General features: G+C 66.6%; 56 protein-coding genes, 1 other RNA gene and 1 riboswitch (2 of these 58 only partly in view). Of the genes, 23 read left to right on the forward strand and 34 right to left on the reverse strand.

The window, feature by feature from the left end:
• From Rhe02_RS12820 to panB, 4 genes are all read left to right on the forward strand, one after another.
• Positions 1-321, forward strand: the 3' end of a protein-coding gene (locus tag Rhe02_RS12820) for a hypothetical protein (protein ID WP_203908392.1). 390 nt of this gene lie to the left of the window's left edge; only the last 321 of its 711 coding nucleotides appear in the window; its start codon lies off the left edge, out of view; its stop codon occupies positions 319-321.
• Between the two features lie 42 nt (positions 322-363).
• The gene (locus Rhe02_RS12825; RefSeq protein WP_203908393.1) at positions 364-1,284 is read left to right on the forward strand and encodes a hypothetical protein; all 921 of its coding nucleotides are present in this window, start codon (positions 364-366) and stop codon (positions 1,282-1,284) included.
• A 65-nt stretch (positions 1,285-1,349) separates the two neighbouring features.
• Entirely contained in the window at positions 1,350-3,098 is a 1,749-nt protein-coding gene (locus tag Rhe02_RS12830; protein ID WP_203908394.1) for an NAD+ synthase, read from the forward strand.
• A gap of 56 nt (positions 3,099-3,154) precedes the next feature.
• Entirely contained in the window at positions 3,155-3,988 is an 834-nt protein-coding gene (panB, locus tag Rhe02_RS12835) for a 3-methyl-2-oxobutanoate hydroxymethyltransferase (RefSeq protein WP_203908395.1), read from the forward strand.
• Between the two features lie 8 nt (positions 3,989-3,996).
• Here the strand turns inward: panB and npdG are convergent, their stop codons facing one another.
• Both npdG and Rhe02_RS12845 read right to left on the reverse strand, forming a co-directional pair.
• Entirely contained in the window at positions 3,997-4,683 is a 687-nt protein-coding gene (gene npdG / locus Rhe02_RS12840) for an NADPH-dependent F420 reductase (RefSeq protein WP_203908396.1), read from the reverse strand.
• Between the two features lie 12 nt (positions 4,684-4,695).
• A complete protein-coding gene (locus tag Rhe02_RS12845) occupies positions 4,696-5,442 on the reverse strand; it encodes a sulfite exporter TauE/SafE family protein (RefSeq protein ID WP_203908397.1) in 747 nt (248 codons plus the stop codon).
• 33 nt (positions 5,443-5,475) lie between these two features.
• Between Rhe02_RS12845 and rnpB the strand changes: the two genes are divergently transcribed.
• An RNA gene (gene rnpB / locus Rhe02_RS12850) (RNase P RNA component class A) lies at positions 5,476-5,878 on the forward strand.
• 131 nt (positions 5,879-6,009) lie between these two features.
• Here rnpB and Rhe02_RS12855 read toward each other — a convergent pair.
• Positions 6,010-6,462: a GNAT family N-acetyltransferase gene (locus Rhe02_RS12855; RefSeq protein WP_203908398.1), complete on the reverse strand. Its 453-nt coding sequence runs from the start codon at positions 6,460-6,462 to the stop codon at positions 6,010-6,012.
• A 52-nt stretch (positions 6,463-6,514) separates the two neighbouring features.
• Here Rhe02_RS12855 and Rhe02_RS12860 point away from each other — a divergent pair, with 52 nt between their 5' ends.
• The 6 genes from Rhe02_RS12860 (at position 6,515) to Rhe02_RS12885 (ending at position 10,359) form a co-directional block, all read left to right on the forward strand.
• Complete coding sequence (locus Rhe02_RS12860; protein ID WP_203908399.1) at positions 6,515-6,787, forward strand: DUF6582 domain-containing protein; 273 nt, start codon at positions 6,515-6,517, stop codon at positions 6,785-6,787.
• A gap of 45 nt (positions 6,788-6,832) precedes the next feature.
• Positions 6,833-7,648: a DUF4190 domain-containing protein gene (locus Rhe02_RS12865; protein WP_203908400.1), complete on the forward strand. Its 816-nt coding sequence runs from the start codon at positions 6,833-6,835 to the stop codon at positions 7,646-7,648.
• A gap of 7 nt (positions 7,649-7,655) precedes the next feature.
• Entirely contained in the window at positions 7,656-7,964 is a 309-nt protein-coding gene (locus Rhe02_RS12870) for a MazG-like family protein (protein ID WP_203908401.1), read from the forward strand.
• 109 nt (positions 7,965-8,073) lie between these two features.
• On the forward strand, positions 8,074-8,499 hold the full coding sequence (locus Rhe02_RS12875; RefSeq protein WP_239123739.1) for a hypothetical protein: 426 nt from the start codon (positions 8,074-8,076) through the stop codon (positions 8,497-8,499).
• Between the two features lie 91 nt (positions 8,500-8,590).
• Positions 8,591-9,142 carry a SigE family RNA polymerase sigma factor gene (locus Rhe02_RS12880; RefSeq protein ID WP_203908403.1) on the forward strand — a complete coding sequence of 184 codons (552 nt, stop codon included), beginning with the start codon at positions 8,591-8,593 and terminating at the stop codon, positions 9,140-9,142.
• Positions 9,139-10,359: a WD40 repeat domain-containing protein gene (locus Rhe02_RS12885; protein ID WP_203908404.1), complete on the forward strand. Its 1,221-nt coding sequence runs from the start codon at positions 9,139-9,141 to the stop codon at positions 10,357-10,359. Before Rhe02_RS12880 ends, Rhe02_RS12885 begins: the two co-directional genes overlap by 4 nt.
• Here Rhe02_RS12885 and Rhe02_RS12890 read toward each other — a convergent pair.
• Positions 10,289-11,530, reverse strand: a complete 1,242-nt coding sequence (locus Rhe02_RS12890) for an MFS transporter (RefSeq protein WP_203908405.1) — start codon at positions 11,528-11,530, stop codon at positions 10,289-10,291. The genes Rhe02_RS12885 and Rhe02_RS12890 overlap by 71 nt on opposite strands.
• Positions 11,527-12,075, reverse strand: a complete 549-nt coding sequence (locus tag Rhe02_RS12895; RefSeq protein ID WP_239123740.1) for a winged helix-turn-helix domain-containing protein — start codon at positions 12,073-12,075, stop codon at positions 11,527-11,529. The genes Rhe02_RS12890 and Rhe02_RS12895 overlap by 4 nt, the downstream gene beginning before the upstream one ends.
• 64 nt (positions 12,076-12,139) lie before the next feature.
• On the opposite strand from Rhe02_RS12895, the gene Rhe02_RS12900 reads away from it, so the two are divergent.
• Genes Rhe02_RS12900 through Rhe02_RS12910 form a run of 3 tightly spaced genes read left to right on the forward strand, consistent with a single transcriptional unit; the run spans position 12,140 to position 13,590 of the window.
• Positions 12,140-12,406: a GNAT family N-acetyltransferase gene (locus Rhe02_RS12900; RefSeq protein WP_203908407.1), complete on the forward strand. Its 267-nt coding sequence runs from the start codon at positions 12,140-12,142 to the stop codon at positions 12,404-12,406.
• Positions 12,407-12,415: 9 nt separating this feature from the next.
• A complete protein-coding gene (locus tag Rhe02_RS12905) occupies positions 12,416-12,589 on the forward strand; it encodes a hypothetical protein (RefSeq protein WP_203908408.1) in 174 nt (57 codons plus the stop codon).
• 5 nt (positions 12,590-12,594) lie between these two features.
• Positions 12,595-13,590: a YihY/virulence factor BrkB family protein gene (locus tag Rhe02_RS12910; protein WP_203908409.1), complete on the forward strand. Its 996-nt coding sequence runs from the start codon at positions 12,595-12,597 to the stop codon at positions 13,588-13,590.
• Here Rhe02_RS12910 and Rhe02_RS12915 read toward each other — a convergent pair.
• The 6 genes from Rhe02_RS12915 to Rhe02_RS12940 all read right to left on the reverse strand — a co-directional run bounded on the left by Rhe02_RS12915 (position 13,568) and on the right by Rhe02_RS12940 (position 19,393).
• The gene (locus Rhe02_RS12915) at positions 13,568-14,908 is read right to left on the reverse strand and encodes an exonuclease domain-containing protein (protein WP_203908410.1); all 1,341 of its coding nucleotides are present in this window, start codon (positions 14,906-14,908) and stop codon (positions 13,568-13,570) included. The genes Rhe02_RS12910 and Rhe02_RS12915 overlap by 23 nt on opposite strands.
• Before the next feature lie 19 nt (positions 14,909-14,927).
• On the reverse strand, positions 14,928-15,644 hold the full coding sequence (locus Rhe02_RS12920) for an EamA family transporter (RefSeq protein ID WP_203908411.1): 717 nt from the start codon (positions 15,642-15,644) through the stop codon (positions 14,928-14,930).
• A 179-nt stretch (positions 15,645-15,823) separates the two neighbouring features.
• A complete protein-coding gene (locus tag Rhe02_RS12925; protein ID WP_203908412.1) occupies positions 15,824-16,291 on the reverse strand; it encodes a peroxiredoxin in 468 nt (155 codons plus the stop codon).
• A 37-nt stretch (positions 16,292-16,328) separates the two neighbouring features.
• A complete protein-coding gene (locus Rhe02_RS12930; protein ID WP_203908413.1) occupies positions 16,329-16,817 on the reverse strand; it encodes an NUDIX hydrolase in 489 nt (162 codons plus the stop codon).
• On the reverse strand, positions 16,814-17,872 hold the full coding sequence (locus tag Rhe02_RS12935) for a C39 family peptidase (protein ID WP_203908414.1): 1,059 nt from the start codon (positions 17,870-17,872) through the stop codon (positions 16,814-16,816). Before Rhe02_RS12935 ends, Rhe02_RS12930 begins: the two co-directional genes overlap by 4 nt.
• A 9-nt stretch (positions 17,873-17,881) precedes the next feature.
• The gene (locus Rhe02_RS12940; RefSeq protein WP_203908415.1) at positions 17,882-19,393 is read right to left on the reverse strand and encodes an ATP-dependent DNA ligase; all 1,512 of its coding nucleotides are present in this window, start codon (positions 19,391-19,393) and stop codon (positions 17,882-17,884) included.
• Positions 19,394-19,590: 197 nt separating this feature from the next.
• On the opposite strand from Rhe02_RS12940, the gene Rhe02_RS12945 reads away from it, so the two are divergent.
• The 5 genes from Rhe02_RS12945 to Rhe02_RS12965 all read left to right on the forward strand — a co-directional run bounded on the left by Rhe02_RS12945 (position 19,591) and on the right by Rhe02_RS12965 (position 25,920).
• Complete coding sequence (locus tag Rhe02_RS12945) at positions 19,591-20,352, forward strand: hypothetical protein (protein ID WP_203908416.1); 762 nt, start codon at positions 19,591-19,593, stop codon at positions 20,350-20,352.
• Between the two features lie 12 nt (positions 20,353-20,364).
• Positions 20,365-21,783: an RNB domain-containing ribonuclease gene (locus Rhe02_RS12950; RefSeq protein ID WP_239123742.1), complete on the forward strand. Its 1,419-nt coding sequence runs from the start codon at positions 20,365-20,367 to the stop codon at positions 21,781-21,783.
• Positions 21,784-21,904: 121 nt separating this feature from the next.
• On the forward strand, positions 21,905-23,338 hold the full coding sequence (locus Rhe02_RS12955) for a trypsin-like peptidase domain-containing protein (RefSeq protein WP_203908417.1): 1,434 nt from the start codon (positions 21,905-21,907) through the stop codon (positions 23,336-23,338).
• Between the two features lie 76 nt (positions 23,339-23,414).
• Positions 23,415-24,686 carry a DUF1800 domain-containing protein gene (locus tag Rhe02_RS12960; protein ID WP_203908418.1) on the forward strand — a complete coding sequence of 424 codons (1,272 nt, stop codon included), beginning with the start codon at positions 23,415-23,417 and terminating at the stop codon, positions 24,684-24,686.
• 1 nt (position 24,687) lies between these two features.
• Positions 24,688-25,920: a DUF1501 domain-containing protein gene (locus Rhe02_RS12965; RefSeq protein ID WP_203908419.1), complete on the forward strand. Its 1,233-nt coding sequence runs from the start codon at positions 24,688-24,690 to the stop codon at positions 25,918-25,920.
• A 4-nt stretch (positions 25,921-25,924) separates the two neighbouring features.
• Here the strand turns inward: Rhe02_RS12965 and Rhe02_RS12970 are convergent, their stop codons facing one another.
• The 13 genes from Rhe02_RS12970 to Rhe02_RS13030 form a co-directional block, all read right to left on the reverse strand.
• Positions 25,925-27,253 carry a tyrosine-protein kinase domain-containing protein gene (locus Rhe02_RS12970; protein WP_203908420.1) on the reverse strand — a complete coding sequence of 443 codons (1,329 nt, stop codon included), beginning with the start codon at positions 27,251-27,253 and terminating at the stop codon, positions 25,925-25,927.
• Positions 27,254-27,261: 8 nt separating this feature from the next.
• Positions 27,262-28,647: an O-antigen ligase family protein gene (locus Rhe02_RS12975; protein ID WP_203908421.1), complete on the reverse strand. Its 1,386-nt coding sequence runs from the start codon at positions 28,645-28,647 to the stop codon at positions 27,262-27,264.
• On the reverse strand, positions 28,644-29,777 hold the full coding sequence (locus tag Rhe02_RS12980; protein WP_203908422.1) for a glycosyltransferase family 4 protein: 1,134 nt from the start codon (positions 29,775-29,777) through the stop codon (positions 28,644-28,646). The genes Rhe02_RS12975 and Rhe02_RS12980 overlap by 4 nt, the downstream gene beginning before the upstream one ends.
• Positions 29,774-30,679 (reverse strand): glycosyltransferase family 2 protein, encoded by a 906-nt coding sequence (locus Rhe02_RS12985; RefSeq protein ID WP_203908423.1) that lies wholly within the window; start codon positions 30,677-30,679, stop codon positions 29,774-29,776. The genes Rhe02_RS12980 and Rhe02_RS12985 overlap by 4 nt, the downstream gene beginning before the upstream one ends.
• Positions 30,666-31,901, reverse strand: coding sequence for a hypothetical protein (locus Rhe02_RS12990; protein WP_203908424.1), 1,236 nt, complete (start codon positions 31,899-31,901; stop codon positions 30,666-30,668). Before Rhe02_RS12990 ends, Rhe02_RS12985 begins: the two co-directional genes overlap by 14 nt.
• Complete coding sequence (locus Rhe02_RS12995; RefSeq protein WP_203908425.1) at positions 31,901-32,782, reverse strand: glycosyltransferase family 2 protein; 882 nt, start codon at positions 32,780-32,782, stop codon at positions 31,901-31,903. Before Rhe02_RS12995 ends, Rhe02_RS12990 begins: the two co-directional genes overlap by 1 nt.
• On the reverse strand, positions 32,772-33,866 hold the full coding sequence (locus Rhe02_RS13000; RefSeq protein WP_203908426.1) for a glycosyltransferase: 1,095 nt from the start codon (positions 33,864-33,866) through the stop codon (positions 32,772-32,774). The genes Rhe02_RS12995 and Rhe02_RS13000 overlap by 11 nt, the downstream gene beginning before the upstream one ends.
• A 26-nt stretch (positions 33,867-33,892) precedes the next feature.
• Positions 33,893-34,942 carry an LCP family protein gene (locus Rhe02_RS13005; RefSeq protein ID WP_203908427.1) on the reverse strand — a complete coding sequence of 350 codons (1,050 nt, stop codon included), beginning with the start codon at positions 34,940-34,942 and terminating at the stop codon, positions 33,893-33,895.
• Between the two features lie 89 nt (positions 34,943-35,031).
• Positions 35,032-36,063, reverse strand: coding sequence for a histidine phosphatase family protein (locus tag Rhe02_RS13010; protein WP_203908428.1), 1,032 nt, complete (start codon positions 36,061-36,063; stop codon positions 35,032-35,034).
• Positions 36,064-36,072: 9 nt separating this feature from the next.
• Positions 36,073-36,813, reverse strand: coding sequence for a zinc ribbon domain-containing protein (locus Rhe02_RS13015; RefSeq protein WP_203908429.1), 741 nt, complete (start codon positions 36,811-36,813; stop codon positions 36,073-36,075).
• A complete protein-coding gene (locus tag Rhe02_RS13020) occupies positions 36,810-37,604 on the reverse strand; it encodes a Nif3-like dinuclear metal center hexameric protein (RefSeq protein WP_203908507.1) in 795 nt (264 codons plus the stop codon). Before Rhe02_RS13020 ends, Rhe02_RS13015 begins: the two co-directional genes overlap by 4 nt.
• 1 nt (position 37,605) lies before the next feature.
• A complete protein-coding gene (locus Rhe02_RS13025; RefSeq protein WP_203908430.1) occupies positions 37,606-38,145 on the reverse strand; it encodes a flavoprotein in 540 nt (179 codons plus the stop codon).
• Positions 38,142-39,371: a helix-turn-helix domain-containing protein gene (locus Rhe02_RS13030; protein WP_203908431.1), complete on the reverse strand. Its 1,230-nt coding sequence runs from the start codon at positions 39,369-39,371 to the stop codon at positions 38,142-38,144. Before Rhe02_RS13030 ends, Rhe02_RS13025 begins: the two co-directional genes overlap by 4 nt.
• Positions 39,372-39,560: 189 nt before the next feature.
• Here Rhe02_RS13030 and Rhe02_RS13035 point away from each other — a divergent pair, with 189 nt between their 5' ends.
• Positions 39,561-40,166 (forward strand): bifunctional DNA primase/polymerase, encoded by a 606-nt coding sequence (locus Rhe02_RS13035; protein WP_373320627.1) that lies wholly within the window; start codon positions 39,561-39,563, stop codon positions 40,164-40,166.
• A gap of 88 nt (positions 40,167-40,254) precedes the next feature.
• Here Rhe02_RS13035 and Rhe02_RS13040 read toward each other — a convergent pair whose 3' ends face one another.
• The 9 genes from Rhe02_RS13040 to Rhe02_RS13080 form a co-directional block, all read right to left on the reverse strand.
• Positions 40,255-41,349 (reverse strand): branched-chain amino acid aminotransferase, encoded by a 1,095-nt coding sequence (locus Rhe02_RS13040; RefSeq protein ID WP_203908433.1) that lies wholly within the window; start codon positions 41,347-41,349, stop codon positions 40,255-40,257.
• 121 nt (positions 41,350-41,470) lie between these two features.
• Complete coding sequence (locus tag Rhe02_RS13045; RefSeq protein WP_203908434.1) at positions 41,471-42,499, reverse strand: 3-isopropylmalate dehydrogenase; 1,029 nt, start codon at positions 42,497-42,499, stop codon at positions 41,471-41,473.
• A gap of 44 nt (positions 42,500-42,543) precedes the next feature.
• Positions 42,544-43,074 (reverse strand): GNAT family N-acetyltransferase, encoded by a 531-nt coding sequence (locus tag Rhe02_RS13050; RefSeq protein ID WP_203908435.1) that lies wholly within the window; start codon positions 43,072-43,074, stop codon positions 42,544-42,546.
• Positions 43,075-43,096: 22 nt separating this feature from the next.
• Entirely contained in the window at positions 43,097-44,692 is a 1,596-nt protein-coding gene (gene serA, locus Rhe02_RS13055; RefSeq protein WP_203908436.1) for a phosphoglycerate dehydrogenase, read from the reverse strand.
• Positions 44,693-44,815: 123 nt separating this feature from the next.
• The gene (mpgS, locus tag Rhe02_RS13060) at positions 44,816-46,027 is read right to left on the reverse strand and encodes a mannosyl-3-phosphoglycerate synthase (RefSeq protein ID WP_203908437.1); all 1,212 of its coding nucleotides are present in this window, start codon (positions 46,025-46,027) and stop codon (positions 44,816-44,818) included.
• Between the two features lie 140 nt (positions 46,028-46,167).
• Positions 46,168-47,181 carry a ketol-acid reductoisomerase gene (gene ilvC, locus Rhe02_RS13065; protein ID WP_203908438.1) on the reverse strand — a complete coding sequence of 338 codons (1,014 nt, stop codon included), beginning with the start codon at positions 47,179-47,181 and terminating at the stop codon, positions 46,168-46,170.
• 7 nt (positions 47,182-47,188) lie between these two features.
• Positions 47,189-47,707, reverse strand: coding sequence for an acetolactate synthase small subunit (gene ilvN / locus Rhe02_RS13070; protein WP_203908439.1), 519 nt, complete (start codon positions 47,705-47,707; stop codon positions 47,189-47,191).
• A gap of 4 nt (positions 47,708-47,711) precedes the next feature.
• The gene (locus Rhe02_RS13075) at positions 47,712-49,538 is read right to left on the reverse strand and encodes an acetolactate synthase large subunit (protein ID WP_203908440.1); all 1,827 of its coding nucleotides are present in this window, start codon (positions 49,536-49,538) and stop codon (positions 47,712-47,714) included.
• A gap of 169 nt (positions 49,539-49,707) precedes the next feature.
• Positions 49,708-51,897, reverse strand: coding sequence for a putative bifunctional diguanylate cyclase/phosphodiesterase (locus tag Rhe02_RS13080; RefSeq protein WP_203908441.1), 2,190 nt, complete (start codon positions 51,895-51,897; stop codon positions 49,708-49,710).
• Between the two features lie 263 nt (positions 51,898-52,160).
• Between Rhe02_RS13080 and ilvD the strand changes: the two genes are divergently transcribed.
• Positions 52,161-54,008, forward strand: coding sequence for a dihydroxy-acid dehydratase (gene ilvD / locus Rhe02_RS13085; protein ID WP_203908442.1), 1,848 nt, complete (start codon positions 52,161-52,163; stop codon positions 54,006-54,008).
• Between the two features lie 181 nt (positions 54,009-54,189).
• Here ilvD and Rhe02_RS13090 read toward each other — a convergent pair whose 3' ends face one another.
• Positions 54,190-54,759, reverse strand: coding sequence for a thioredoxin family protein (locus Rhe02_RS13090; RefSeq protein WP_203908443.1), 570 nt, complete (start codon positions 54,757-54,759; stop codon positions 54,190-54,192).
• A 55-nt stretch (positions 54,760-54,814) separates the two neighbouring features.
• Positions 54,815-54,895: riboswitch (ZMP/ZTP riboswitch) on the forward strand.
• Positions 54,896-54,917: 22 nt separating this feature from the next.
• Here Rhe02_RS13090 and glyA point away from each other — a divergent pair.
• Together glyA and Rhe02_RS13100 are read left to right on the forward strand one after the other, a co-directional pair.
• A complete protein-coding gene (gene glyA / locus Rhe02_RS13095; protein WP_203908444.1) occupies positions 54,918-56,183 on the forward strand; it encodes a serine hydroxymethyltransferase in 1,266 nt (421 codons plus the stop codon).
• A protein-coding gene (locus Rhe02_RS13100; protein WP_239123747.1) for a hypothetical protein crosses the window boundary here: on the forward strand, positions 56,180-56,466 show its 5' portion. Its footprint extends 256 nt past the window's final position; 287 of the gene's 543 nt are visible here — the first part of the coding sequence; its start codon is at positions 56,180-56,182; its stop codon lies off the right edge, out of view. The genes glyA and Rhe02_RS13100 overlap by 4 nt, the downstream gene beginning before the upstream one ends.

The following is a 56,466-nucleotide window of genomic DNA, read 5'->3' on the forward strand; positions in this document are numbered from 1 at the left end:
ACCACCTTCGCCGGCGACGGCGCACAGCAGACGATGCTGGAGCTGCGCAGGATGGGCAACGGGTGCCGCGACTTCTCCACGACCGTCGATGGAGCGCCGGTTCGGGTGATGGCGACCGTGGTACGCGACGACACCACCACCTACTCGCTCAAGCTGACCCTCACCGGCAGCGGCCGCACCTCCGCCGGGTACCTCACCCTGGGCCGCGTCGGCCAGGTGATCTCCGTGCTCAAGCAGGTCGGCCCGGTGGAAGCCATCGCGGCCATCGATCCCATCAAGCTGGTGGATCTGACGCTGAGCAGGCTGACCCGGGGTCGCTAGCATCCGGTAACTTCACTGTCCTACCCCTCACAAAGGACAGTCATGACCACGAACTGGGCCCGGCGTCTGTCAGTGTTCCTCGGGGCTTCGCTGCTCCTGCCGATCGTCAGCGAGTTCGTCGCGTCGCGCATCAAGCACGAGGCCTACGACTACACCCTGGCGTTGAGCCTGGTCGCCATCGTGGGCCCGATCGCGCTGGCGCTCTACTACGTCCGGCCGGTCCGGATGACGGCGCGCATCATCATGTCGGTGGGCCTGATGGCTTCCGGTCTGCTGGTGGCCGCGCTCGGCTACGTGCTGATGACCGCGCCCGATCAGCTCAGCAACGACAACGGGCTGGTTTCGCGCATCGTCGGAGGTTTCGCGCTCGGCATCGGCCTGCTCATCGGGTCCCTGGGCGGGCTCTACTTCGGCCGCGGCCGCTTCGACGTGCCGGTCGAACTGCCCGCACCGACCGCGCCGGCCGACCCGAGCCAGGTCAAGATTGAGCGCTTCGCCCACTTCCGGTCGCCCACCCACGGTCCTTTGATCACCAAGATTATCGAGCGGATGAGCATCGACGATCTGCAGTATGTCGCCTATTACGTGGACGGCCAGCCCATCATGTCGCTCGATCTGCTCGATCATCCCGAGCTTGAGCGCTATCACGAGGTTGTCGAGCCCTATCAACGGCGCGAGGAATACCACCGGCAGGGCAAGGCCTTGAATGCGCTGTGCCGCAAGCTCAACGCGGAACTGGCGCCGCTGAACACCGGCGATCTGATCCGGCTCGTCTTCGATGTGGAGCGCGGCGCCATCTACTACTACGTGGTTACCACCGATACGAACAGGTTCCTCATCGGCGTAACCCTGAACCAGTACAAGGTGAATGTGGCCGATCGCAAGGTGGCTCAGCTCGTCGATGACATCCGGGTCCATCTGGGCCAGCCGAAGATGACCGAGCTGGAACAGGCGCAGCCGTGAGACGTTCGGCATAGCTTCGCCATCCTCGTGGCCAACTTCACCCGCGGCAGTGGGAAACTTGCCTTATGGCGAATTTGCGGCTGGCTCTGGCCCAGGTGAACCCGACCGTCGGCGATTTGGCGGGCAATGCCCTGCTGGTAAGGGAGTGGACGGCGCGAGCCGCGGCCCAGCAGGCGCAGCTCGTCGCCTTCACCGAGATGGTGCTGACCGGTTACCCGGTGGAAGACTTGGTCTTCCGCGAGTCGTTCGTCGCGGCTTCCCGCCAAGCCGTGCAGCGCCTGGCCGCAGAGCTGGTGACCGACGGCTTCGGCGAGCTGGCGGTGATCGTGGGTTACCTCGACGCCGACGGTCCAGCCAAACTCGGCTCAGATTCCACCGCGACCATAGGCCCGCGAAACGCTTTGGCGGTGCTGCATCGCGGCCGGGTGGCGGCCCGCTACTTCAAGCACCATCTGCCCAACTACGGCGTCTTCGACGAAGACCGTTATTTTGTACCGGGCAAGTCCCTGACCGTCCTGCGGGCCGGGCTGCTCGACGGCTCCAATGTGGACATCGCGCTGACCGTCTGCGAGGACATCTGGCAGGCAGGCGGCCCATTCGCGGTGGCCGCCGCGGCACAGGTCGGGCTCGTGGTGAACATCAACGCCTCCCCCTACGAGCTGAACAAGGACGACCAGCGTCTCCCGCTCGTGCAGCGCCGCGCGGCCGAGGCCGGCGCGATCGTGGCCTATGTCAACACCGTTGGCGGGCAGGACGAGCTGGTTTTCGACGGCGACTCGATGATCGTGGCGCCCGACCGCACCCTGCTGGCGCGCGGCCCGCAGCTCGCCGAGGCTCTGCTCGTCCACGACCTCACCCTGCCCGAGGCCACCGCCGAGTTCTATCCGAGCGACCTGCCGATGTCCATCGAGCGTGTGGAAATCCAGACCGCATGGGGCGAGCCCACCGCGCCGGCGAGCGCCGGCATCGCCGCGCGTTTGGAAGACGAGGCCGAGATCTGGGCGGCGCTCGTGCTCGGGCTGCGTGACTACATCCACAAGAACGGCGCGAAGTCAGCGCTGATCGCCGTCTCCGGCGGCATCGACTCGGCGGTGGTGGCCACCATCGCCGCAGATGCGCTCGGCGGGGCCAACGTCGTCGGCATCTCCATGCCCAGCGGGCACTCGTCGCAGCACTCCCGCGACGACGCCGAAGCGCTCGCCACCAACCTCGGCATCGACTACCGGGTCGAGCCCATCCAGCACATGGTGGACGCGTTCCTGGCCAACCTCAACCTCTCCGGGCTTGCCGTGGAGAACCTTCAGGCCCGCGTCCGCGGCGTCATCCTGATGGCCGTGTCCAATCAGGAGGGTCACCTGGTGCTGACCACGGGCAACAAGAGCGAGCTGGCGGTCGGCTATTCCACTCTCTACGGCGACTCGGTCGGCGCCTACAACCCGCTCAAGGACGTGCCCAAGACGCTGGTGTGGAAGCTGGCGCGCTGGCGCAACACGGTGAGCCCGGTGATACCGGAGTCGTCCATCACCAAACCGCCCAGCGCCGAGCTGCGCCCGGGTCAGCTCGACACCGACTCGCTTCCCGAATACGACAAGCTCGACCTGATCCTCGCCGACTACATCGACGCAGACCTGGGCCGGGATTCCCTGGTGGCCAAGGGCCATGAGCCGGCTCTCGTCGACAAGGTGCTCCGCCTGGTCGACGGGGCGGAATACAAGCGCCGCCAGTCCGCGCCCGGTACCAAAATTTCGTTCAAATCCTTCGGCCGGGATAGGCGCCTGCCGATCACTAACCGTTTCAGGGAGATTTCGGGCTAGCATCCTGGATAGACCCGGGGACCGCGTGCGCGGCCTCGAGGCGAAAGGAGACAGCAATGTCAGACAGTGTGGCCTCCCTCTACGGCGGGCCGGCCGGGCAACGGGTGCGCACCCGCCACCTGTTGCAGGCCAAGGAGCGTGGCGAGAAGTGGGCGATGCTCACCTCCTACGACCAGTACACCGCACGCATCTTCGACGAGGCGGGCATTCCCGTGCTCCTCGTCGGCGACTCCGCCGCCAACAACGTCTTCGGTTACGAGACCACCCTCCCGGTGACCGTTGACGAGCTTCTCCCCTTGGTACGCGCCGTCGTCAACGCCACCAAGCGCGCCCTTGTGGTGGGCGACCTCCCGTTCGGCTCCTACGAAGAAGGCACGACTCAGGCCATCCGCACCTCGGTGCGCTTCATGAAAGAGGCGCAGTGTCACGCGATCAAGCTGGAGGGGGCGCGTCCCGCGCTGATCGAAGCGATCGCCGGCGCGGGGATTCCGGTAATGGCCCACATCGGGTTCACCCCGCAGTCTGAGCACCAGATCGGTGGGTACAGGGTGCAGGGTCGCGGCGAGCAGGCCAAAATCCTGGTCGAGCAGGCCCACGAGTGCGCCGAAGCGGGTGCCTTCGCCGTCGTGCTGGAGATGGTTCCGGGCGAGGTGGCCAAGCAGATCACCGCCGAGGTGCCCATTCCCACCATCGGCATCGGCGCAGGCCCCGACACCGACGCCCAGGTGCTGGTCTGGCAGGACATGGCCGGCCTGCGCACGGGTGGCGGCCCCACGCCGCGCTTCGTCAAGCAATACGCCCAGCTGGCCACCACACTCACCGACGCGGCCCAAGCCTTCGCCCAAGAAGTCCGCGGCGGCGTGTTCCCCGGCCCCGAACACACTTTCTAATTCTCTGCCTACAAATCAGTAATTCTGATTCCGGCGTGTACGCCGTAGCGCTTGTTGATGACGATCAGGTTCGCGGTGAGCGCCTCGACCTGGCCCGCGTTGCGCAAGCGGCCGGCGTGCACGCCGCGGATTCCTTTGATGCGCCCGGCGAGTGCTTGGACCTGGGCCACCGCTTCCCTGTCCTCGCCCAGCACGAGCACGTCGAGGTCCATCTCGGCGACCTCGAGATTGGCCAGCAGCTCGGCGCTCACGTGGTGGAAGGCCGCGGTCACCCGCGACTCGGGAAGGATCGCCGCGGCTTGCTCGGCCGCGCTTCCTTCCTCAACCTCCAACGGATACGGGCCCTGCTTGCCGAAGCCAAGCGGGTTCACGCAGTCGATGACTATCTTGCCGCGCAACGGTTCCACCAACTCGCGCAGCGTGTCCGCATGCCCGGCAAAGGGTACCGCGATGATGACGAGGTCTGAGCGCGCGGACACGTCGGCGTTGGAGCCGCCCTCGACACTTCCTCCGGCCAGCTCCGCGATCTCGGCGGCGGCCGCCGCGGCGCGCTCAGCCACCCGCGAACCGATCAGGATCCGCTGCCCGGCCTGGGCGAGCCGGATGGCCAATCCCCGGCCCTGGTCGCCTGTTCCGCCGAGGATCCCGACGACGAGACCGCTCACGTCGGGAAGAGTGCTGGAGTCGAAGCCCATTGGGCGATCCTGTCAGATCGCCCGAGCGAACAGCACGGCGGATACCAGCAGCCCGAACGCGACCACGACCCAGCGCACGGCTTTGGCGTCGAGGCGGCGGCCGAAATGCCCGCCCAGGAAGCCGCCCAGAATGGTGCCCGGCACCAGGGCCGCCACCGCTGTCCACGCCACCGGCCCGAAAAGGGCGAAGGTAGTCGCGGCGACCGCGCCGATGGAGAGCTGGATCACATTCTTCGTGGCCACCATCCGCCGAATCTGGTCATTGAGCACCAAACCGAGCACGGCCATGATAATCACGCCGATCGCTGCGATGAAGTAGCCGCCGTAGACGCCAATCGCGAAGACCGCCGCCACTTTGGCCCACTTCGGCTGGTCCTGCGGTTGGGCCAGGCGTTTGGTGAGGAACTCCTGTGCCGCCATCACCACCGTCGCCACCAGGACGAGGCTCGGGGCTATCCAATCGAAGAGCTTTTCCGGGGTACCCAGTAAAAGAAAACACCCTGTCAAAGTGCCCAGGATCGCGGCGGGGACCAGCTGCTTCAGAACGGTCTGCCCGGCCAGGTCTTTACGGGTGCTGGCGACGCCGCCGATGTATCCGAATGCCACCGAGACCGAATTTGTCACGCTCGCCTGGACCGGCGGCAACCCCACCGAGAGCAAAGCGGGGAAGGTGAGCAGCGACCCACCCCCGGCCACAGCGTTGACGGCACCGGTAATCGTCCCGGCCGCCACGAGGAGGAGTGCCTGCGAGAAATCCATGACCCGAGGTTTGTAGCATGGATAGGCGACGGACGAGTCGATCGGGCGGCCGCGTCGATGCCTTTTGACATCGCCGAGGAACGTCCGGACTCCATAGGGCAGGGTGGTTGCTAACGGCAACCCGGGGCGACCCGCGGGAAAGTGCCACAGAAAACAGACCGCCCGCGGCCAGCTGGTCGCGGGTAAGGGTGAAACGGTGAGGTAAGAGCTCACCAGCACGGCGGGCGACCGTCGTGGCTCGGTAAACCCCACCCGGAGCAAGGCCAAGAAGGGTCCTTCCCTCACGGGGGAAGAGCCCGCGTGAGCGCTTGAGGGCTGCCCGCCCGAGTTCACGGGTAGGCCGCAAGAGCCCGCTGGCAACGGCGGGCCGAGATGGATGGCCGCCGCCAGCGTTACGGCGCTGGCACAGAATCCGGCGTAGAGATCGACTCGTCCGTCGCTCTACTGCTGGCGCGTGCGAAGCAACGCGCGGCAAATCCGCCTGGAGGGCAACGCGATCACGCCGTGATCTTGAAGGCGAAGGGCGTGCCTTCAAGATCGCGACGCGATAGCGTCGCCGCGGATTTGCTATCGCACGAGGTGGAGGATTTCTTCGCCCTCGGCGAGCCGCTTTACTTCGCCGGTGGGGGCGAAGCCGGCGCTCAGGTAGAGGTTTTTCGCGCGGTGGTTGGCGCTGCCGGTCCAGACCTGGACGCGGGGACGGCCCTGGAGAGCGGCAGCCTCGACGACGGCGTCGAGCAGCTGCCTGCCGATTCCGGTGCCCCACCGATCGGGGTCGACAAACAGCATGGACAGATGGCACAGGTCGGCCGCTTCCCAGCCCGGCTCCGCCAGCGCCATCGCGACGACAGCATTCTCCTTGCGCGCCACCATAATTAGCGCCTCGGGATCGGCCAGCTTCTCCCTCACTCGGGCTATGCGGGGCTCGGTCGGCGTTTTGCCCCGAGCCGTATTCGCGCGTTGCCAAACCCGCAGGGCCGCTTCGATTTCCACACCACTCGCCCGCGCCACTTCAGTCACGGGCTCATCATGACCGAGTTTCGGATCGGCCGCAGGCGGGTAGGCACGGGACATGAAGACCACCTGGAAGCCACATGAGGAGCATGGCGAGCTCTCCACCAAGGAGCGCAACGATCTGCCCGACAGCGTGTTCGCCTTCCCGGACAAGCGCAAGGAGCCGCTCACCGACGCCGACCACGTGCGCAACGCGCTGGCCCGCTTCGATCAGGTGGAAGACGTGACCGACAAGGAACGCGATCTGGCTTTTCAGAACATTCTCGTGGCGGCCGAACACTACGATGTGGACGTTTCCGAGTCGTCCTGGCAGGAGCTTGGCAAGCCCTGATCAGGGGACTGACATAGGCGGGAGTCGCTGTTAGGCTTCCCGGCCGTGACCACTGAACCTCCCGAATATCCGGGGAATCGGGAACCTTATCGGCCCTATCACGACCCGCCGATAACACCAGGTTCGCCGCTTCCAGGTCCGGCTTACGCGTCCTATAACCAGCCGGGTTACGACGACCCGGTGCCCGGGCCGGCGCCCTATGTGCCGGCGCCGCATGCCCAGCCCTATACCCAGCTGCTCTCGCCCCAGGCGGTGCCCTCGGCGGGCGTCAACGGCTTCGCGGTGGCTTCGTTCATTCTCAGCTTCTGCGTCGGCGGGCTCCTCCTGCTGTCCATCATTTTCGGCTTGGTCGGCCTGCGCCAGATCGAGCGAAATGGCCAGAGCGGCAGGGGCTATGCGATAGCGGGGTTGCTCATCAGCGTGCTCTGGATCCTCGCTATCGCCGGTGCCGTGTTCTACACCGAATATCAGGAAGCCAAGCGCGATCTGACCGGCAATGTCACCGCCGAAGGAAACGTGGCGATCACCGACCTCAAGGCCGGTGACTGCATCAAGTCGTTGCAGCTGCCGGATGTCCTGTTCACCGTGACCGCGGTGCCCTGCAACCAGGCGCACGAAGGCGAGGTGGCGGGCGAGTTCATCATCGGCGGCACGATCTACCCCGGTGAGGAGGGCGTCACGGCGCAGGCTGCGGAGAAATGCGAGCCGATTGTCAGGGAGTACACCTCCCCGGCCACCCTCGCCAAGGTGAGCGACATCTACTTCCTTGGTCCTCGGGAGACCGACTGGAACAAGGGCCGCAAAACCGTCACCTGTGTAGCGATGACCGCTGCGACCCAAATCGGCTCGGTCAAGGGTTGACCAGAGCATGGAAATGGTGACCCAGGCGGTCAAGACCGCGGCGCGGTGGCTCGACTCCCATCACGGCAACGATCGCCAGCAACAGACCCTGCGCATCCTCAAGGTCACCGAGGAGGCGGGAGAGGTTGCTCAGGCATGGATCGGTTTCATCGGGCAGAACCCGCGAAAGGGCATCACCCACACCGACCGTGAGGTGGCCGACGAGCTTGCCGACGTGGCACTGACCGCTTTGGTGGCGATTGAGAGCCTCGGCTTCGATGCCCAGGAAGTGCTCAGCGCATGTGCAACCAAGGTGCTCATGCGACTTGACCTGTAGATTGCTGCGCGATCGCTGGGAATATTGGGGTCAAGCTGGGAAAACTATCAGGTTCATTTGACGGTAATCCGAGATTCGGCGAGTAATCGTCATAGGCATGGTGAATCGGATGTCAAAGAAGACCCTGCTGATCCTCGGTACCTCCGGCGTATTGGCGCTTGGAATCGCGGCTCCCACCGTGGCCTGGGCCGAGAGTCGGAACAACCAGTCCATCTCCCACCCTGGCGGCGAGGAACGCCAGCAAAAACTGGCCGAGGCGCTAGCCAAAGAGCTCGGTTTGGAACCGAGCAAGGTGTCTGACGCCTTGACCAAGGTACGTGAGCAGATGCGCACCGAGGCCGAGGCCAAGAGGGGCGAGGGCCAGACACGGCCGGACACCCGAGCCAACCACCTGGACCAGCTCAAGACCCGGATGGCCGAAGCGGTGAAGGCCGGCAAGCTCACCCAGGCCGAAGCGGACGCGATCATCAAGGCGGCCGAGGGCGGCCTGCTCAACGGCGGCGGCCACGGCAGGCCGGGGCAGGCACCCAAATAGTCCACCCATCCCCCCGAGGAGAACGGAGCCCGGCCCCGCGCCGGGCTCCGTTTTAAATTGGGTTCCCCCCTAAGCTCGGGTCCCTGGCGTCATGAACGTTAGGGAGGTTGATGGAGTGGCAGCCGGGCAGGCGCGTGCCGCGTTCGAGGAATTCGTCGCGGCGCGGTGGGCTGCCCTGGGCCGGACAGCCTTCCTGCTGACCGGGAACATGCAAGACGCGGAGGATCTGGTGCAGACCGCATTGGCGCGGGCGGCAACGAGGTGGGAACGGATCTCCGACCACGAGGCCTACGTACGCCGTGTCATCTACACCCAGGCCGTGTCGCACTGGCGCTGGCGCCGCAGCAGACCGCCCGAGGTGCTGACCGATCAGCTGCCCCACGTCGCCACCGAGCAGCCCGACCGGGAAACGCGCATCGTTCTCGATCAGGCGCTCGGCCGCTTGACCCCCAAGCAGCGCGCGGTTCTGGTGCTTCGGTTCTACGAGGACAGGACCGAGTCGCAGACTGCCCAGCTGCTCGAGTGTTCGGTGGGCACGGTGAAGAGCCAGACCCGCCACGCGCTGATGCGGCTCAAGGCCCTCAACCCCCAGCTGGCCCAGCTCGTGGACGGCGGCACCCTGCAGGAGGTGAGGGAGCGATGACGCGGCTTCGCGACGCCTTGCGCGATGTGGCTGACAGCTATCCCGCGCTTCGCCCGCCGCCGCCCGGGATGTTCGATCGCGCGCGCAAGGCCCGCAACCGCCGCCGCGTCGCGGCCGGTGCGGCCGCTGTCTTTGCCTTGCTGGCCATCGGTTTCACCATCCGGCTGCTGCCGCCGGCACCCCTCGTCACGGCCGGCTCGGCGAACGTTCCGTCCTATTTCATCGAGCCTCCAAAGTGGACTGCCGATCTCCGGGACGCGCCGATCGAGCGCGCCACGATGGCCTTCGTCATGGAAAGCGATCTGGAGACGCTGGTCATCGTGGGGCCCGATTCGGCCTACCGGACCTATCCCATCCCGGCCCGCGGCCCGTCGCCGTGGACGGCTTCGTTCCAGCTTTCGCCGGACGGGCGCAGTCTGCTGGTGGCCAAGAAGTCCACCGCCGAGCTGCTCGATCTGGCCTCGGGCCGGGTGCGCACCCTTTCCGCCGGGGTGCCGCTGGCCTGGTCCCGCGACGGATCCCAGGCCATCATGGCGAGCTTGGACAACGGCGAGCTGAGGGTGGTCCGGATGCCGAGCGGCCAGGTGGCTTGGCGGATCCCGGTGCAGTCGTCCGAGCCGCTGGTCGCCGCGGCCTTCTCCCCGGACGGCACCCAGGTGGCCGTCCAGCAGGGCGATACGTTGAGCGTGCGAACGCCGACCGGCGTGCTGTGGAGCACGACCGTGGGTTCGCGGCTGTATCTGGCCGGTCCGCTGTGCTGGACAGAGGACGGCAGCAAGATCGCACTGGCGAAACTCAGCAGCACCACCATCTTCGACCTGCTCAACGCGAGCAACGGGCGCTCCGCCGGACAGATACTCAGCAGAGGCGGACTCAACTATGTCGGGGAGCAGGGCCGAACCGATGGCCTGCCCGCGGTGGTGGGCTGGCGAGGCGGCTACCCGATCGCCAACATCGGCAACCGCGCGCTGTTCCATCTCAACATCTCGTACAACGTGGTGATGACCGCCGCCGTTGGCACCAGCGAGCTCCAGCTCGCCTCGGACGGAACCGATTGGGCGCCAACCGATCCCAGCCCACCCGAGCCGGGCCCGGCGCTGCAGCGCTACCGTCCGCTGGTCTCACTCGCGGCCCTCGGCCTGCTCGTCATGTTCGGATTGGTTGCTGGGGTGCTGCGGCTTGTTCGCCCACTGCGGCGGTTGCGGGCTCGGGCTTGATGTCGATCTGACGCCAGATCGGGTGGGTGAAGGGCACCAGCGTCACCACCAGATAACCGATGCCCAGCACCACGAAGGCGACGGCGAGATCGATGCCGCCGAGCCAGCCGCCGATCAGCGCGCCCACCGGAATCCCGCCCCAGGCGACGGCCGTGCCCAGCCCCTGGACGCGGGCCAGCATATGCTCGGGCACCCGCTCGAACATGACCGCGCCGATAATCGGGTTCACCGAGGCCATGCCCAGACCCGCGATGAACGAGACCAGGTAGAGCGGCCACGCCTCATCAGTGAAGGCGGGCACGAGAAATCGCGGGGCCCCTCCGATCACGAAGCCGACGGCGTAGGTGGCGAACCTCGGCACGCGCGGCGCCACCACGGTGAAGACGACGTTGCCGAGCACCGCCCCCACCGCGAAGCTCGCCGACACCAGCCCCAGCGCCACCGGCGAGCCGATAACCTCCTTGGCCCACAACGGAATCAGGACCGAGCCGTAGGCGGAGTCGAAAAGGTTGGTGCAGAAGAAGATGACCAGGAGCCCAGCCACCAGCCTGTCCTGGCGCAGGTAGGAAAACCCGCCGCGCAGGGCTTTCAGATAGGGCTCGGCCGAACCGGTCGAGGCGATCGCCGGCACGGCAATGGCGATGGCGGCGGCGCCGAACCCGAAGGTGCCGGCATCGATGATGAGCACGGTCTGGGCATCGAACGCGGCGATGAGCAACCCGGCCAGCGGCGCCCCGAGCAGGGTGGTGAGCCGCAACAGCCCGTCATTGATGGAGGTGGCCCGGGTGACATCCACCCCCGAGGTCATCACCGACTGGCGGAAGATCACGCGTTTGGAGGTGTCGCCGAGCCCGCGCAGCCCACCGGCCACCGCGACCAGGCCCACGAGCAACGAGAAATTCAGCCCCAGAAAGGGAATGGCGAGCACGGCCGCGGCGCTTGCGGCGTCGGCGACGATGCTGACCCGCCGATAGCCGAGCCGGTCGAGCAGCGGCCCGCCCAGCCCGCAGGCCAGCACGTAAGGCAGCGTCTCGGCCGCCGCGACCACCCCCATCTTGGCCACGGAACCGGTGCTGACCAGCACGAACCAGGGCAGGGCCACCGCGCTCATCCGGGTGCCGGTCACCGAGACGACGTTGGCGACCAGAACCCCGACCATGCCCCGTTTCACGCCTGCTCCCGGACGAACGGAAGCAGCTGCACCTGAAGGAAAACCCGCTGCGCCCCCGATGGGCCCGGGGCGTCGTCTGTGCGATAGCGCTGCGCGAGCGCAAAGATCTCGTCGTGCAGTTCGCGGCACTCCTGCGGGGTGAGCCGCAGCCGCCAGTCGCTGTTGGTGGCGGCGTGCGCCCACTCCTTGGGCATCGCGGCCGCTTCGGAGATCCAGCTGTCGACCCGATCGCTGTATTGGGCCGCCACCGCTCTCAGGTAGGCCTCGGCATCGGCCGGGTCGAAGCCCTCGAACGGGCCGCCGAAGATGGTGGTGTCGCTGGCCGCCCGCCACCATCGCTCGCGCCGCACCCCCTTGCCGGCCAGCTCCTCGACGAAGCCGTGCGCGGCCAGCTGCCGCAGGTGATAGCTGGTCGCTCCGCTCGACTGATCCAGCCGCTGCGCCAGCAGGGTGGCCGTGGCCGGGCCCTGCTCACGCAACATGCCGAGCATGCGCACGCGCAGCGGATGGGCAAGGCCACGAAGCGAAACGGGGGTGAGCTTCACGAGTGCCAGCATTCCATTGCAAAGACTTCTTTGCAATTGATTCGGGTCCGCTAGACTGTCGCGAATGGACGTCACGGTGACCGACTTGCCCGATCAGTGCCGCTATGAGGCGACTTCAGCCGATGGCGTGGTTGGCGTGTTGGAGTACAGGCGACAGGATGGTGTGATCTTTTTGAACCACGCCGAAACCGCGCTCGCCCATCGCGGCAAGGGCGTGGCGGGCCAACTGGTCCTCAAAGCGATGCAAGACGCGAGTGAACAGGGCGTGAAGGTGGTTCCAGTCTGCCCTTACGTGCGTGACTGGGTTAGCCAGCACCCCGAATGGGGGTAAGAACACGCCATGTACGCACGCATCGCCGCCGTCCTGTTTGGACTTGCCCTGTTGTTCCTGCTTATCAACTACAGTGCTGGCAACGTGATCAATGCCACCACCCTCACCACCGCGGGTCTGCTCTTCGTCGCCCTCCATCTCGGCGGCGTCGGCTTCCGGCCCCGGCGGCGATATCGGAGATGAGATAGATGGCCCGCACCGGTCAGCGCGGTCGTGAGCACCGCGAAGAGCTGATTGTCCTGCTGAGCAACGGCCCCGAGAAGCTGAGCACGGGCGCCTGGCTGCGTGCCACCTGGCGCACGGTCGTCGAGTTCATCGAAGACGATCTTCCTGACCGGGCGGCCTCGCTGACCTATTACGGGATGCTCTCCATCTTCCCGGGCCTGCTCGTGCTGCTCGCGGTGGTGAGCCTGATCGGCGGGCCGACCGGGCGCAACGTCGTCAACGGCATGCGCAGCTTGGCCATCGGGCCCACCGCCCAGGTGCTCAACGACAGCATCGAGAGCCTGCAGCAGGACCAGCGGGCGGCCGGGATATTCGCGGTCGTCGCTTTCCTGATCGCCTTCTGGTCCGCGACCGGCTATGTGGGCGCGTTCCGGCGCGCCGTCAACGCCATCTATGACGTGCCCGAGGGCCGTCCATTGTGGAAGACCGTGCCGGTTCAGCTCTTCGTCACGCTGATCACCGGTATCTTCCTGGCGCTCAGCGCGCTCACCGTCTTCATCAGCGGGCGCATCGCCGAAAGGGCCGGGCACGCCATCGGCCTGGAGCCCGACACGGTGCGCATCTACGAGATCATCAAGTGGCCGTCCCTGGTCGTGATCTTCGCGCTGGTCATCGCGCTGCTCTACTGGGTGGCGCCGAACGCGCGGCACGGGTTCCGCTGGATCAGCCCGGGCACGGTGCTGGCCACCTTCGTGTGGATGGCGGTGTCGGCCGGGTTCGCCTTCTACGCGGCGAATTTCGGCTCCTACAACCGCACCTACGGCACGCTGGGCGGCGTTGTCGTCTTCCTGGTGTGGATGTGGCTGACCAACGTGGCCGTGCTGCTGGGCGCGGAGTTCGACGCGGAGCTGGCGCGCGCCCGGGCCATCGCCGCCGGGCTGCCCCCGCACGCCGAGCCCTACCTGCCCATGCGCGAAGTGCCCGACCAGGAACCCGCTATCCCGGTAGGGGATCAGTGACCGTGCTTCCGTCGCCCGGGCTGGCGTGCGGCGTCCAGCTCTCCCCTGTCCAGTAGCGGTAGACGAACCGCCCGGTGGGATCGGCATACCAACCCGCCGGGGCCACCGGCGCGGGCAGCTCGTGCTCGCCCAGCAGAGTGTTGACGGCCGAGACCGGGATCAGCGGCACCCCCAGCTCCTCCGCCTTACGTGCCTTCGGCAAACCTTCTTCCTGGTCCCCAACCACCGCCGCCACCAGCCCACGGCTCACATTGAGCACGATCCGATATCCGGCCTCCTGCAGCTTGCCCCGCACCGCCGCCGGAACCGAAGGGCCGCACCAGACCCGTGGCCCCGCAACGGTTTCGGCCGTCCCCTGCACCGTGATGTCGCTGAACGCCTCGGGCACGTCAAGCAGGACCGCGGTGGTGGTCAGTGCACGAAGCTCCTCCGGCATCACAAAGTCGTCGGCCAGAGCGGCATCGCGCAGCCCGTCGAGGAACCGCCGGTGCAACTCGGCCACCTGCGCCGCGCCCATTCCGGCCCTTCCCGCTATCCGCCCCAGCCGCCGCGTCTTCTCCTTGGTGAGCCGGCCGTCGGCCAGCGCCTCGGCCAGCGCGTCGAGATAGGGCTGGGCCCCGACCGGGTCGTGATCGGACATGGAGAACGGGAGCTTGCTCAGCAGCGAGCGCATCCACCCGTCCTCGCCCTTACGCAGATTGGTGACCCGCGTGCGGGGACCGGCCAGTCGCGCGTATCGCGGCAAAGGGTTGAGCCCCACCGGGAAATACACCTCGCGTCTGCCATCCTCAAGCAGTTTGGGCAGCAGGAGAGCGGTGGCCCGCACGTCGCCGAGGGCGGTATGCGCGTCGGTGAGGCTGATGCCGGAGATCTCGCAACAGGTGGCGAGCTTGTAGTTGGGCGAGGCGAGCACGGCGCGCGAAAGCCGAAGCGTGCACAGCGCGGGCACGGGCTCGGTAGCGATGCCCAACCGGCCCAGCTCGGCGTCGAGGAAGCTCTCCTCGAACGGGGCGTGATGGGCGACCACCACCGCCCCATCGAGCCGGGCTAGCACCTCACCCACGATGTCGCGGAAGGTCGGCGCGCCGGCCACCATCTCGGCGCTGATGTGATGCAGGAAGGTCGGGCCCGGGTCGCGTCCCGGATCGATGAGCGTGGCCCACTCGTCCACCACCCGCCCATTTTCGAGCCGCGCGATTGCGATCTCGACGATGCGATCCTCTTCCGGGGTCAGCCCGGTAGTCTCAAGATCGATGATGGCGTAGGGCGCACCCGGCAACGCCACGCCATGTCCCGCAAGCTCACCGTAGCCGAACACACGCCAACTCTAGTGCGGCTCAGGTCGCCGCGAGCACGAGCGCCACGCCGGCCAGCCCCAGACCCGCGAACTGTATGGGCTGCAGCCGCTCCCGGTTGAAGACCAGGGCCAGCGCCACCGTGCTCGCCGGGTAGAGCGCGGCCACCGGCGCCACGATGCTTACGTGACCGCTGTGTGCCGACAGCAGGTAGAGCGCGGTCGCCACGGTGTCGAAGGCGCCCGCGAGCACGGCCAGCATCACCACCTGGCGCACCTTCAGCACGGCGTTCAGGCTCGACATCCCCACGCGTTGCAGCACAATGAGCCCCAACGCGACCGATGTCATCTTGTCGGCGATCAGCGGCCACATTCCCGCCTCGGGGCCGGCCTGGCCCAGCAGGAGGAAAAACAGTCCAAACGCGACGCCAGAAATAAGGGCCAGGCCAACGACCTGGACCCTGATTAGCTCGCCGCCGGGATTACCACCGCTGCTTACCATGACGATCGCCAGCACCGCCGCCACCGCGCCCATGATCGCCGCGAACGCCGGCCGCTCTCCCAGCAGCAGTCCGCCGATCATCGGAACCAGCGCCGCGGTCACGGCCGCGACCGGGGCCACCGTGGCCATTGCCGCGCTCGCCAGGCCCAGATTCAGCGCCACGACGCCGACCAGGCTCGCCACCCCGGCCACCGCGCCCCAGAGCAATCCAATTTGGCCGGGCTGACCTGGTACCAAGAAAAGAAAAGGAATGATCACGGGGATCGCCGCGAGATGAGAAAGCACAGCTACAGTGATGGCTCGCTGTCTGAGGCTGGCCGCTCCGCGTAGGGACGCGACCCCCCCGCAATAATCGGCGGCGCCCCACACCAAGGCGGAGGCGCCGGCGAATAAGATTGGCAGCACACGGAGACTCTGCCATATATAGATAGGCTGGTCTATGCCTGCAACTCTTGGACTATTTTCAGAGCGCCTTTGACGTGCCCATTGATGTTCACCATTGAGTTGAAGACGTGCCGCACAACCCCCGAACGGTCTATCACGTAGGTCACTCGGCCCGGGAGAATGCCCAATTTGGACGGCACTCCATAGCGCTTGCGGATCTCGCCACCCTCGTCACTGACCAACGTGAATGGCAGCGAGTAACGGCCGGCGAAACGCTCGTGCGAGCTGACCGAATCGGAGCTGATGCCGATAACCTCGGCCCCCGCCTCGGTGAAGACCTCGTAGTTGTCCCGGAAGGAACAGACTTCGGCGGTGCAGCCAGCGGTTTCATCCTTGGGGTAGAAGAAGAGCACCACGGTCTTCTTGTCCCGGAAATCACTGAGTGTCACCTCCGTGCCCGATTGGGTGGGAAGGGTGAAGTCGGGGGCCTGATCGCCCAAACCGATCTGTGGAGCGGCCATGGGGGTGCCTCCAATGGGTGAAGTTTCTACTATCCGGCTAATGGTGCCACTCGAACTGCCATGGTGCGCGGTGTGTCCCGTCACCCAGCTCACCGAGCACCTGCGCAAGACCAGGTGGGATCACCCTTTCCTGGGTGGTCTCCAGCTCTTCGCGGCTCCACCACCGATGGCCGGTGATCTGCGACCGCTCCCAGTCTTCCTGCATACTCTCGTCGAGCTCACGACTGGGCGTCTGCCAGAAGAAGTAGTCATCCCGAAAGATCCCCTTGGCCCAGGAAAAGTTGGCATAGCCCTCGGCGTGACCCACGTAGCGCAGCTGCTGTGGGACAACCGCGAATCCGGTTTCCTCCCGCAACTCCCGAACGGCCGCGTCGACCAGCGGCTCCCCCTTGTCCACGCCGCCACCCGGCGTGATCCAGACGTGGCCCTCATGGCGCTTCTTGGGATCAAAGTAGAAGCGGAACAAAAGCACCCGGAATTCCTCATCAACCACGATGATGCGGGCCGACCGGCGGGCGTATTTCACCAGTTGGCCTGGATCGGGCTTGGGGGCAGGTTCACCGACTCGGGGCAGATGACATAGACCACCCCTCGGCTCGATCGAAGCCAAGCCGCCTCCCATTCGGCGCGGCCGACCGCCTTGCGCACCTCCGCGTTGCTAGCGGAATTGGGATCATTCAGCACGGGATCACCCTGCTCGGTAAAGCCCACCAGCACGGTCAGGTGGCCGTCGGTCTCGTAGTCGAGCCCTGGCACCTCGCCACGGCCATAGGAGGCCGACACCACCAGCGGGATGCCTGCCGCTATGAACAGCTCCGCCTCGTTGAGCGAACGCAGCCGGGTGACGAAACTGCGCACCCCGAAGCCGCCCGCGTAAGCGGTGTTGAACGGCCAGTTGCCGCAACCGCCAAAGCCCTGATCAAAGATCTTCTTTGCCGTGTACGGCACCACGGAGTCCGGATTGGACAGTGGCACCGGGCCGACTCCCCAGTAGGAGAGCACCATCGCCGTAGAAGCCGCGCTGCACCAGCCCTCGCCGCCCTCGTGGATGAGCTGGGAGAAACCCGGCACAGCAAGCAGCTTGCCCTGGGCGGCCAGCGGCGCGGACGGCTCACATTCGCGGGGCACCGCGGAAACCAGCAGGTGCAGGGTGTGCAGCACGGGCTCGTCGACGCTGCCCTGCGGGCACAACATCGTCACTCGGGCCTGCACGCTGTGCAGCGCCCGGCCTTGCGCCGCGACCAGAATGTCCGCGCTGACACTGGCGTCCTCGTCATCCTGGCCACTGACCGAGGTGCGGGTGAAGGAGGTCTCCTCGGCCGCCCAGTCCCCCAGCCGGTACCACTTGGTGGCCCGCCCGGCCTCGTTGACCCCGCACAGCTCCACCCGCAGGAAGCTCCCACCCGGCGTCGACGCCGTCCACGACGGGATCAGCTCGGTGGCGCCGAACCCGGGCCGCATCGGCTCGCTGGTCCAGACCGTGGCCACGTAACCGGGGACCGGGCTCGCCTGGGCGGCAATGAACCGCCCAGCGAAATCGGCAGAACTCCAGCGGAACAGGATGATCTCACGCTTTGGCACATCGCCAAGCTACATAAGCAGAGCCCGGACCGCATCCACCGTGTCGGCCTCGGCAGCCCCTTTGTCTTCCCGGTAGCGCAGCACGCGGGCGAACCGCAGCGCCACCCCACCCGGATAACGGCTGCTGCGCTGCACCCCGTCGAAGGCGATCTCCACCACCAGCTCGGGGCGCACCGTGACCACCCAGTCGTTGCGCTCGACGGCAAGCTGCTGAAGCCGCTCGGTCTGCCAGGTGAGCATCTTGTCGGTCAAACCCTTGAAGGTCTTGCCGAGCATGACGAACCCGCCCTGTGGGTCGCGCGCACCCAGGTGGAGGTTGGAAAGCCAGCCGCTGCGCCGGCCGTGCCCCCACTCCGCGGCCAGGATCACGAGGTCGAGCGTGTGACGCGGCTTGACCTTCACCCAGCCCGACCCGCGGCGGCCAACGTCATAGGCCGCTCGCGCCGACTTCACCACGACCCCCTCCTGGCCCGCATCGAGAGCGGCCCGATAGGCGAGCGCGGCCTGGGCCGGGTCCTGAACGATCGTGCGGGAGACCCGCATGCCCTCGGGAACGGTGAGGTCGAGCGCGGGCCAGCGCTGCGCGCCGGGCTCATCGATCAGATCGGCTCCGTCCACATGCAACAGATCGAAGAAAAACGCCTTCAGCAGCCCAGACTCGCGGCGCGTGGCCCGGCTCGCGGTTTCCTGGAAGGGCAGCGGCCGCCCTGCTGGGTCAAGCGCGAGCGCCTCCCCGTCGAGCACCACCGAGCGCACCCGCAACTCGCGCACGGCGGCCACGATTTCCGGCATGCGGGAGGTCAGATCGTCGAGGCTGCGGCTGAAGACGGCGATCTCCTCCCCGTCGCGGTGCACCTGGATGCGCACCCCGTCGAGCTTGGCGTCGACCGCAGCCGGAACGCCGGTGGCCTCGATGGCGGCCTCGATGTCGGGCGCGGACTGGGCCAGCATCGGGGCGATCGGGCGCCCCACCGACAGCGAAAACCCGGTCAGCGCGGGCTCGCCGCCGGTCAGCGCGGCCACTGCGACCGTCTTCAGGTCACCGCTGAGCAGCAACGCACGCCGGATCGCGACCGGGGCAACCCCCGCCGCCACAGCGATCGCGTCGGCCAGCAAGCCCGCCTGAGCGCCCTGGCGCAGCTCGCCGCCGACCAACGCCGAAAGCATCTTCTGCTCCCCCGCCGTGGCGGCGCCGAACAGCGCCTGCACCTCAACTCGCCTGCGCGCCTGGGAACCCTGGCCGGAAGCGGCGCCGATGCGCGCGAAACCCCGGTCTACGTCAACCACGCTCAGCGTCGCCACCGGTGCCGCGGCCGGCAAATCGCGCAGGCCCGCCCAGCCCAGGCCGATCTGCCGCTGGCGCAATTCGCCGCTCAGATAGGCGGACCCGGCCGCGATCTCCTCCGGATCGCCGCGCTCTCCCAGCAGGCGCAAGGCCTGTGCCAAGAGATCTATCTTGGCCTTCCGGCCCGAGGTCGCGGCGACCGCCACGGAAGTGGCTGCAAGGTCAGCGAATAGCACGTCCACATCCTCGCAGCACGGTCCGACATCCACTTTGGATAAGTCGGTCTCAGACACAAATTTGACTTTTTTGACGATATCGCCGACATATGGGAGGTTTGCCGTGCAGAGTGATGTCTGGAGCAACTTAATGGCGTTGTTCCGCGGTCCAGCCGGAAAGGTGACCGGCCGGACGTATCCGTAAGGAGGAACGTGCGATGGCCGTAGCCAAGGCTTCTGCAAAGAAGGCAGTGGCAGCCAAGAAGGCCCCTGCCAAGAAAGCGGCAGCTAAGAGGACGGTCGCGAAGAAGGCGGTCGCGAAGAAGGCTTCGACTCGCCCCGCCGCGAAAAAGTCCGCCGCCGCCAAGAAGACCGCTCCCGCGAAGCGGGCCACAGCGAAGAAGACGAGCGCGGCTAAGAAGACCACCGCGGCGAAGAAGAGCACCGCGCGCAAGACAACGTCCGCCGTGAAGAAGACCACGACCGCGCGCAAGACGACGACCGCCGCGAAGAAGACCACGACTGCGCGCAAGGCAGCGGCCGCGAAGAAGACGACGGCACGCAAGACCGCCCCGGCCAAGAAGACCACGGCCAAGCGGGCACCGGCCAAGAAGGCGACCACCAAGCGTGCCACGGCCGCCAAAAAGAGCACCGCCGTGAAGAAGACCACGGCCGCGCGCAAAACGACGTCCGCTGCCAAGAAGACCACGGCCGTCAAGAAGGCTGCGGCAGCCAAGAAGACCATGATGGCCAAGAAGACCATGGCGGCGAAGAAGGCAGCGGCCGCGAAGAAGACCACTGGCGCGCGCAAGACGATGTCCGCTGCGAAGAAGACCACAACCGCACGCAAGGCAGCGGCCGCGAAGAAGACGACGGCACGCAAGACCGCCCCGGCCAAGAAGGCTACGGCAAAGCGCGCGCCGGCGAAGAAAGCGGCCACCAAGCGGGTGACCGCACGGAGAAGCACCGCCAGCCGCTGATACAAAGGTGGTGTGGCTCACCGTCTGGCACACCGCGTCATACAGACCCAAGCGATAGATTTCGCCGCGCTGCGCCGCGAGCTGGAATTGCCGGAGGCATTCCCGCCCGCGGCGCAGGCACAGGCATTGCAGGCCGCCAAGGACGCCGTGCTGCCGAGCCTCGATCGCACTGACATCCCCTTTGTCACGATCGACCCGGCCACCTCCCGCGATCTCGATCAGGCCGTCAGCCTGCTTGCGCGCCAAGAAGGTGGCTACCGCGTCCACTACGCCATCGCCGACGTCGCTTCCTTCGTCAAGCCCGGGAGCGAGCTCGAAGCCGAGACCTGGCGGCGCGGCCAAACCATCTACCTTCCCGACGCCAAGGTTCCCCTGCACCCGACCGCCCTCAGCGAGGACGCGGCGAGCCTGCTGCCCGGCGTCGAGCGCGCGGCGATGCTGTGGACCATCGACGTTTCCGCGGAGGGCGAGACCGAGTCGATCCGCCTGGAACGGGCTCGGGTGCGCAGCCGCGCCAAGCTCGACTACCTCGGCGTGCAGTCTGACGCGGACAAGGGAACCCTCGCCGAGCCGATCGCGCTCCTGCCCGAGCTGGGCAAGCTGCTCATCGCGCGGGCTTTGGAGCGCGGCGCGGTCAGCCTGCCCATGCCCGATCAGGAGATCGAGCGCGACGGCGACGGGTGGCGGCTGGTGCTCAGACCGCTCGTGCCCGCCGAGGAATGGAATGCCCAAATCTCGCTGCTGACCGGCTGCGCCGCCGCACAGATCATGCTCCAGGGCAAAATCGGCCTGCTGCGTACCATGCCCGGCCCGCCCATAGCCGCCGTCGCCCGCCTGCGGATAGCCGCCAAAGGGCTCGGCGTCGACTGGCCCGACGGCATGACCGTGGGCCAGGTGCTGGCCACGGTGAACCCCAGCGAGCCCGCCGCGGCCGCCTTCGTCGACGAGGCGGCCGAGCTGATGCGCGGTGCAGGCTACACGCCGTTTGCGGGCCAGCTGCCCACCGATCCCCTGCACAGCGCGGTCGCCGCCCCCTACGCCCATGTCACCGCACCGCTTCGGCGGCTGGCCGATCGCTACGTGACCGAGGTCTGCCTCGCCCTGCACGAGGGCCGGGAGGTGCCCGACTGGGCGGCGCAGGCGCTGCCCAAGCTGCCTGAGGTGATGTCCAGCAGCGACCGTGTCGCCGGCGCGGCGGAGCGGGGCGCCGTCGATCTGGTCGAGGCCACCGTTCTGGCCGGCCGTGAGGGCGAGGTGTTCCCAGCTGTGGTGCTGGAGACCGACGAAAAGCGGCCGCTGGCCACCATCGCGGTGACCGACCCGGCGGTAAGGGCCCGCTGCGACGGTCAGCTCGTCGCCGGCACCCGGATCCAGGCCCGGCTGACCACCGCGGACGTCACAAAACGTACCGTGAGATTCACGGCCGTGTAGCAATCTGTCCGTTGTGGACAGTCAGCGCATCATGGTGCCATGTTGCGATCATCCATAGACCTCGGACAGTAGTACTACAATTCGGTTACCCTTCCCTCAGTTCGGCCCCGCGGAGTTCCAAATGACCACTAGGCGAGTCTGGTCCAGCGCTGCCGTCCTGGGCGTCGTAGCCATGTTGGCCCTTCCCCGCACGGCAACGGCGGCGCCTTTCTACACCATGGAGGAAAGGGCGGTGGCCATCGCTTCCCCGGCGCTGGTCTACCTCCAGATCAGCTTTACCGGGTACGTGCGGGACAAGGCCACCAACACCTCAATCGTCGCCTCGCCGATCGTCTACACCCGGCGGTGCAGCGGCGTGGTGATCAACCCGGACGGCCACGTCCTCACCAGCCGGATCTGTATGGTTCCCTCGGACGCGACCCTCCGCCAGAACGCTCTCAACCTGGCCGGCAACGTCCTGATCGACGAGAAGAAGCTTGAGAAAGCGGGGCTGGACGAGTTCGTCAGGGCGGGCATGGCCACGTCCGTCTACGGGGGCCTGACCCCGGGATCACCGCCCTCGTCCAAAATCGCCGGCCAGTTCAACGTCGCAAAGTCCAGCGCAGCCGAGGGTTCAGCGATCTCGGGCGAGTTCGTCACCGACGCCGCGGGCAAGACCGAGGCCATCGTGGTCAAGCTGGCACAGGGCAATCTGCCTTCGGCCGAGATCGCCGGCGACAGCCATCCCAGCGTCGGCGCGGCCGTGATGATGCTTGGCTTCAACACACCCGACACGAACCCTGGCAACGCCACCTTCACCTTGTCTGCCAAGAAGGTTCAGCTGTCCGACATCACGCAGAGCGCCGATGGGCAGACCTATCGGACCAATGGCGACGTCGGCGCGTACTCCATCGGCGGCATGGCGATCGATCTCAATGGACGGGTCGTTGGGATGGTCACCCGCGACCAAGCCGGCTCCGGGCCGACCACCAATCGGGCCATCGTCCCCGCCGCCCAGGTGCTCCAAGCCGTGTCGCAGGCCGGAACCAGCAATGTGCTCGGTGACGCCGACACGGCGTATCGAAACGGCCTGGCCGCCTACTTCAAAGGCGATTACAAGGTCGCTCTTGATCAGCTGGATCGTGTGACCAAGCAGACACCGCTCAATCAGTCGGCCGTGACCTACCGGCAGTACACGGTGGAACAGCAGGCCATCGAGGGCGACCCGGCGGCGGTGCCGACCTGGGTCATCGCGGCTGTCAGCGGTTTCGTCGGCGCGGCCGCGTCGTTCGCCGCCTTGATGCTGTTCGTGCGATACCGGCGACGCCAGACCCGGCGGCAAGCTCCGTGGCCGGCCTCCAGCGAGCCCTGGGAGCCACGAGCCCTGGTCGCCGCCGCACCGGCCGACACGTCCGGAGCGCTTCCTGGATATGCCACCAACAGTCAGGTCATAGACGGTCAGCCGCCGGTGGACCCGCAGGCCTTCTCGTTGCACTTCGACGCCCCGCAGCCCGCAGGCCAGCAGCCAGAAGACCAGGTCGACAACCCATGGTCACCACCGCCCAGATGGCAATGACCTTCGATCTGTCCACATAGGACTGGAAACCGGCGTCGGTACCGGTGCATCACGGTCATCGCGTAACGTGGCGGTCATGGCCGCCAGTGTCGCGCTGTTGCTGCGCCGGGCGGGCTTCGGCCCGACCTCGGCGGAGCTCTCCGACGCCATAGGACGCGGTTATTCGGCCACCGTTTCCGAGCTGACCACACCCACCGCCCGCGACCCGGGAGCGCAGTCCACTCCCCTCCCCAACCTGGGCATTGATCCCTACAACGATCTACCCAACCCCACCAAGGAACAGCGGGCCGCCGCGGATGTGAAACGTGGCGCGGACACCGAGGCTCTGCATCGCTGGTGGCTGGACAGGGTGACGGTGGCCAACCGCCAGGCGGTCGAGAAGCTGGTGTTCTTCTGGCACGGTCACTGGGCGACATCGATCAGGAAGTTCGGTTCCCCGCAGTGGATGCTCGCCCAGCATCAGAAAATTCGCGAATCAGCTGATTTCGGGGCCATGGCCCGAAAAATGGTCACCGACCCCGCGCTCGTCTACTGGCTCGACGGCCAGCTGAACTCCAAGGACGCCCCCAACGAAAACCTCGGGCGGGAGTTGCTCGAGCTGTTCATGCTGGGCATCGGCAACTACACCGAGAGCGATGTGAAAGCCGCCGGCCGGGCCCTCACCGGGTGGAGAGTGGACCTTGGCGTGCCGCAGACGGCCATCTTCTTCCGCGATTCCCACGATGCCGCGGAGAAGACGGTTCTGGGCGTCACCAGCAAGTTCACCGCGACAAGTCTGGTGGATTTCCTCGCCACCCAGCCCGCCTGCCCCCGCTTCATCGCCTCGCGATTGTGGTTTCGCTACGCCTCCGCCGAGGTGCCGATCCCGCCCGTCACCCAGGACAGGATGATCGCGGCATTTCCCTTCCCCAATCTCATGCTCAAGGCTCTCTTCACCGACGAGGCGTTCCAGGCGACCGCCGGCCACCTCGTCAAGCAGCCGATCGAATGGTTCGTCGGAGCGCTGCGGCAACTGGGCATCAGGCCGGCCGGCTTCTCCTCAACGGTGTTGCAGGAAATGCTTTTCGGCTTGCGAAGTCTCGGCCAGATGCCCTTCGCGCCGCCGAGTGTGGGTGGCTGGCCCAGCGGTGCGGCATGGCTGACCCCGGCCACGGCACAGGTCCGGTTCGCTTTAGCGGCAAGGCTCGCCGAGATGGCCCGCCCGCCAAAGCTCACCGTGGAGGGGCTGGCCGACACCCTCGCCGTCGATACCTGGACCGACCGCACCTACGCTGCGCTGAAAGGTGTTTCCGAGCCGAGGCGCATGATGACCCTGGGCTTGGTAAGCCCGGAATACCTGGTGACCTGACATGGACATTTACACGCGGCGAAAGTTTCTCCTCGCCTCCGGCGTCGCCGGTGCGGGAGCGCTGGCCGTGGGCGGCGGCGGTCTGCTGCTCAGCGAGCTGCTGGGCACCGCCTCCTCGACGCCGGAGTCCTCCAAGAAGCTGGTCATCGTCACGCTTTACGGCGGCAACGACGGCCTGAGCATGGTCGTGCCCTACGCCGACGCCGCCTACCAATCGGCCCGGCCGGGCCTGGCCTACGCGCCGGAACAGGTGCTGCACCTCGACGACAGCTACGGCTTGAATCCCAAACTGCCAGGGCTGAAACGGCTTTGGGACAGCAAACGGCTGGCGATCGTCCAGGCCGTCGGCTATCCCAAGCCCGACCGCAGTCACTTCAGGTCGATGGACATCTGGCAGACGGCATCGCCCGACAAGCCCATCGGGCGCGGTTGGGTGGGCCATTGGCTGGATGCCACGAACGCGCCGGTGGAGGCCGCGGTGAGCTTCGAGCCGGTGCTTCCACCGCTGCTGGCCGGCGAGACGCGCTCGGGCGCCTGCGTCAGCATGGGCGGTCTCAAGCTTCCTTCGTGGGTTGGCCTCAACGATCTGGAGCCGCTTGGCAAGCGAGCCCTCGAGTCGGGTCTGCAGGCACAGGCGGCCAACGCGATCGCGGATCTGATCCGAGCCGATCGCATGGTGAGACAGGCCAGTCTCGTGACGCCTTCGGAGGGGCCGGACGATCTGCCACCGCTGCCCGCGGTGGGGACGGGCGGAGAAACCACCCTGGCCGGTCAGCTGACCAACGTCATCCACTGCATCGAGGCCGGCGTGCCCACCCGGGTCTACTCGGTGAGCCTGGGCGGCTTCGACACCCATGCCGCCGAGCGCGTGGGACAGGAGCGTTTGTTCAAACAGCTCGACGAGTCGTTGACCCCCTTCGTGGAAAGGCTGGCGAAGACTGCCGCGGGACAGCACACGACGGTGCTGGTCTACAGCGAGTTCGGGCGTCGCGTGGCCGGAAACGCCGCCGAAGGCACCGATCACGGGGCGGCCGGCCCGGTCCTGGTGCTGGGGCCTCAGGTCGCCGGCGGCCTGTACGGCCAGCCGCCCAGCCTGACCGACCTCGACGACGGGGATCTGCGGGCCACCACCGACTTTCGCGATGTCATCGGCACCCTGCTCTCATCGGTGCTGGAAGCCGATCCGGCCCGTTTCCTCAACGGCTATCCGCACAAGCAGCTGCCGTTGCTGTAGGGCGCTAGCCGATGGCGATGACGCCCAGCAGGTTCGCCTCCATCTGCCGCAACACTTCGGCGGCCGCCGAAAGCTGGTCGGCGGGCGTGACCTCCACCTGTGCGGTGAGGACGGTGGCATCGGTGTGGTGCACCAGAATCATCGATTCCGCGTCGGTGAGGAGTGGCGCCGCATGAAAGATGACCACCGCGCCGGTCGCGCGCAGAGCGGCGATCGCCGCCGCGAGTTCCTTCTGCTTGAGCAATTCGCTGCCGCCTTTCCCCGCGGGCACGGCGAATAGCGGAAGGTCTTCGTGGCAGCGGACGGGCGCCTGGGTGATGGCGATCTCGCCGCGGAGTACCTCGGCCAGGCCGACTTCGGCCGCAATGTTGAAGATGCCGGCGATCGTCGGCTGCCTGAGATCGCCGTCGACAACGACCACCGTCTCCCCGGCCACCGCAAAGGCCAGCGCCAGGTGCACGGCCACACTCTGGCCCCCGCGTTGGGGCACCGCACCGGCGACGGTCAGGCTGCCAAGACGCGATCCGGCGGAGAGCAGCCGCAGATTGGCCCGGATCTGGCGATAAAGCTCGGCGGCGGCGGCGTCCGCGGGCACCATTCCCGCGAGCGGCACCTGCGTCAGTTGGGAGGCGTGCTGCGCATCGCGAACGGCGGGATCGCCGGCGTAGCGGACGATCCCGGTCAGGGAACCCGCGGCCAGCCCCAGCAGCAGCCCCATCGCGATGTCGGTGACCGGCTGCGGGGAGTCGGGCCGCGTGGGCACCTCAGCCGGCCGGACCACCGACACCCGCACCGGCGAACGGCTTTGCCCCTGCGGGGTCTCCACGCGGTCAATCATGCGCGGCAGTTCCAGCCCGATCGCGTTGGCGATCGCCGCGGCCCGCTGCGGCGAGCTATCCGTTACCTCGACCTCCAGGACCGCTGTCCCAGCGGTGGACGAGACGGTTATCTGCGACATCAGCTGTGAAGGCTCGGTGGCGAGCTTGAGCTGCGCAATGACGGCCGAGGCGATCTCGGGGCTGTTCGCGATCTGCCGGTAGGTCCGCACCCTTTGCACGACATAGTTGCTCGCATGGTTGAGCTGTGCCGCGTCAGGATCGGCGGTGTTGGGCGCGACCAGGAACTCGACGCTGGAGCGATAGCTGACGGGTTGCAGGAACGAATACGCCCCCGCGCCGATGGCGCCCAGCAGCGCCGCACTGGCGATCAGCCACCTGTAACGCCTGACAGCCCGCAGATGTTGTGCCAAGGTGAGCTGGGTCCAGCCACGGAAAGCCCGCCGCGGAGCGGCCGCCAGCCCAACCCATGGGCGCTCTTTCCCTGATCGCTTCACCGCTGTCCTCACCGACCCACTTCTGCGTGGGTAATTAAAGCTAACCCGGGCGAGAACCGCGATCTGCGCCCCAACGCCGGGCTCGGCAGGGCCGGCGAGTCGGCCACGCCGAGGCAGATCGCGAGAATTAGCACCGAAGCGGCGCACGGCCACAGATAGAAGTCGAAGAACCAGATCTGGATGACGAAGCCGGTGAAGAGCATGCGGAACGCGATCGACTTGAACTTGACGAGCGGGATCATCAACAGCACCAGCAGGCCGATCAGGCTGATGGCACCGAAGTCGTACCACAGCGTCAGATAGCTGTTGTCGAAGGTCTGCGCCTGGCCGTCGCTCACGCCGACCTCTTGAAAGAACTGCACATGTGCCTCAGGGCCATTGCCGAAGACGACGCTCTGGAAGCTGTCCCAGATCCCCGACCAAGCTTCATTACTTCGCTTGTACCGGGCAAGAGCCGCAGGCGATCCAGTGAGATTGGTCAATCTCGCCGCCGCGGTGGCCGCCACGTCACGGATCGCCCGCGGCCCGACAAGCAACAGCACCGCCACAGACCCGGCCGAAATCAGCGCCGTCTTGACACCCCTCGCGGTGATCTTCCGTTGCTGGGTGAGGTACCAGAGAACGAGCGCCGCCGCGATCCCTATCCATGCGCTGCGCGAGCCGCTTAGCAGCAGCCCAATGGCGTTGGCGGCAAACGGCACCTGCCACCAGCGTCCGCGCAGGGCGAGCGACACGCCCATCATGGCCATGCAATAGGAGCCGTAAATGATCGGATGTCCGGTTGTCCCAGCCGATCTGCCCGGACCGGCGTGCGCCGTGAAGGCGTTGCTGGTCGCGAGCTGATCGAGGACGGGCCAGGTACCGGTGACCCGCTGATAGATGGCCAGCAGCGCGATCGGCACGCCGACCCAGGCCAGCCAGCGCGCCACCTGGCGCATGGCGTCGGGTTCGCGCCGAGCCTCGTCCACCAGGTGCCAGATGATGACCGCGTAGCACAGCAACGGAAGCACGGCCGCGATCAGAGCCCGGGCACCGGTCCACTGGAACAGGGCGGCAGCCGCGCATATCGCCGGCAGCAGGAAAGCGAGCATGCCCGCGGAAGCCAGGGGTGCCTCAGGATCGAGGCGGCGCAGCCTTCCCAGGCAGGCGATCGCCGCCGAGGCGAGCAGGATCGTCCAGACCGGCGGAATGGGATAACCGGGATCCGCGGTGACCGGGACGAGGAAGAGGACGGCGAAAAGGGTGCGGTTGAGCCGTTGCGGCGACGACAGGCCCCAGCCGAGGAGCAGCACCACCGCGGCGAGCACCGCATACGAGGGACTCAAGCTGATCAATACGCCGCCGAGCAGGGCGGCCGAGCCCGCGAAGCCTGCCAGCGCAACGGATCTGCTCATGGTGCGGCCCGGTGAAGGTCTTCGAGCAAGGTGGTGAACCTCGCCGCCGCGGAGGTGTCGGCCGCCAGCTCACGTCCCCGGCTGACCGCCTGTGTCTGAAGGCTTTCGAAGATGCCGGGGTTGCCGGCCAACCGGCGCAGCTGCCCGGCCAGCGCGGTGGCATGCGGCTCGACCAGGGCCCCGCCACCGCCGGCAAGGATCTCCGATGTTCCGCCCGCCCTGTATCCGATTACCGGCTTCCCGCTGAGCAGCGACTCAACCGTGACCCGGCCGAAGGCCTCGTTGCGGGAGAGCATCAAGGTCGCATCGGCCCAGTGGTAGAACGGCTGCGGGTCATCCGCCCAGCCGACAAACCGGACCAGCTCGCCCACCCCGCGGCTTTCCGCGTACCGGGCGAGGTCTCGCGCCGCCTTCGCCTCGCCGACACCGACCAGCGTCAATTCGAGCGGGAGGCCCTCCTGCGCACAGATGGCCACCGCCTCGATCGCGTCGCGCTGGCCCTTCTCGGCGGAGGCTCGGCCAAGGAGCACAAGCCTTTTGAGCGCGGAACCCGGTGGCGCGGCCATCGGCCCCGCCGAGGTCACCGAGGGCGCAATGATCGCGATCCGCCCGTGCAGCCCGGGTGCGGCCGCGATCAGTTGTGCCGCAACATATTCGGAGATCGCGACCACCCGGTCGGCGAGGGCTGAGATCGCCCGGGCCACCATCCGCCTCGGCATCGCGGACCTCAGGTCCGGATTGGACAGAAGGCTCTCCCTGACCACCCACACATGCCGCACCCCGGCCAGCCGAGCCGCCAGTGCCCCGGCCGGAACCACAGCCGAGTTGGTCACGACCAGATCCGGCCTGTGCCGGCGCAAATAACGCCAATAACGCGGAACAGAGGTCGCCGCCTGGAACGTGCGCAGGCCACCCACCACGGCGTTGTGCCGGCGGCCCATCCACAGCCGGGTGGCCAGCACCACCACCTCGGCCCCGGCCGCGGTCAGCCGATCACACAATGGCCCGTGGTCGGGGGTCAGCACGGTGACGCTGTGCCCGCGGACCCCGGCCGCCTCCCTCACCAAGGCGAGCAATGAACGCTCAGCCCCCAGCAGGCCCGACGAATGGCTGACGAACACCACTTTCACGTGGAGAACCTATTCGTGGGGCCGGTGACGCCGCGCATCCCGTCCCAGTAGGCCGCGAAGACCGCCAGCGAGCGAGCCCGCCTTGCGCTGCTGCCGAACATGCCCAGCAAAGACTTGGCCAGCTTCAGATAGTGACTCGGCTCCTGCAGCAGCATCCGCCGCACCGGCCTGGGATAGTGCTTGTGAACGTAGAGCAGCTCGTTGCGGTGCAAGTAGTACTGGGCACGCGGGCTCGCGCCGCGCAGGCTGCCGCCCCGCTGGTGCCAGACCTTGGAACCGCAGGCGAGACCGACCCGGCCGCCGTCGAGCGCTATCCGCCGCACCAGGTCGAACTCTTCCTTGTAGTGGAAGAAGCGCTCATCGAACATTCCGGCGCGGGCGATCGCGTCGGCGTCGGCGAAAAGCGAGGCGCCGGTCACCACATCGACCTCGTGGATCCGCGCATCGCAGCCGCCGCAACGCAATGGCCTTACCCGGCCATTGTTCAGGCGCGCCGCCACCAGGTAGGAATCCGCCTGCGGGTCCGCCGGGTCGGCCGAGGTCACTTGCAGGGAAGCCAACACAGAGTAGTCGCCGGTGTGCTTCGCCAGATTCTCCAAAGCGCTTGGGGACGGCACGCTGTCCGCGTTGAGGAGCCAAACCCATTTGGCGCCGTTGTCGCGGGCGTGGTGGATGCCCGCGTTCATCCCCCCGGCATAGCCGAGATTGCGGTCCAGGCGGACAAGGGAGAAGCCCTCGCCCGAGGCCGACAGGTCGGCGACCGAGCTGTCGTGAGAACCGTTGTCCACGACGACGATCTGCGGCACGACGCTGCCGGAGGCCACAGCCCGAACACAGCGCAGGGTGTCCTGGGCACAGTTCCAGTTCAGGATCACGGCAGCGATGTCGCTAGGCGAATTCACCCTGCTCCTCCCTAATCTCCGCCGGAACCATCGGCTGTTGGCGCGAGCGCAGGCGCAGGGTCGTCCCGGTCGCCAACGTGTGGCCAGTGAACAGGATCACCGACGCCACGGCTATCCCCCAAGCCCCGTAACGCGAGGCGACCACCGGGTAGAGGGCAATGGCGGCAACGGCTGTCCCGGCCGCGATCACGGCTGTCTGCCGTTCCCCACCGAGGTTGACCATGCGGGCGCTCAGAATCTTGCCCACCACCACCGCCACCGTGCGCAGGAGCAGAATGGCGCCGAGCACCACAGCCCCCTGGTAAGCGATCGTCACCAGGCCGATCGCCCACAGCCCGGCCAGGGCCAGCCCGCTCAAACCGAGACTTAGATACAGTGCCCGGCCCAGAGCCTTGCGCAGCCGGGCCTGGGCGCCCTCATCGTGGTCGCCAAGCACGCGCTGGGCCGCCACCACCGCCCCGGCTTGCGAGAACTCCATCGCCGCGATGGCCAAGGAGTAGACCGCCAGCGCGTCCGCGCCCTGATATCGGGCCAGCGTCAGCTGGTCGAACCGGTAGGTGAAAATCTGGGCGACCGCTCCACTGTGGGTCAGGCCCATTCTGGTCAGGCGCTCGGGCTGCGTGGAGGGCCGCCGGGCGAGACCGCGAAGAATGTCGCCGTACCGGCCCCACATCGAGATGGCCATGAAAGCCTGGCACACCAGCCACGAGGCGATCCAGAGCTGCGCGTTGTCGATGCCGGCCACCACGAGAAGCCCATAGGCGGCCGGCGCGATGGCCGCGAAAAGCGCGCGATTGCGGTACACCCCAAGGAAATTTCCTTTGGAGAGACCAGCCGCCGCCGGAACGTTGCTCGCCGCGATCAGCGCTGCGCCAGCAGCCGCGAGCAGGGCGCTGGCTTCGCCGGAGTAGATGGCGAAAGCCGCGCCGAGCCCGGCGGAGATCGGCACCGTGGCGGCGTAGAGGAGCAAACTGCGCCGGCCCGCCGTCTCGTCGAGCCACGGCCGCCCCTGTGCCAGAAGGAAGGTCTCCAGGGACAGGCCGCCGATCGCCACCCCAACGGCAGCGCTCGTGATCGTGGCGACGAGCAACCCGCGCTGATCGGGCGGCAACGCCACGCTGATGAGGATCGCCAGCCCGGACATGGCCAGCGCCGAGACATACATCAGAGTCGCGCTTTGGAATGCCCGCCTCAGCATCCGCGGGCCGAGGACGCGCGACATCAGGCCCTCAACCCGGCAAGGGTGCCGCGCAGGATCGCACCAGCCGATGGCACGCCGCCCGCGAAGAGAACCTTCGCGGCGTAGGCGACTCTCATCGTCGCGATCCATGGCACGCGGCCGCGATAGTGCTTGCGGAAAAAGATCAGGCAGCTGCGGCTGGCGTGGAAGTAGGCCGTCTTCGACTTCGCGCGCAGGTCCTTGCTCACCCCGGTGGTGGTGCCGCCGGCGTGTTTGACCATCAGGCCGGGGATCACCGTCGTCGGGATGCCCTTGCGCGAGCTGCGAAAGGCGAGGTCGGCCTCTTCGTAGAAGAGGAAGTAGTCCTCCGACAGGCCATCCAGCTCTATCCACGCCTGCCGGGTCAGGGCCAGCGAATGACCGGATACATAGGACACTCGTTTGCCGTCGGCGGGCTGCAGGGCGGTGACGCTTCCGCTTCGGCCGGTCCACAGATTCAGGGCGCGCAGGCCAGGGCTGGACGTTTCGGCGTCGCAGGTTGCCGCGACCACTCGCTCGCCACCTCCGCCGATTTCCGCCATCGCGGCCAGAGATCCGCCAACCAGCCTGGTGTCAGGGTTCAGAATCCAGATGACGTCCGCGCCGGTTTCCAGCAGCCATGCCGCGCCGAGATTGTTCCCGGCCGCGTAGCCGATGTTGCCGTGGCCGCGCAGGATCCGGCAGTTCATCGAATGCCGCCGGGCGAGCTCGGCCGTCTTTGACAGCTCCTCCTGCTGATCGCTGTTGTCGACTATGGCCATCGCGATGGGCGTCCCCGCGAACGAGTCGGTGCCGATGATTGAGTCGACGAGTTGCGCTACCTCGGCGGCGCTCCAGAAGTTGACAACGACAATGCCCAGGCTCGTTGGGCGGCTAGCACTCACTGGCCACCCACTTGGCGAGGTTGGCCTCGAACGCGGCGTGGGAGAACTGGCTTGCCTGACGCTGAATGACCTCGCGGTCGAGGCGGCCGACTTCAGGAACGAGACGGGCGTAGTCATTGGCTCGCAGCGAATCGACCAGGAAGCCGCTCTCCCCATCGATCACGGTCTCGGACAGACCGCCCCGGGACAGCCCGATCACCGGCGTGCCGCAGGCTTGCGCCTCCACCGGGATGATGCCGAAATCCTCATGCGCCGGAAACAGCAGCGACCACGCACCCCAATAAAGCTGCCGCAGGCGCTCGTTGCTCGGCCTCAGCTCGAAGGTCACAGGGACGGTCGTGTCGGCAGCCATCCGGCGCAACGCGGGCTCCTGCTGCCCACCTCCCGCGATGACCAGCGGCATGTTGGCGGCTTCGGCGATCCGGATCATTAGATCGAAGTTCTTGTAAGGGATCCAGCGCCCGACGCCCAGCAGATAGTCACGGTTCTGCAGACGGTCGGACGCCGGGGCATCGCCGTAGAACTCCACATCCACCGGCGGATTGATCACGCGGGCGTCACGATTCCAGAACTTGCGAATCCGGGCCTGGACCTCGCGCGAGTTCGCGGCGTAGCTATGGGTGTGCTGGCTCAAGCGGATGTCGGCGGCCTGCAGAGCACGGCGCGGCCAGGCCAGGAAAGGGTTGGCGCCACGACCATCCAGGCCGGGGCTCCATACGTACCGCGCGGGCGTGTGCACATAACTCAGGTATCTGGTGTCGGGCGAGTATCGAAGTTTGACCGTGTGCGCGAAAGCGTGGCTGGACGAGATCACCACGTCGAACTGCGATCTGGTCAGGGTTCGCCACGCCAGCGGCATGAACGGCAGCGCAACGGCCTTCGATCTGCGCAACGGCGTGCGGGACATCCAGGACTGGTGCAGGGCGAAGTCGTCAACGACATCGCGGTCCTGCCACAGAACGAACCGCTTGGCATGGGGAATGAGCCCGCCCAGGCTGACAAATACCTTCTCCGAGCCACCCACAGAGCCGAACCACTCATGCACCAGGGCAACGGACCGGTCGGCGAGCATGCCGGCAGTCATACTGCCGACCTCGTCCAGCGCGTCCATTAGAGGCTTGCCACTTCAGGCTGTGGATGGGCAGCCAGCCAGGCGTCTGTCCGATCTTCGCGAATGGCGGCGAACAGTTCCTTGGCTCCCGCGTCGTCCAGCTGGACCGACGATCCCGCATCCGTGGTCATCGTGCCGAGGATCGGCACGGTGGCGAACTTGATGTTGTTGGGATCAATCCCTTTGAGCGCAAAGGCCAGGTCGCGCAGGTTCATGTTCTTGTCGATGGTCAGCGATTCGGCGGTGGTGGTGAGCAAGCGGTCGAGTTTGACCGGGTTGCTGAGTATGCCCGTTTCGGTGGCCTTGCCCGCCAGCGCTTTCAGCACGTGCTGCTGGTTCTTGATGCGGCCCAGGTCACCACCGGGGGTGCCTTTTCGCTGGCGCATGAACTCCTCGGCCTCATCGGGACCCATGTCGTGGCATCCCTTTTCCCATACCTTGGTGGTAAAGCTCGACTTCACCTTGTAGGGAATGCACACCCGGACCCCACCGACCGCGGAGACCATCGCGTGGACACCGGCGAAGTTGACGATCACGGCGCCGTTGAGCGGCACATTGGTCAGCTCATAGACCGTCTTGGCGGTCAAATTGGCCCCACCGAAGGAGAAAGCCGCATTGATCTTGTTTTTGCCGCCGCGCCATTTGCCGCCGGCCGGGACGTTGACGTAGCTATCACGAGGAATGGAGACGATGAAGGCGCCTCGGCGATCCTTGTCGATATGCACAATCATGATCGTGTCGGACCGCGATCCGGTTGAGTCAGTCTGTTCCGTTGACTCGATGTCGCGCGAATCCGAGCCGAGCATGAGGAAGTTCATGGCCGCGTTCGTTTCGCCCTCGGCCGCCTCCGGCATCGGAATGCCGCCGAGGATGTCTTCCTTGTCAACCTTGTTCTCATAGCGGTTCGTCAGGCCGACGAAGGCTATATAGGAACCGGCAGATGCCACCATGAGCATTGCCCCGATTGTCACCAGGAGCTTCAGGTACCACGGCGACTTTTTCTTGCGACGCCTCGTCGACGCAGGTCCCCTCGTGTGCGCGTCGGCCATTCGTGCATCCTAGCCAGCGGACGCAGTGCTTGGCACTGTGACGGAAGGAACTAATTGATATCAATCAGTTGTAGATCTATCAATTAGATCTACTCCAGGTGAGCGACGTCGTTCACCGTGCGCACCGCGACCCCGCCGTCCGGGTAGTAGTCCACAATGGATAGCCCGGCCGGGTCGAGAAAGAGCCTGTGCAGCAAGGCATCCGAGGCGGCAAGCGCGTCGCGGAGCAAAAGCTTGATCGGCGACACATGGGAGACCACCGCGACCGTCTGCCCCGGATAGTTCTTGCGCAAGTGGTCAAGAGCACGCCGCACCCGGGCGGAAACCTGCTTGAAAGACTCCCCGCCCGGCGGGGCGACCGCCGTCGAGCCGAGCCAGGCGTTCAGCTCGGGGCCGTAGCGCTCCCTCACCTCGGCGAAGGTCATCCCTTCCCAGTCGCCGAAGTCGCACTCGATGAGGTCGGCTTCGGTGGAGACGGGAACCCCGATCAGGGCGGCGGTCTGGGCGCAGCGCGCCAGGGGTGAGCTGACCGCGGCCACCGGCGCGAGGGCGGCCACCCGGGCCGCAACCGCCTGCGCCTGCGCCCGCCCGGCCTCCGACAGCGGCACGTCCCCGCGCCCCGAGTAGCGCTTCTCGGCGGTCATCGAGGTTTCCCCGTGGCGCACCAGGATGAGCCGGGTGGCCACATCCGCGCGCGGCTCCCAGGTGGCGGCCGCGGGTTGTGCGCCGTCCATGGCCATGTTGGCCAGCGCGTCGGCGTGCTTGTTGCGCTCCCGCGGGATCCATTCGTAGCGAACCTGATCGAACTGGCTCTGCAACTCGGCGGCCTGCGCGGCCAGCAGCCGCAGCCCGGGATGCTTGATCTGCCAGCGCCCGGTCATCTGCTCGATCACGAGCTTGGAGTCCATCCGGACCTCGACCTGGGCCGCGCCCAGCTCGCGGGCCGCGGTGAGCCCGGCGATCAGCCCGGAGTATTCGGCCACGTTGTTGGTGGTCACCCCGAGCGCCTCGGCGCGCTCCGCGAGCACGGAACCGTTGGAAGCGTCGCGGACGACCGCACCATAACCGGCGGGGCCGGGGTTGCCGCGCGCTCCCCCGTCCGCCTCCACGATTACCTTCATGCGCAGGCTCTACAGACCCGACTCCGCGGTGCGCACCATGATGCGGCGGCATTCCTCGCACCGCACCACCTCATCAGCAGCAGCGCTCCTGACCCGCGCCCGGTCGGCGCCGTAAAGCTCGAGACGGCAGCCTCCGCATTGGCCATGCCGCACCAGCGCCGCACCCAGCCCGCCGGACTGCTCCCGAATCTTGTCGTAGAGCTCCACCAGGTCGGCGGGAAGGTCAGCGATCAGCGGACGCCGAGACGTGATCTTCCACTCCTCCTCCTTGGCGATCTCGTTGAGGGTCAGATCGCGCTTGGCTTCCGTGGCCTCGCGCCTTTCCCTAGTCGAGGCGATCTTCGTGTCCACCGAGTCGAGGGCGGCCTGGGCGGCCTCGCGCTTTTCCATCAGCTCCAGCTCGGCGTCCTCCAATTCGGACTGACGCCGGGTCAGCGAGACGACCTCGTGTTCCAGCGCGGTCAGCTCCCGCGCCGGCAGGCGGCCGTCGACAAGCCGCTCGTTGTCACGGTTGCGACGCTGACGCACCGCGTCTACCTCGCGCTCGAACTTGGCGATATCGCGGTCGAGGTCGTCGACGTGGACCTCGGCCCGCGCCCGCTCATCCTCAAGCGCTCCGATGACCTTGATCAGGCCGGCGATCTCGGCAAGCTCAGGAAGGTTCTTCTTGCGATGAGCGAGCTGCTGCAGCGCGGTATCGATTGCCTGGACATCCAGCAGGCGCTGCTGATCTTTCGGGTCGGCCCTCATAGAGACCGATTATGCCCGTAAACGTGGAAACTCCAGGGGTCGGTGCGGGTCTGCGACACGAACGCCTCCAGGCCCGTCTCCTTGGTGAGCCAGGTGGTGACCTCGGCCACCCACGGCTGCTCGGTCGACCAGTGGCCCGCGTCGATGAGCGCGGGGCCGCCGGCGGCGAGGTGGTCGGTCACGCTGTGGTGCTTGAGGTCGCCGGTGAGATAGACATCGACCCCCAACTCGCGCGCTTGGGGCAGAAACTCCGCACCCGAGCCACCGCAGACCGCCACCAGGGTTATCCGCTGCGCCGGGTCGCCTGTCACGCGTACCCCCAAAGTGCCGGTAAGCAAAACGCGCGCGGCCATCTGGGCGAACTCGCGAAGCGGCATCTGCACCGGAAGCCGGCCCACCCTGCCATGCCCTCGGCCTTCGCCGGTGGGCAGCAGCGGCATCCGCCCGACAATCCCGAGCGCATCGGCCAGCGAGTCGCTCACCCCGGGCACGGCGACATCGGCGTTGGTGTGGGCCACATAGAGGGCGATGCCGCTTTCGATCAGATCGTGCACCACGCTGCCGGCCGGGGTGGTGGCCGCAACCGAGGAGACGCCGCTCAATAGCAGCGGGTGGTGCGCCACGATCAGGTCGGCACGCTGCTCGCGCGCCTCGGCCACGGTGGCCGCGGTGACGTCGACAACCCCTAAAACCCTGTTGACCGGTTGCTTGGGCCGCCCGGTCACCAGACCTACCCGATCCCACGGTTCAGCCCATTCCGGCGGGTACCGGGAATCAAGCAGCCCAATCACCTCATGCAGCAGGATCATCGGTCTCCAGCGCGTCCAGACCCAGGTGCCAGGGGAACAAGTGGCGCAAGCCCTCTCCCTCCCCGGGCGGGTGCAGTTTGATCACATCATCGCCATAGAGAACCTTAACTCCCCAGCTTCGCAGCTTGCCAAGGTTCTCCTGGAACACGGGATGCCTGGCCTGGAGATGGTTCGTGTAGGGCATGGCCACCACCGGCTTTCCCATCCCGTAGGCCTCGTTGATCAGACCCAGGGCCAGCGTGTCGGTGATCCCGGCCGCCCATTTGTTGACCGTATTGATGGTGGCCGGGGCGACGATGAACGCATCCGCCGCGGGCAGCACGTCCGGATCGCCGGGCTGCTTGTAGAAGCTGCGAACCGGGTGCCCGGTCTGTTCGGCGAGCGTGGGCACATCGACGAACTTACGTCCATCGGGAGTCGGCACCACGCAGACGTCGTACGACCTTTCCTGCGCCAACGCGACCAGTCGCCCGACATCGCGGGCGACTGGTGAGCCGCAACAAATTATGTAGAGAACCGTCAAACCCCAACACCCATCTGCTCGGCCAGATCGGCGATCGCGGTCGGCGGCGAACCCTTGGCCCGCCGCAGCACATCGCTCATCACCTCATGGGCGATCGGGCGGCAGCGAATCTCGGCCGGGGCCAGGTGATCGCATTCGAGCAACATCTCCCCCGCCTTGGTGATGTCGCCGATCTGAGCAAACCCCCGCGCCATGTCGATGAAATGATGCGCCCTCCGCTCGGGCATGAGATTGCGGAAGGCTTCGGGATCGATGGACTCGTGCACAGCGACAGCCACGCCGCCATCACCGAGCTCGACCGACGCCGCGGCCCTGTGCAGCAACACATTGGTCGGGCCGAAGCTTGTCCAGTAGTGGTTGAAATCGCCGCCAAGGCCTTGCGCCGCATCGTCTGCGGCGTTGAGCAGGTCTTGCATGGTGGCGCTGTCGCCAATACAGGACGCCGCCATGGCCCCTTGCAACAGCAGGAACCCGTAGACCGACAAGCGTTCCGGCGTGCCGGGCTCGGTCGCGTTCGGCGCCAGCCGGTTGGCGATGTTGACATTGACTTCCAGCGCCGACCGGTGACGACCCAACGCGCGCAACGCATTCGCGACCCTCGTGGTAGCGACCCCCGCCAACAGTTGATCCCCGGCGCGTTGCGAAACAGCGATAGATCGGTCGGCGGCAAGCCAGCCCAGGTCGAGCTCGCCCAGCCGGCGCATGGCCGACGAGGTGATCTGATAGACCTGGCCGAGCAGATGAGCCGCTTCCGGAGCGCCGTCAGTGCCGGCATATGCCGCGTCCGCCGCCTGCGCCTCGCGAAGCAGTTTGGGCAGCGATCGCGTCAGCACACCCCATTTCGCGTGTAATAGGGTTTGCCACGCATGAGCCGTTGCTTTGCGCATCTCCGCCAGGGGAGGCGGCTCGGGCGGCGCATAGAAGAACGCGCTTATCTGGTCGTAGCGCTCCAAAGCCGACCGGATCTCGGCGACCTCGATCTGATCAATGCAGTTGATGCTGTCCGGCCGCCTTTCCGGCTCCCGGCCCAGCAGCAGCTGAACGTCCACCTGCAGGACGTCAGCGATTTCGGAAGTGACAGAGAACTTGTCGAGACGGCGCACCCCACGCTCGACCTTGTCGACCCAGCTCTTGGACTTGCCAAGCCGGTCAGCGAAAACCTGTTGAGACATCTTTCGCCGGTTGCGCCAGTAGGCGACCCGCCGGCCTATCGGCAGCTCGTCCATCTCCCAGCCCTCCGATCGCACTGTCTGTGCGGTCTCTTTAGATGAGCATCCGTACCCTCAGGTGCAAGTTGCAAGTTGAAAATGCATATGGTCGATTGCGTTTACGGACTATTGCAGCGGTAAACGAAACATGAAGGCGAAAGTAACGCTCGCGATCGATGAGAGGGGATGAAAATCATGCTCTTACGAATGAGACTGCGAAACACTGCCAAGCGCCTTGCCGACCGTGGTTGGCCCGTTACTCCTGGATCGTATTTTAATGGTGTACGCATGGCCTGCGATCGGTCAACCTGTTGGGCGACCAGCTGCCACCCGCTGCTTCCCGACTGGGAATCCAATGAAGACTCCGCCGATTGGTGGGCCGAACGCCCCCATGCGGTGTTGCTGCGCACCGGCCGGATCTTCGATGTGATCGAGGTGCCGGGGCTGCTCGGGGCCAAGGTAAGCGGGGTCTTCGGCCCGATCGCGCTGCTGCCGAACCGCCGCTGGATGTTCTTCGTCCGAAGTGGATCAATGCTCCGGGCGGAGCTCGACCACCGTCTCGATATCGTCCAACACGGTGCCGGATCCTGGGTCCCCGCGCCTCCCACGCCGCTCGCCGAGGGCTCGGTGCGCTGGCACCTCTCCCCGCAACAGGTCGGCTGGAACCTTCCCCTCGCGACCGAAGTGCAGCAAGCGATGCTCACCGCACTGGTCGCGCTGGATGCGAGCTTTCTAGATCTCCCGCTCAACGCCAGGCCACGCGTCTTCGGACGACCGCCCACGGTGGAGACGGCGCTCAGGCGGGCCGCGTAGAGCTCCGACATGATAGACAACGTAGAGCTTCCGGCGGTGCACGTCGAGTCCCAATTCGGGGTCATACGATCGTCGGTTGCCCCAATGGTCAGATAACGGTTGTCCACCCGTAGTTGTCGGGAGCCCGGCCGTACTGAATGTCCACAAGCGACTGTCGCAACCCCTCGGTCACCGGACCGGTGCCGCCGTCGCCGAGGGTGAACTCGCCCTCCGCACTCTTCACCACCCCAATCGGAGTAAGCACCGCCGCCGTCCCGCAGGCGAAGGTCTCCACGATCTCACCCGACCGCGCCCCCTCGCGCCATTCCTCAATACTCACGGGCCGTTCACTCACGTCGCGGCCCTGCGCGCGAGCCAGCGTCATGATCGAGCTGCGGGTGATTCCGGGCAGGATGGAACCGTTGAGCTCTGGCGTAACGAGATTTCCGTCGCGTCCCACAAAGAAAATATTCATGCCACCGAGCTCGTCTATGAATCGGCGATGCACGGCGTCGAGATACACCACCTGGTCGCAGCCGAGCTCCATGGCCTGCGCCTGTGCGGCCAGACCGGCCGCGTAGTTGCCGCCGCACTTGGCCGCGCCTGTGCCGCCCGGAGCGGCGCGCGTGTATTCATCGGACACCCAGAGCGTCACCGGCTTGAGGCCACCGGAGAAGTAGGGCCCGACCGGAGAAGCGATGAGCACGTACAGGTACTCACGGGCCGGCCGCACCCCGAGGAAGACCTCGCTGGCGATCTGGAACGGCCGCAGGTAAAGGCTCGCCTCCGGGCTGGACGGGGTCCAGTCGCGGTCGACGTCGACCAGCTGGCGGATCGAGTCGAGGAAAAGCTCCTCGGGCAGCGGGGCCATCGCCATCCGCTTGGCCGACTCGACAAACCGGCGCGCGTTCGCGTCGGCGCGGAAGAGCCCGAGCTGACCATCGGCACGGCGGTAGGCCTTTAAACCCTCAAAAATTTCCTGCGCATAATGAAGGACCGCGGTCGCCGGGTCCATCGGAATCGGGGCCCGCGGCTCGATCCGGGCGTCATACCAGCCCTTGCCCTCCACGTACCGAATGGTCGCCATGTGGTCGGTGAAGACCCGCCCGAAACCGGGGTTGACCAGCAGCGCTTCGCGCTCGGTGGCCGTTACCGGCTGAGGGTTTCTGTGGATCTCGAAGTCGATCATGCCACCGCCGTTCATGCGCGCTGCCCTCCACGTTTCTCATAGCTTGGGAAAAACTTACCTCTAACGAGCGTTCACCCATAGGCCGAAACGTGAGGCGGGCTCTGCACCGAGCCCCTACGGCTCGGCGCAGGGCAGATCAACTTACGAGTACGGCTACCCGGTCGCCCACCTCTGCCGTGCGGATCGGCTCGCCCGGCACCCGGCCGGCCAGCTCGGTCGCGACGGCTTCTTCAACCTTGCGGGCCGCGTCGATGTGTCCCAGGTTCTCCAGGCACAGTCCGACGGAGAGGATGGCCGCGATCGGGTCAGCTTTGCCCAGCCCCGCGATGTCCGGCGCGGAACCGTGGACGGGCTCGAACATCGACGGGTAGTCGCCCGTCGGGTTGATGCAGCCGCTGGCAGCAAGCCCGATGCCGCCGGTGACGGCGGCGGCGATATCGGTCAGGATGTCGCCAAAGAGATTGTCCGTCACAATCACGTCGTAGCGCTGCGGGTTGGTCACCATGAACATCGCCGCCGCGTCAACGTGCTGGTATTCGGTAACGACGTCGGGGAAGTCCCGCCCGACGTCGGCGAAGGTGCGGGCCCACAGGCCGCCGGCATGGGTGAGGACATTGGTCTTGTGGACCATCGTCACCTTGCGCCGGGCGCGCTGACGGGCGCGAGCGTAGGCGTCGCGGATGACCCGCTCCACCCCGTAACGCGTGTTGAGGCTCTCCTCGGTGGCCACCTCGGCGGCGGTGCCCTTGTGCAGCACGCCACCCGCACCGGTGTAGAGGCCCTCGGTGCCCTCGCGCACCACGACAAAGTCGATCTCGCCTGGCTTCACGGTGGCCAGCGGGCCGGATGTTCCGGGCCACAGCCGCGACGGGCGCAGGTTCACGTACTGGTCGAAGTCGAAGCGCAGCTTGAGAAGCAGCCCGCGCTCGAGCACGCCGGGCGGGACCGTCGGGTCGCCCACGGCGCCGAGCAGGATGGCATCGTGCTGGGCCAGCTCATCGCGGACCGAGTCGGGCAGCACCTCGCCGGTGCGGTGATACCGCGCCGCGCCGAGGTCGTAGTCGACCAGCTGGACCCCATCGAGGACGGCATTGAGAACCTTGATTCCCTCGGCCACCACTTCGGGTCCGATTCCGTCGCCACCCACCACCGCGATACTCGTCACCCGAAACACGTTAGACCGCCGTCCTATAGAACGGTAACAACGGTCTACATATTGGGAAGGCGGTTATCCCCGACCAGCCGCCCGCTGCGGATCAGCGGACGCCTTGCCAGCCCTGTTTTCGCAGCTTCTGAGGTTGGTTTCAGCGGGTTGGGCCGCACGAACAACGTCACCGTGACCTGTGCCGTGAAGCCGGTGTGCTCCATTAGCGTCGCACTGGCCGTATTCGAGGACTCGACATCGGTGACGACACGGCTTGCCCCAGAAGCAAATAGCTTCTCGCAACAGGTGTCCACGAGCCGCCGCGCGATTCCCCGCCCCTGATACGCAGGATCGACGGCAATCCATTCCAGATAGGCCCAGTCGTCGCGCAGCTCGAACTCCATGGAGCCGAGCACGAAACCGATGACCCGCTCGGCATCCAGCGCCACCCAGCACGAGCTGTCCCTGGTGTCCAGATGCTCGGCGACCGTGGTCAGCGACCACGAGGTGTAGGGCTTGGTGTTCACATCGAAGACGGAAAAGCCGAGGTCGAGCACCTGACGCAGGTGCTCGACCTCGAGCGGAACGATTTCCACACCACCAAGTGTGGACGACGGATCAGACTTCGTCGGTCAGATCCACCGTGCTGGCAGCGGTGGCGCCGATCCGGCTGGCGGCCTCGGCAAGCAGCTCGGCTGAGACCGGCGAGTCGACGGTCAGCGTCATCAGCGCCTCGCCACCGGCCTGGAGCCGGGAAACCTGCATGGCGGCGATGTTGACCCCGATCTCGCCCAGGACCGTGCCGATCGTGCCGACGACGCCCGGCCGGTCGGAGTACCGGAAGAAAAGCAAAACACCATCGGCATCGAGCTCAAGGTCGAAGTCATCGAGCGAGGTGAGCTTGAGCCGCTCAGAAACCCCTTGCGAGACAAGCGAACCCGAGACACTTACGGTGCGGCCGTCGGGCAGCGCTCCGCGCACGGTGACCAGATTCTTCTGGTCCTCCACGTCGGCAATGCTGACCAGCTCCACCTCGACCCCACGGTCGGCGGCGAGCATCGGCGCGTTGACATACGTCACCTGCTCCTCCACCACCGTGTTGAAGATGCCCTTGGTGGCCGCGAGCTTGAGCACCGAAACGTCCTGCGGGACGCCGCGCACCTCGACGGTGACGCTGGCGGCCACGCCGCCGGCCACCGCCGTGAAGACCTTGCCCAGCTTCTCCGCCAGCGGCAGCAGCGGGCGCACCTCCTCGGCCACCACCCCGCCGGCCTGCACGTTGACGGCGTCGGGCACGAACTCGCCCTGCAGCGCCAGCTTCACGCTCTTGGCAACGGCCAGCCCGGCCTTGTCTTGCGCCTCGTGGGTGGAGGCGCCCAGGTGCGGGGTAGCCACCACGTTGTCGAACTTGAACAGCGGCGAATCCGTGCACGGCTCCTTGACATAAACATCGATGCCCGCGCCCGCCACGCGACCCTCAGCGAGGGCTTCCGCCAGAGCGATCTCGTCCACCACTCCGCCACGCGCGGCGTTGATGATGCGCACCTCGGGCTTGACCAGCTGAAGCTCCTTGGCCCCGATCAGGCCACCGGTCTCGGAGGTCTTGGGCGCGTGGATGGAAATGAAGTCGCTCTCCCGCAGCAGCTCCTCCAACCCCACCAGGCGCACCCCGAGCTGGGCGGCGCGGGCGGGCTGGATGTAGGGGTCGTAGGCGATCAGCCTGGTGCCGAAGGCGGCGATGCGCTGGGCGAACAGGGTGCCGATGCGCCCGAGGCCGACCACGCCGACCGTCTTGCCCTGCAGCTCAACGCCGGTGTAGCGAGACCGCTTCCACTCCCCGTTCTTCAGCGAGGCGCTGGCCGAGGCCGTGTTGCGCGCGACCGCGAGCAGCAGCGCGATGGCCTGCTCGGCCGCGGAGACGATGTTGGAGGTGGGAGCGTTCACCACCATGACGCCGCGCGCGGTAGCCGCGGCGACCTCGACGTTGTCCAGCCCGACCCCGGCGCGGGCCACCACCTTGAGGCGTGGCGCGGCGGCGATCGCCTCGGCGTCGATCTGGGTCGCACTGCGCACAATCACCGCATCGGCCTCGCCGAGCGCGGACAGCAGGGCGGCCCGGTCGGTGCCGTCAACGTGGCGGACATCGAAGTCATGGGCCAGCACATCAAGTGCGGCCGGGGCCAGTTCTTCGGCTATGAGAACAACGGGAGTCACAGGCTTTGCCTCACGTTTGGAAGAGTCGAGGACAGCGCGGCGCGGCCACAATGCCGAGCCCTATTGGGAACAGGGTAGCGGTCTATTCACCCTGGAAGGACGACAGGCACCGCGTGACCGTCCTCACGTGCGCTGTAGCGGTGTGACCGTCCTTACCCGCGCGGGTAGTCGTTGTACCACCTGTTTGAAGGTCTCCGACTCACACGTGATGGCGTCATAGAGCCGGTCAAGGGCAAGCGTGCCGACCGCCGGGTAGATCCTTTCCCGGGGCGGCGACTGATCGCCAAGAAACTCGACAATCTGCTCCTTAAGACCCGGTGGGCAGATCTCCGAGTGATAAATCACGTTCAGTGCCTGGGTACGCATCGAGGTGACGTGGTCGTCGCCCTTGTTGTCGTGGAAGTGGGGATTGCGACTCTCCACTTGCCACACCTCGACCCCCTGCCCCATCACTTCGGCATGCCGGGTCGGCAGCACCCCACCGAACTGTTCGAACAGCTCGACGAAATGAAACGGCTCAACCGCGAAACCGCCGGCCATGCGCATTCGCATGCCCAGCTCGAGGCTGATCGCGTGTTCTCCGGCATTGCCGGTCACCACCGCGTCTGTCCCGAAACCCGAGTATTCGGCCAGGAGCCGGTTGAGGAACTGGTTGGTGACTTCCGAGCTGCGCCCCCGGCGGCTGAAGAATAGTTTGTTGTCACGCACTTTGGGCTTGGAATGCCAGCTGATACGCACCATGGCATAGGGGCTCGGGGTCATCGCCAGCCCGGCGGCATAGACCTTGCAGTATTCGTGGACGGCGCCCGGCACGTAGTTGTCCGAGTCGATATAACCGACGTACCGGCGGCTCGTCATGGCGGCCAGCGCCATCCCCACCAGCATGGCCTCACCCTTGCCGTGATGGACCAGACCGGCGTCGTCGAGAAGCTCGGGCATGCCCGCCGATTTGAACGAAGCGGCCAGGCCCGGATCACGTTGGTGCACCGCCAAAGCGGGCCGGTCGGCCAGCCGGCAGAACTGCTCCAGCGCACCGATCTCCAGGTCATAGCGGTCGACCGGGCTACGGTCGCTATTGGACACCAAAATGATCAGACAGTCGTGCGGAATGCCCGACAACACACCTTCGATGACCCGCCGCGACTCGTTCATGCACGGCACCACGATGGCCAGCTCTCGCTCTATGTCCTGCAACGCTTCGCGAGAGATGACCCGGGACGGGCCAGGCTGATCATCGTAGGTGCGCGCGCCGCAGTCGATCTCAATTACGCGCTGTAGCTCATTGATACGCACAGCGCCAAAACGCTCGGTGCGATACGGATACTCCAAACGCATGGCTGGAAGGTACCCGAACAGATCGTGGACGCGTCGCCCCTAAGGCTGAGAAAACGCTGGCATTAACACAAAGTAACCGCGCGATACCGAAGGGATCACCTTCGATACCGCGCGGTTTCTTGTTCCACCGACTTTTTGCGTCAGGCGGTCTCTGTGATGGGCCTGTCCACCCAGCTCATCATCGAGCGCAGCTTGCTGCCTGTGGCCTCGATCGGGTGTACCGCGCCCTGCTCCTGAAGCTTGCTGAAGTTCGGCCGGCCCGCGTCGTCCTCGGCCACCCACTCGCGGGCGAAGTCACCGTTCTGGATCTCGCCGAGGATGCGCTTCATCTCCTCCTTGACGCGCGCGTCGACCACGCGCGGGCCACGGGTCACGTCGCCGTACTCGGCCGTGTCCGAGACGCTGTAACGCATCCGGGCGATGCCGCCTTCGTACATGAGATCGACGATGAGCTTCAGCTCGTGCAGGCACTCGAAATAGGCAACCTCGGGCGCGTAGCCCGCCTCGGTGAGAACCTCGAAACCGGTCTGCACCAACGCTGTCGCGCCGCCACAGAGCACCGCCTGCTCGCCGAAGAGATCGGTCTCGGTCTCCTCCTTGAACGTGGTCTGGATGACCCCGGCCCGGGTGCCGCCAATGGCCTTCGCATAGGACAGCGCCAGGGCGAGCGCGCCGCCCGTCGGATCCTGCTCGATGGCGACCAGACAGGGCACGCCCTTGCCGTCCACGAACTGGCGGCGCACCAGATGCCCCGGGCCCTTCGGCGCGACCATGGCGACGTCCACATCGGATGGAGGCTCGATCAGCCCGTACCGGATGTTGAACCCGTGCCCGAAGAAGATCGCCTTGCCGGCGGTCAGGTTCGGCGCGATGTCGGCGGCGTAGATGTGCCGCTGAGCCGTGTCCGGGGCGAGAATCATGATGACGTCGGCCTCGGCCGCCGCCTCCGCCGGGGTGACCACCCGCAGCCCCTGCTCCTGCGCCTTGACGCGCCCCTTGGACTCGGGCCGCAGCCCGACCCGGACATCCACTCCGGAGTCCCGTAGCGACAACGCGTGCGCATGACCCTGGCTGCCATAGCCGATTACGGCCACCTTGCGGCCCTGGATCACCGACAGATCGGCGTCGTCGTCATAGAAAATCTCAACCATCATGAACCTTTCAGGCAGCCACTCGTAGAGCTGGACTAGCGGTAATTGCTCGTGAGCCACGCCCGATCGCGACCAGGCCTGACTGCACCATTTCCTTGATTCCGTAGGGCTCCAGATCGCGCAGCAGCGCGTCCAGCTTCTCCGCCGTCCCGGTCGCCTCGATGGTCAGCGCGTCGGGCGCGACATCGACCACGCGGGCCCGAAACAGCGCGACCGTCTCCAGCACCTGCGAGCGCAGCGGACGGTCCGCCCGCACCTTCACCAGAAGCAGCTCGCGCTGCACCGAGACCGCAGGCTCCAGCTCGACGATCTTCAGCACGTTCACCAGCTTGTTGAGCTGCTTGGTGACCTGTTCGAGCGGCTGGTCCTCGGCGTTGACGACCACCGTGATCCGGGAGACCTCCGGGTGCTCGGTCTCGCCCACCGCGAGCGAGTCAATGTTGAACCCGCGCCGCGAGAACAGCCCCGCGACACGCGCCAGCACACCCGGCTTGTTTTCCACCAGAACCGAAAGCGTGTGTTTGGCCATTGGATTACAGCTCATCCTCGTCGAAGACGGGGCGCACGCCCCGAGCGAACATGATTTCGTCGTTGCTGGTGCCCGCGGCGACCATCGGCCACACCATGGCGTCCTTGCCCACCACGAAGTCCACCACCACCGGCATATCGTTGATCTCCATCGCCGCCTTGATCGTAGCGTCCACGTCAGCGGTGGACTCGCAGCGCATCCCCACGCAGCCAAGCGCTTCCGCCAGCTTCACGAAATCTGGGATGCGGTGCTTGTGCGTGCCGAGGTCGGTGTTGGAGTAACGCTCGTTGTAGAACAGCGTCTGCCACTGCCGCACCATGCCCAGGTTGCCGTTGTTGATGACGGCCACCTTGATGGGAATCCCTTCCAGGGCACAGGTTGCCAGCTCCTGGTTGGTCATCTGGAAACATCCATCACCGTCGATGGCCCACACCGTTGTCCCCGGCTTGGCCACCTTCGCGCCCATGGCCGCCGGCACGGCGTACCCCATCGTGCCCAGCCCGCCCGAGTTCAGCCAGGTCGCCGGGTTCTCGTATTTGATGAACTGGCTGGCCCACATCTGATGCTGGCCCACCCCGGCGCAGTAGATGGCATCCGGGCCCGCGATGGCGCCCAGGCGCTGGATCACATATTGCGGCGCCAGCGTCCCATCGACAGGATCTTCCCATCCCATCGGGTACCGCGCGCGAAGATCGTTCAGTGTCTGCCACCAGTCCGCATACCGGCCTTCAAAACTCGGCCCCAGCGTCGTGATCAGTTCTTCGATCACATGCTTGGCGTCGCCCACGATCGGCACGTCCGCGTGGCGGTTCTTGCCGATCTCGGCCGGGTCGATGTCGGCGTGGATGACATGCGCGTCAGGGGCGAAGGTGTCCAGCTTTCCGGTGACCCGGTCGTCGAAACGCGCGCCCAGGGTGATGAGCAAATCGCTGCGCTGCAACGCATACACGGCCGGAACCGTGCCGTGCATGCCCGGCATCCCCAGGTGTTGCGGATGTGAGTCCGGGAAGGCGCCGCGGGCCATCAGCGTGGTCACCACGGGGATTCCGGTCAGCTCGGCCAGCTTGCGCAAAACCTCGGTCGCGTGCGCCTTCAGGACGCCCCCGCCCACATAGAGCACCGGGCGCTTGGAGGCCTGAATCAGGCGGGCCGCCTCCCGGATCTGCTTGCCGTGTGGGTGAAGGGTCGGCCTGTACCCGGGAAGGTCAAGCGTCACCGGCCAGCTGAACGTGGTCTGGGCCTGAAGGATGTCCTTCGGGATGTCGACCAGCACCGGGCCTGGGCGGCCGGTCGAAGCGAGATGGAAGGCCTCCGCGATCGTGCGCGGGATGTCCGCCGCGGATCGCACGAGAAAGTTGTGTTTGGTCACGGGAAGCGTGATGCCCTGGATATCGGCTTCCTGAAAGGCATCCGTGCCGATCGAGGCACTGGCCACCTGACCCGTGATGGCCACCATGGCCACCGAGTCCATATAGGCGTCGGCGATCGGCGTCACCAGGTTGGTCGCGCCCGGCCCGGAGGTGGCCATGCAGACGCCGACCTTTCCGCTCGCCTGCGCGTAGCCGGTCGCGGCGTGGCCGGCACCCTGCTCGTGCCGGACCAGGATGTGGCGCACCTTGGAGTCGAAGAGCGGGTCGTAGGCGGGCAGCACCGCGCCGCCCGGGATGCCGAAAATCACCTCCACCTCAAGCGCCTCAAGCGACTTGACGAGGCTCTGCGCCCCGGTCACGCTGACCGGCGCCGTGTCTACTGCCGCCGGCTTGGTGGCCGCAGCCGCGGCGCGCTGTTTCTCTAACGCGTGCGCGAGTGTCTCAGGACTTGGTCTCGTCATTGTTTGATCACACCCTCTGCAGAATCCCAGCCAACAAAAAAGCCCTCGTGCGTCAATCGCACGGGGCTGGCGCGCTCTCCACTAGCTAAGAGAGCGCGCTCAAATAAGTACTCGGCCGGCTGGCGTGAACCGCGACATGTGGCCAGCTTGACGCATCTCAGAGCCTGAGTCAACTGCTCCCGGATGGTGAGACGGCGGTGTCGTGCCGCAGCGGCGGCATGGAGACCAGCATCGCTTCCAGGTGCTCCGCCGGAACCCCACGCCCGAAGAGAAAACCCTGGCCGAACTGGCAACCGGTCTCGGCGACGAGCCGGTGGTGGGCCTGATCGCTGATGCCCTCGGCGATGACCTGAAGCCCCAGCCGCTTGCCTATCCGGGCCGCGACGTCGACCAGGGCGACATCGCCGACCAGTTCCTGATCGATCTTGAGGATGTCGACCGGGATCTGGCGCAGCTGGCCGAGGGAGGAATACCCGGCCCCGAAGTCGTCCAGCGCGATGCGCACCCCGAGCGCGCGCAGCGCCGCGAGCACCCTGCGGAACTCGACCACGTCCACGGCGACCGCATGTTCGGTGACTTCGAGCACGAGCCGTGAAGGCGGCACATTGTGTGCCCGCAACACATCCCGCACCCGGGCCAGATAATCGGCCGAATGCAGCTCACGCGGCGACACATTGACCGAGACCCACACGTCGTGCCCGTCGGTCACCCAGCGCGAAAGCTGGCGGCAGGCCTGATGCAGGACCCAGGCGCCGAGCGCCTCGATCTGGCCCGTCTCCTCGGCGATCGGGATGAACTCACCCGGGCTGACCGACCCGAGATCGGGATGGTTCCACCGCAGCAAGGCCTCCGCCCCCACCGGACGCACCTGCGGAAGCGCCACCACCGGCTGGAAGGCGAGCGTGAGCTGCTTCTTGTCGATCGCGTGGCGCAGCTCGTGCTCGATCGTGCTGCGCCTTCGAAGCGTGCGGTCGAAGCTCTCGTCGTAGAGCTCGACCCGGTTCTTGCCGTTGAGCTTGGCGGCGCGCTGGGCCAGGTCGGCGTTGCGCAGCAGCGAGTGAATGCTGTCCGCGCTGGCGCACCCGGCCAGGCCGAGGCTGGCGGACAGGTAGATCGCGCTGCCGCCTTGGTAGTAGGGCTGTTTGAGCACCGCGAGCAGGCGCTCGGCCACCCGCTTGGCGTCCGCGGGGCGGCCCCACATCAGCACGGCGAACTCGTCGCCGCCCAGCCGGGCCGCCAGATCTCCGGGGCGCAGGTTCAGCCTCAACCGCTGCCCCACCTCGATCAGCACGGCGTCGCCGGCATCATGGCCGCGCACGTCATTGACGTTCTTAAACCCATCGAGGTCCAGGGTGAGCAGCACACAAGCCGCGCCCGAGGTCGCGTCCTGGTAGAGCGCCCGTAGCAAACCGCGCCGGTTGGCCAAGGCCGTCAGTGGATCGGTGTGCGCAAGCTCCCGATAGTGCGACTCGCTCTCGGCCAGCTGCTTGTGCGCCAGGCGCAGATCGACGAAGGCCAGATATTGCCGGCCGACCAGGAAGAAACCGTTGCTGATCCCGACGATCGCGGTGACGACGTCGATCCCGCCACCGCTCGCGTAGCCGGTGATCGCCACGGCCGAGATCGCCAGCACCGGCGCCAGCGCGGTGGCCAGACCCGAACTCGGCGACTGCGAATCCTGCCGCAGCACCTCGCCCTGGGCGGGAATCGGGCCGCGCCGCTTCCAGATGAACGCGCCCGCCGGAACCATCACCGCCCCGACCAGCAGGAGCTGGATTTCGTGATAGCACGCCGAACCCGCCACCAGCGTCATGCCACCGGTCATCAGCGCAGCGGCCACACACCGCCGGACGATCTGCCTGCGCGCCACGTGCGAGCGGAAGAAGATCACTGCGGCCAGCCCGAGCACAACGGCCGCCAGGGCTGAGGCGACCATCACCGGTACACAGGAACCCTGAACCGGATGATGGCCAGACTTGTCGGGCTTGAGCACGATCACCCAGAGCGGAACAAAGATGCCCGACGCCACGGTGGCCGCTTCCAGCATGAGCCGCATCCGGGCCCCCGGCCCCACCACCCGGTCACACAGCTCCAGCAGCACCGCGACCAATAGCAGTGAGGCGATCGACGCGGGCAGCCCGAACAACATCCCGGCCAAATAGCGCGAGGTGATCGAGTGCTCCCAGCCGGCCGACCAAGATCGAGTGATGAGCAGCGCGACAACCCCGCCGATCCCCCAAATCACGAGGACGCCGCCGCTCAGTGGAAGCCGCCGCTGCCGGATCATCGACCACAGCGAGGGCACCGCGGAAAAAACGCCGATTATCACGGCGATCGTGAGCACCAGGGGGAGGTCCACGCACTAACTGTGCCTGACAGCAATACCCAAAGCGAGACAGGATGTGCGATAACTCTGGCACATGCGAAGCAATGTGCGGCAGATCGCCCATTAGAGGCAGTGCCATCCTAAGCCTGATCTTGGCAACCTTGGGCCGCCAAGATCATCAAGGATGACACCGCCGGCGATCTGCAATCCCCACGCATGCGAAGTAGTCGTCCCATTGAGTGGACCTATAGCGCTTGAAATGGGCCGCTGCGGGTTTGAGTGCCACACTTGCTGGCATGCCAGTGTTGCGTTCCCGGACCTCCACGCACGGCCGGACCATGGCCGGAGCCCGCGCGCTGTGGCGCGCCACCGGAATGACGGATGACGATTTCGGCAAGCCGATTGTCGCGATCGCCAACAGCTATACGCAGTTCGTCCCCGGCCACGTCCACCTTAAGGACCTAGGCGACCTGGTATCTAAAGCAATTTTTGAGAGCGGCGGCATCGGCCGCGAGTTCAACACGATCGCGGTCGATGACGGCATCGCGATGGGTCATGGCGGCATGCTCTATTCGCTGCCGAGCCGTGAGCTGATCGCCGACGCGGTCGAGTACATGGTGAACGCGCACTGCGCCGACGCCCTCGTCTGCATCTCGAACTGCGACAAGATCACGCCGGGCATGCTGCTGGCCGCGCTGCGCCTCAACATCCCCACCGTGTTCGTCTCCGGGGGCCCGATGGAGGCCGGCAAGACCGTGTCCGTCGACGGCGTGGTGCACCAGAAACTCGATCTCATCGATGCGATGATCGCCGCTTCCACCGACTCGGTCAGCGACGAGCAGCTGGGCCAGATCGAGCGCTCCGCCTGCCCGACCTGCGGCTCGTGCTCGGGCATGTTCACCGCCAACTCGATGAACTGCCTCACCGAGGCGATCGGGCTTTCCTTGCCCGGCAACGGTTCCACCCTCGCCACCCACGCCTCCCGCCAGGGCCTGTTCGAGTGGGCCGGCCACCTCATCGTGGACCTGTGCCGCCGCTACTACGAGGGCGACGACGAATCCGTTCTGCCCAAGGCGATCGCGTCGCGCGAGGCCTTCGAGAACGCGGTCGCGCTCGACGTGGCGATGGGCGGCTCGACCAACACCGTGTTGCACCTGCTGGCCGCCGCCCGTGAGGCCGAGCTCGACTTCGGCGTCTCCGACATCGACGCCATCTCACGCCGTGTTCCCTGCCTGGCCAAGGTGGCGCCCAACAGCCAGAAGTACCACATGGAAGACGTCCACCGGGCCGGCGGCATCCCGGCCATCCTGGGCGAGCTTGACCGCGGCGGCCTGCTCCACCGCGGCGTGCACTCCGTGCACGCACCCACCCTGCAACAGTGGCTCGCCGACTGGGACATCCGCGGCGGCACCGCCAAACCCGAAGCGCTGCAACTGTTCCACGCCGCCCCCGGCGGTGTGCGCACCACCCAGCCCTTCAGCACCACCAATGTGTGGTCCAGTTTGGACACCGATGCCGCCGACGGCTGCATCCGCGACGTCGCCAACGCCTATTCGGCCGACGGCGGCCTGGCGATCCTGCACGGCAACATCGCCCCCGAGGGCTGCGTCGTCAAAACGGCCGGTGTTCCCGAGGAATGCCTGCGCTTCACCGGCCCCGCCCGCGTCTTCGAGTCGCAGGAGGACGCCGTCACCGCCATCCTCAACAAGGTCGTCGTCGAAGGCGACGTGGTGGTCATCCGTTACGAGGGCCCCCGCGGCGGCCCCGGCATGCAGGAAATGCTCTACCCCACCTCGTTCCTCAAGGGCCGCGGCCTGGGCCGTGCCTGCGCCCTCATCACCGACGGCCGTTTCTCCGGCGGCACCAGCGGCCTGTCCATCGGCCACGTCTCCCCCGAAGCGGCAGGCGGCGGCCTCATCGCCCTCGTCGAGGACGGCGATCCCATCGTCATCGACATACCCGCCCGCTCCATATCCCTCGACGTCTCAGCCGCCACCCTCGACGAACGCCGCATCGCCCAGGAAAAGCGCGACAAGCCCTACACCCCGCGCGACCGCCAGCGCCCGGTCAGCGCCGCGCTGCGCGCCTACGCCTCCATGGCCACCAGCGCCTCCGACGGCGCCTACCGCCGAGTCCCCGACTGAGCCAAACCCCTATATATACAGCACACCCCTCCCGCTGGTCGGCGGCGCAGCCGCCGGGGGCGGCCAAGCACGGGCGTGGCGTTGCCGCCGGGAGATACGGCGAGGGACCACGACGTAGCGGCGCAATAAAGCAAAAGGGGGAAACCGCGAGTGATGCGGTTTCCCCTTGGTGCGCAAGGGTTTACTCGGGCTCGTTGCCGGCTCGCCACTTGATGGAGCAGCCGATGCTCGGGTAGTGCGGCTCGGGGACGGGCTCGCCGTCGAGGACCTTTTCGACTGCTTCGGTCAGCGAGGCGCCGGTGACGGGGACTTCGCTGCGGGGACGGGAGTCGTCGAACTGGCCGCGGTAGACGAGTTTGCGCTCGTGGTCGTAGAGGAAGAAGTCGGGCGTGCACGCGGCGTGATACGCGCGGGCGACTTCCTGGGACGCGTCGTAGAGGTACGGGAAGGTGAATCCGGCGCGCATCATCTGGTCAACGAGGCGTTCGGGGGCGTCCTCGGGAAAGTTGATGACGTCGTTGGCGCTGATGCCGACTACCGCCAGACCCAGCCGCGACAGGTTGGCGGTCACCGAACCAAGCTGCGACTCGATATGCCGGACATAAGGGCAGTGGTTGGACAGGAAGGCGACAAGGAGCGCTGGAGCAGAGGCGTAATCCTTGAGGGTCACCGTCTCGCCCGTGGTCACCGAGGGGAGGGCGAAGTCAGGGGCCGGGGTCCCGAGCTCCACCATGTGCGAATCAACAGCCATAAGACTCATTCTGCCCCAGCCGGGGCGCACCAGCCCCCACGCCGCTGGGTAGGATCGCCTTGACCGCGACTGGCGCACAGGGTGGATCACCACAGGGGAGCGAAGCGTTCGGGCACCGCGCGCCTGGGTGTCCGGTCGAGCGTGAGGAGCAACCAATCGTGCATGAACCGAAGCTCATCCAACTCGCCGCGTCCGACCCCGATCTTGCCGCGCTCATCGAGGGCGAGGCGCAGCGTCAGCACGACAAGCTGCGCATGATCGCTTCCGAGAACTACGTCTCCACCGCTGTGCTCGAAGCGACCGGCACCGTGCTGACCAACAAGTATTCGGAGGGGTACGCGGGCAAGCGCTACTACGAGGGCCAGCAGTTCGTCGACCAGATCGAGTTGCTGGCGATCGAGCGTGCGAAGGCCCTTTTCGGCGCGGACCACGCAAACGTGCAGACCTACTCGGGTTCACCCGCGAACCTCGCGATCTACCTGGCGTTCCTGGACCCGGGCGACACAGTCCTGACGATGTCGCTGTCGTCCGGTGGGCATCTGACCCATGGCTCGCCGGTCTCCGTCACCGGCAAGTGGTTTCGGCCGGTGCATTACACGGTGGAACGCGAGACCGGCCGCGTCGACATGTCCAAGGTGCGCGAGATGGCCTTGGCCGAGCGGCCCAAGCTCATCATCTGCGGAGGCACCGCCATCCCGCGGACGATTGACTTCCCGGCCTTCGCGGAGATCGCGCAGGAGGTGGGGGCGATCCTGATGGCCGACATCGCCCACATCGCCGGACTGGTCGCGGGCGGGGCACACCCGTCGCCGGTCGGGTTCGCCGACGTCGTCACCACCACGACGCACAAGACCCTGCGTGGCCCCCGCGGCGCGATGATCATGGCGAAGGCGGAACATGCCACGGCCGTGGACAAGGCGGTTTTCCCCGGCCTGCAGGGCGGCCCGCACGACCACACCACGGCCGGGATAGCGGTCGCGCTGCACGAGGCGGCGCAACCGTCCTTCAAGGACTACGCCGCGCAGATCGTGGCCAACGCCAAGGCGCTCGCCGCGGCGTTGACCGACCACGGTTTCGATCTGGTCTCCGGCGGCACCGACAACCACCTGGTCCTCGTCGACCTGACCAACAAGGGCATCGGTGGCAAACCGGCGGCGAAGGCGCTCGACATCGCGGGCATCGAGACCAACTTCAACGGGGTGCCCTTCGACACCCGCCGCCCGCTGGACCCGTCCGGGCTGCGCCTGGGCACCCCCGCGCTGACCACGCGGGGCCTGACCGAAAAGCACATGCCGCTGGTGGCCGCGTGGATGGACCGGACAGTCTCGGCCGCCCTCAACGACGACACCAGCGAGCTCGCAAAGATCGCCGGTGAGGTCAAGGAGCTGCTTTCCGCGTTCCCCATGCCGGGGTACACGGCGTGACCTTGACGCCCGCGCAGGCCCAGCACCTTCTGCAGGAGCTGGGCCTGCCGTTCGCGGCGGGGCTGAGCGAGACCGAGCTGCGGCACGTCGAGCGGCTCTTCGGCTTCGAGTTCAACCCCGACCACCGGGCGCTGCTGCGGGCGGGCCTGCCGCTGGGCGAGCGGTGGCCCGACTGGCGTCACCCCGATGCCCAGCACCTCAAGGACCGGCTCGACAGCCCGATCGATGGGGTTCTGTTCGATGTGGCGGAGAACGCCTTTTGGCTCCACGCTTGGGGCCCGCG

The organism is Rhizocola hellebori (assembly GCF_016862955.1).
GTDB lineage: Bacteria > Actinomycetota > Actinomycetes > Mycobacteriales > Micromonosporaceae > Rhizocola > Rhizocola hellebori.

Bases quoted from the DNA above. Each gene is read 5' to 3' on its own strand.
- Rhe02_RS12825 (WP_203908393.1), top strand. From the start codon at position 364: ATGACCACGAACTGGGCCCGGCGTCTGTCAGTGTTCCTCGGGGCTTCG.
- Rhe02_RS12830 (WP_203908394.1), top strand. From the start codon at position 1,350: ATGGCGAATTTGCGGCTGGCTCTGGCCCAGGTGAACCCGACCGTCGGC.
- panB (WP_203908395.1), top strand. From the start codon at position 3,155: ATGTCAGACAGTGTGGCCTCCCTCTACGGCGGGCCGGCCGGGCAACGG.
- npdG (WP_203908396.1), bottom strand. From the start codon at position 4,683: ATGGGCTTCGACTCCAGCACTCTTCCCGACGTGAGCGGTCTCGTCGTC.
- Rhe02_RS12845 (WP_203908397.1), bottom strand. From the start codon at position 5,442: ATGGATTTCTCGCAGGCACTCCTCCTCGTGGCGGCCGGGACGATTACC.
- Rhe02_RS12860 (WP_203908399.1), top strand. From the start codon at position 6,515: ATGAAGACCACCTGGAAGCCACATGAGGAGCATGGCGAGCTCTCCACC.
- Rhe02_RS12870 (WP_203908401.1), top strand. From the start codon at position 7,656: ATGGAAATGGTGACCCAGGCGGTCAAGACCGCGGCGCGGTGGCTCGAC.
- Rhe02_RS12875 (WP_239123739.1), top strand. From the start codon at position 8,074: ATGTCAAAGAAGACCCTGCTGATCCTCGGTACCTCCGGCGTATTGGCG.
- Rhe02_RS12880 (WP_203908403.1), top strand. From the start codon at position 8,591: ATGAACGTTAGGGAGGTTGATGGAGTGGCAGCCGGGCAGGCGCGTGCC.
- Rhe02_RS12885 (WP_203908404.1), top strand. From the start codon at position 9,139: ATGACGCGGCTTCGCGACGCCTTGCGCGATGTGGCTGACAGCTATCCC.
- Rhe02_RS12900 (WP_203908407.1), top strand. From the start codon at position 12,140: ATGGACGTCACGGTGACCGACTTGCCCGATCAGTGCCGCTATGAGGCG.
- Rhe02_RS12905 (WP_203908408.1), top strand. From the start codon at position 12,416: ATGTACGCACGCATCGCCGCCGTCCTGTTTGGACTTGCCCTGTTGTTC.
- Rhe02_RS12910 (WP_203908409.1), top strand. From the start codon at position 12,595: ATGGCCCGCACCGGTCAGCGCGGTCGTGAGCACCGCGAAGAGCTGATT.
- Rhe02_RS12925 (WP_203908412.1), bottom strand. From the start codon at position 16,291: ATGGCCGCTCCACAGATCGGTTTGGGCGATCAGGCCCCCGACTTCACC.
- Rhe02_RS12945 (WP_203908416.1), top strand. From the start codon at position 19,591: ATGGCCGTAGCCAAGGCTTCTGCAAAGAAGGCAGTGGCAGCCAAGAAG.
- Rhe02_RS12955 (WP_203908417.1), top strand. From the start codon at position 21,905: ATGACCACTAGGCGAGTCTGGTCCAGCGCTGCCGTCCTGGGCGTCGTA.
- Rhe02_RS12960 (WP_203908418.1), top strand. From the start codon at position 23,415: ATGGCCGCCAGTGTCGCGCTGTTGCTGCGCCGGGCGGGCTTCGGCCCG.
- Rhe02_RS12965 (WP_203908419.1), top strand. From the start codon at position 24,688: ATGGACATTTACACGCGGCGAAAGTTTCTCCTCGCCTCCGGCGTCGCC.
- Rhe02_RS12975 (WP_203908421.1), bottom strand. From the start codon at position 28,647: ATGAGCAGATCCGTTGCGCTGGCAGGCTTCGCGGGCTCGGCCGCCCTG.
- Rhe02_RS12990 (WP_203908424.1), bottom strand. From the start codon at position 31,901: ATGTCGCGCGTCCTCGGCCCGCGGATGCTGAGGCGGGCATTCCAAAGC.
- Rhe02_RS13000 (WP_203908426.1), bottom strand. From the start codon at position 33,866: ATGACTGCCGGCATGCTCGCCGACCGGTCCGTTGCCCTGGTGCATGAG.
- Rhe02_RS13005 (WP_203908427.1), bottom strand. From the start codon at position 34,942: ATGGCCGACGCGCACACGAGGGGACCTGCGTCGACGAGGCGTCGCAAG.
- Rhe02_RS13010 (WP_203908428.1), bottom strand. From the start codon at position 36,063: ATGAAGGTAATCGTGGAGGCGGACGGGGGAGCGCGCGGCAACCCCGGC.
- Rhe02_RS13015 (WP_203908429.1), bottom strand. From the start codon at position 36,813: ATGAGGGCCGACCCGAAAGATCAGCAGCGCCTGCTGGATGTCCAGGCA.
- Rhe02_RS13030 (WP_203908431.1), bottom strand. From the start codon at position 39,371: ATGGACGAGCTGCCGATAGGCCGGCGGGTCGCCTACTGGCGCAACCGG.
- Rhe02_RS13035 (WP_373320627.1), top strand. From the start codon at position 39,561: ATGAGACTGCGAAACACTGCCAAGCGCCTTGCCGACCGTGGTTGGCCC.
- Rhe02_RS13040 (WP_203908433.1), bottom strand. From the start codon at position 41,349: ATGAACGGCGGTGGCATGATCGACTTCGAGATCCACAGAAACCCTCAG.
- mpgS (WP_203908437.1), bottom strand. From the start codon at position 46,027: ATGCGTTTGGAGTATCCGTATCGCACCGAGCGTTTTGGCGCTGTGCGT.
- ilvC (WP_203908438.1), bottom strand. From the start codon at position 47,181: ATGATGGTTGAGATTTTCTATGACGACGACGCCGATCTGTCGGTGATC.
- ilvN (WP_203908439.1), bottom strand. From the start codon at position 47,707: ATGGCCAAACACACGCTTTCGGTTCTGGTGGAAAACAAGCCGGGTGTG.
- Rhe02_RS13075 (WP_203908440.1), bottom strand. From the start codon at position 49,538: ATGACGAGACCAAGTCCTGAGACACTCGCGCACGCGTTAGAGAAACAG.
- ilvD (WP_203908442.1), top strand. From the start codon at position 52,161: ATGCCAGTGTTGCGTTCCCGGACCTCCACGCACGGCCGGACCATGGCC.
- Rhe02_RS13090 (WP_203908443.1), bottom strand. From the start codon at position 54,759: ATGGCTGTTGATTCGCACATGGTGGAGCTCGGGACCCCGGCCCCTGAC.